At 36.6% G+C, this 57,671-nt stretch carries 50 protein-coding genes, 1 tRNA gene and 1 pseudogene (1 of these 52 running past the window's edge); 18 read left to right on the forward strand and 34 right to left on the reverse strand.

Going from position 1 to position 57,671, the window contains the following annotated elements; all coding sequences use genetic code 11:
• Positions 1 to 178 precede the first annotated feature (178 nt).
• From V6255_RS09375 to cmoA, 4 genes are all read right to left on the reverse strand, one after another.
• Complete coding sequence (locus tag V6255_RS09375; RefSeq protein ID WP_341627911.1) at positions 179 to 2,407, reverse strand: cation:proton antiporter; 2,229 nt, start codon at positions 2,405 to 2,407, stop codon at positions 179 to 181.
• Positions 2,408 to 2,903: 496 nt separating this feature from the next.
• Entirely contained in the window at positions 2,904 to 3,497 is a 594-nt protein-coding gene (locus V6255_RS09380) for a CoA pyrophosphatase (protein ID WP_341627912.1), read from the reverse strand.
• 283 nt (positions 3,498 to 3,780) lie between these two features.
• Positions 3,781 to 4,767 (reverse strand): tRNA 5-methoxyuridine(34)/uridine 5-oxyacetic acid(34) synthase CmoB, encoded by a 987-nt coding sequence (cmoB, locus tag V6255_RS09385; protein WP_341627913.1) that lies wholly within the window; start codon positions 4,765 to 4,767, stop codon positions 3,781 to 3,783.
• A gap of 58 nt (positions 4,768 to 4,825) precedes the next feature.
• Positions 4,826 to 5,557 (reverse strand): carboxy-S-adenosyl-L-methionine synthase CmoA, encoded by a 732-nt coding sequence (cmoA, locus tag V6255_RS09390; protein WP_341627914.1) that lies wholly within the window; start codon positions 5,555 to 5,557, stop codon positions 4,826 to 4,828.
• Positions 5,558 to 5,729: 172 nt separating this feature from the next.
• Between cmoA and aspS the strand changes: the two genes are divergently transcribed.
• The 7 genes and pseudogenes from aspS to V6255_RS09420 all read left to right on the forward strand — a co-directional run bounded on the left by aspS (position 5,730) and on the right by V6255_RS09420 (position 13,368).
• Positions 5,730 to 7,514, forward strand: coding sequence for an aspartate--tRNA ligase (aspS, locus tag V6255_RS09395; RefSeq protein ID WP_025562262.1), 1,785 nt, complete (start codon positions 5,730 to 5,732; stop codon positions 7,512 to 7,514).
• Between the two features lie 601 nt (positions 7,515 to 8,115).
• Positions 8,116 to 8,931, forward strand: coding sequence for an ABC transporter substrate-binding protein (locus V6255_RS09400; protein ID WP_341627915.1), 816 nt, complete (start codon positions 8,116 to 8,118; stop codon positions 8,929 to 8,931).
• 50 nt (positions 8,932 to 8,981) lie between these two features.
• Positions 8,982 to 9,629, forward strand: a pseudogene (locus tag V6255_RS19310) (amino acid ABC transporter permease); the annotation flags it as partial.
• 120 nt (positions 9,630 to 9,749) lie between these two features.
• A complete protein-coding gene (locus V6255_RS19315) occupies positions 9,750 to 10,526 on the forward strand; it encodes an amino acid ABC transporter ATP-binding protein (protein WP_425355922.1) in 777 nt (258 codons plus the stop codon).
• Entirely contained in the window at positions 10,513 to 11,184 is a 672-nt protein-coding gene (locus V6255_RS09410; RefSeq protein WP_341627917.1) for a GntR family transcriptional regulator, read from the forward strand. The genes V6255_RS19315 and V6255_RS09410 overlap by 14 nt, the downstream gene beginning before the upstream one ends.
• A 2-nt stretch (positions 11,185 to 11,186) precedes the next feature.
• Positions 11,187 to 12,056 carry an urea carboxylase-associated family protein gene (locus tag V6255_RS09415; RefSeq protein ID WP_341627918.1) on the forward strand — a complete coding sequence of 290 codons (870 nt, stop codon included), beginning with the start codon at positions 11,187 to 11,189 and terminating at the stop codon, positions 12,054 to 12,056.
• 304 nt (positions 12,057 to 12,360) lie between these two features.
• The gene (locus V6255_RS09420) at positions 12,361 to 13,368 is read left to right on the forward strand and encodes a hypothetical protein (protein ID WP_341627919.1); all 1,008 of its coding nucleotides are present in this window, start codon (positions 12,361 to 12,363) and stop codon (positions 13,366 to 13,368) included.
• Positions 13,369 to 14,208: 840 nt separating this feature from the next.
• Here the strand turns inward: V6255_RS09420 and V6255_RS09425 are convergent.
• From V6255_RS09425 to V6255_RS09435, 3 genes are all read right to left on the reverse strand, one after another.
• Positions 14,209 to 14,910, reverse strand: a complete 702-nt coding sequence (locus tag V6255_RS09425; protein ID WP_341627920.1) for a YhcB family protein — start codon at positions 14,908 to 14,910, stop codon at positions 14,209 to 14,211.
• Positions 14,911 to 15,663: 753 nt separating this feature from the next.
• Positions 15,664 to 16,920, reverse strand: a complete 1,257-nt coding sequence (locus tag V6255_RS09430; RefSeq protein WP_341627921.1) for a hypothetical protein — start codon at positions 16,918 to 16,920, stop codon at positions 15,664 to 15,666.
• Positions 16,921 to 17,853: 933 nt separating this feature from the next.
• Positions 17,854 to 18,108: a hypothetical protein gene (locus V6255_RS09435; RefSeq protein ID WP_341627922.1), complete on the reverse strand. Its 255-nt coding sequence runs from the start codon at positions 18,106 to 18,108 to the stop codon at positions 17,854 to 17,856.
• A gap of 978 nt (positions 18,109 to 19,086) precedes the next feature.
• Between V6255_RS09435 and V6255_RS19320 the strand changes: the two genes are divergently transcribed.
• From V6255_RS19320 to V6255_RS09455, 4 genes are all read left to right on the forward strand, one after another.
• Positions 19,087 to 19,179 (forward strand): DUF2805 domain-containing protein, encoded by a 93-nt coding sequence (locus V6255_RS19320; protein WP_425355920.1) that lies wholly within the window; start codon positions 19,087 to 19,089, stop codon positions 19,177 to 19,179.
• Positions 19,180 to 19,516: 337 nt separating this feature from the next.
• Complete coding sequence (locus V6255_RS09445) at positions 19,517 to 20,947, forward strand: cytochrome ubiquinol oxidase subunit I (protein ID WP_341627923.1); 1,431 nt, start codon at positions 19,517 to 19,519, stop codon at positions 20,945 to 20,947.
• A complete protein-coding gene (gene cydB, locus V6255_RS09450) occupies positions 20,937 to 21,941 on the forward strand; it encodes a cytochrome d ubiquinol oxidase subunit II (RefSeq protein ID WP_341627924.1) in 1,005 nt (334 codons plus the stop codon). Before V6255_RS09445 ends, cydB begins: the two co-directional genes overlap by 11 nt.
• Positions 21,941 to 22,048 carry a DUF2474 family protein gene (locus V6255_RS09455; protein WP_341627925.1) on the forward strand — a complete coding sequence of 36 codons (108 nt, stop codon included), beginning with the start codon at positions 21,941 to 21,943 and terminating at the stop codon, positions 22,046 to 22,048. Before cydB ends, V6255_RS09455 begins: the two co-directional genes overlap by 1 nt.
• 619 nt (positions 22,049 to 22,667) lie before the next feature.
• Here the strand turns inward: V6255_RS09455 and V6255_RS09460 are convergent.
• A complete protein-coding gene (locus V6255_RS09460; RefSeq protein ID WP_341627926.1) occupies positions 22,668 to 22,910 on the reverse strand; it encodes a type II toxin-antitoxin system prevent-host-death family antitoxin in 243 nt (80 codons plus the stop codon).
• 320 nt (positions 22,911 to 23,230) lie between these two features.
• Entirely contained in the window at positions 23,231 to 24,130 is a 900-nt protein-coding gene (locus tag V6255_RS09465) for a LysR family transcriptional regulator (protein WP_341627927.1), read from the reverse strand.
• A gap of 123 nt (positions 24,131 to 24,253) precedes the next feature.
• On the opposite strand from V6255_RS09465, the gene V6255_RS09470 reads away from it, so the two are divergent.
• On the forward strand, positions 24,254 to 25,417 hold the full coding sequence (locus V6255_RS09470; RefSeq protein ID WP_341627928.1) for an alpha-hydroxy acid oxidase: 1,164 nt from the start codon (positions 24,254 to 24,256) through the stop codon (positions 25,415 to 25,417).
• A gap of 299 nt (positions 25,418 to 25,716) precedes the next feature.
• Here V6255_RS09470 and V6255_RS09475 read toward each other — a convergent pair whose 3' ends face one another.
• The 3 genes from V6255_RS09475 to queC form a co-directional block, all read right to left on the reverse strand.
• Positions 25,717 to 26,421 (reverse strand): DUF3581 domain-containing protein, encoded by a 705-nt coding sequence (locus V6255_RS09475; RefSeq protein ID WP_341627929.1) that lies wholly within the window; start codon positions 26,419 to 26,421, stop codon positions 25,717 to 25,719.
• Between the two features lie 162 nt (positions 26,422 to 26,583).
• Positions 26,584 to 27,240: a cupin domain-containing protein gene (locus V6255_RS09480; RefSeq protein ID WP_341627930.1), complete on the reverse strand. Its 657-nt coding sequence runs from the start codon at positions 27,238 to 27,240 to the stop codon at positions 26,584 to 26,586.
• Between the two features lie 51 nt (positions 27,241 to 27,291).
• Positions 27,292 to 27,984 (reverse strand): 7-cyano-7-deazaguanine synthase QueC, encoded by a 693-nt coding sequence (queC, locus tag V6255_RS09485; protein ID WP_341627972.1) that lies wholly within the window; start codon positions 27,982 to 27,984, stop codon positions 27,292 to 27,294.
• 150 nt (positions 27,985 to 28,134) lie between these two features.
• Here queC and queE point away from each other — a divergent pair, with 150 nt between their 5' ends.
• The gene (queE, locus tag V6255_RS09490; protein ID WP_137297276.1) at positions 28,135 to 28,812 is read left to right on the forward strand and encodes a 7-carboxy-7-deazaguanine synthase QueE; all 678 of its coding nucleotides are present in this window, start codon (positions 28,135 to 28,137) and stop codon (positions 28,810 to 28,812) included.
• A 179-nt stretch (positions 28,813 to 28,991) separates the two neighbouring features.
• Here the strand turns inward: queE and V6255_RS09495 are convergent, their stop codons facing one another.
• Positions 28,992 to 29,852, reverse strand: coding sequence for a polysaccharide lyase family 7 protein (locus tag V6255_RS09495; protein ID WP_341627931.1), 861 nt, complete (start codon positions 29,850 to 29,852; stop codon positions 28,992 to 28,994).
• A gap of 284 nt (positions 29,853 to 30,136) precedes the next feature.
• Positions 30,137 to 30,436 carry a GFA family protein gene (locus tag V6255_RS09500; protein ID WP_341627932.1) on the reverse strand — a complete coding sequence of 100 codons (300 nt, stop codon included), beginning with the start codon at positions 30,434 to 30,436 and terminating at the stop codon, positions 30,137 to 30,139.
• 422 nt (positions 30,437 to 30,858) lie between these two features.
• Between V6255_RS09500 and V6255_RS09505 the strand changes: the two genes are divergently transcribed.
• The gene (locus V6255_RS09505) at positions 30,859 to 31,986 is read left to right on the forward strand and encodes a M14 family metallopeptidase (RefSeq protein WP_341627933.1); all 1,128 of its coding nucleotides are present in this window, start codon (positions 30,859 to 30,861) and stop codon (positions 31,984 to 31,986) included.
• A 125-nt stretch (positions 31,987 to 32,111) separates the two neighbouring features.
• Here the strand turns inward: V6255_RS09505 and V6255_RS09510 are convergent, their stop codons facing one another.
• From V6255_RS09510 to V6255_RS09520, 3 genes are all read right to left on the reverse strand, one after another.
• Complete coding sequence (locus V6255_RS09510; protein ID WP_341627934.1) at positions 32,112 to 33,362, reverse strand: leucine-rich repeat-containing protein kinase family protein; 1,251 nt, start codon at positions 33,360 to 33,362, stop codon at positions 32,112 to 32,114.
• Between the two features lie 217 nt (positions 33,363 to 33,579).
• The gene (locus V6255_RS09515) at positions 33,580 to 34,290 is read right to left on the reverse strand and encodes a heparan-alpha-glucosaminide N-acetyltransferase (protein WP_341627935.1); all 711 of its coding nucleotides are present in this window, start codon (positions 34,288 to 34,290) and stop codon (positions 33,580 to 33,582) included.
• A gap of 72 nt (positions 34,291 to 34,362) precedes the next feature.
• Positions 34,363 to 34,977 (reverse strand): LysE/ArgO family amino acid transporter, encoded by a 615-nt coding sequence (locus tag V6255_RS09520; RefSeq protein ID WP_341627936.1) that lies wholly within the window; start codon positions 34,975 to 34,977, stop codon positions 34,363 to 34,365.
• Positions 34,978 to 35,195: 218 nt separating this feature from the next.
• Between V6255_RS09520 and V6255_RS09525 the strand changes: the two genes are divergently transcribed.
• Entirely contained in the window at positions 35,196 to 36,092 is an 897-nt protein-coding gene (locus tag V6255_RS09525; RefSeq protein ID WP_341627937.1) for a LysR family transcriptional regulator ArgP, read from the forward strand.
• A 116-nt stretch (positions 36,093 to 36,208) separates the two neighbouring features.
• Here V6255_RS09525 and V6255_RS09530 read toward each other — a convergent pair whose 3' ends face one another.
• Positions 36,209 to 36,655: an Rrf2 family transcriptional regulator gene (locus tag V6255_RS09530; RefSeq protein WP_341627938.1), complete on the reverse strand. Its 447-nt coding sequence runs from the start codon at positions 36,653 to 36,655 to the stop codon at positions 36,209 to 36,211.
• 233 nt (positions 36,656 to 36,888) lie between these two features.
• Here V6255_RS09530 and hmpA point away from each other — a divergent pair, with 233 nt between their 5' ends.
• The gene (hmpA, locus tag V6255_RS09535; protein WP_341627939.1) at positions 36,889 to 38,082 is read left to right on the forward strand and encodes an NO-inducible flavohemoprotein; all 1,194 of its coding nucleotides are present in this window, start codon (positions 36,889 to 36,891) and stop codon (positions 38,080 to 38,082) included.
• A 166-nt stretch (positions 38,083 to 38,248) separates the two neighbouring features.
• Here hmpA and V6255_RS09540 read toward each other — a convergent pair whose 3' ends face one another.
• Entirely contained in the window at positions 38,249 to 39,883 is a 1,635-nt protein-coding gene (locus tag V6255_RS09540; protein ID WP_341627940.1) for a response regulator, read from the reverse strand.
• 374 nt (positions 39,884 to 40,257) lie between these two features.
• Positions 40,258 to 40,341, reverse strand: a tRNA-Tyr gene (locus V6255_RS09545).
• A 135-nt stretch (positions 40,342 to 40,476) separates the two neighbouring features.
• Here V6255_RS09545 and V6255_RS09550 point away from each other — a divergent pair.
• Together V6255_RS09550 and V6255_RS09555 are read left to right on the forward strand one after the other, a co-directional pair.
• Positions 40,477 to 41,025: a VC2046/SO_2500 family protein gene (locus V6255_RS09550; RefSeq protein WP_341627941.1), complete on the forward strand. Its 549-nt coding sequence runs from the start codon at positions 40,477 to 40,479 to the stop codon at positions 41,023 to 41,025.
• Between the two features lie 194 nt (positions 41,026 to 41,219).
• Positions 41,220 to 41,822 carry a DUF3332 family protein gene (locus tag V6255_RS09555; protein WP_341627942.1) on the forward strand — a complete coding sequence of 201 codons (603 nt, stop codon included), beginning with the start codon at positions 41,220 to 41,222 and terminating at the stop codon, positions 41,820 to 41,822.
• Positions 41,823 to 41,978: 156 nt separating this feature from the next.
• Here V6255_RS09555 and purU read toward each other — a convergent pair whose 3' ends face one another.
• The 14 genes from purU to V6255_RS09625 all read right to left on the reverse strand — a co-directional run.
• Positions 41,979 to 42,818 (reverse strand): formyltetrahydrofolate deformylase, encoded by an 840-nt coding sequence (gene purU / locus V6255_RS09560; RefSeq protein WP_341627943.1) that lies wholly within the window; start codon positions 42,816 to 42,818, stop codon positions 41,979 to 41,981.
• Positions 42,819 to 42,846: 28 nt separating this feature from the next.
• Positions 42,847 to 43,311: a YchJ family protein gene (locus V6255_RS09565; protein ID WP_341627944.1), complete on the reverse strand. Its 465-nt coding sequence runs from the start codon at positions 43,309 to 43,311 to the stop codon at positions 42,847 to 42,849.
• A gap of 85 nt (positions 43,312 to 43,396) precedes the next feature.
• Positions 43,397 to 45,067: an asparagine synthase B gene (gene asnB, locus V6255_RS09570; RefSeq protein ID WP_160060955.1), complete on the reverse strand. Its 1,671-nt coding sequence runs from the start codon at positions 45,065 to 45,067 to the stop codon at positions 43,397 to 43,399.
• Positions 45,068 to 45,274: 207 nt separating this feature from the next.
• Positions 45,275 to 46,891 carry a cation:proton antiporter gene (locus tag V6255_RS09575; RefSeq protein WP_341627945.1) on the reverse strand — a complete coding sequence of 539 codons (1,617 nt, stop codon included), beginning with the start codon at positions 46,889 to 46,891 and terminating at the stop codon, positions 45,275 to 45,277.
• Positions 46,892 to 47,255: 364 nt separating this feature from the next.
• Positions 47,256 to 48,875 carry a hypothetical protein gene (locus V6255_RS09580; protein WP_341627946.1) on the reverse strand — a complete coding sequence of 540 codons (1,620 nt, stop codon included), beginning with the start codon at positions 48,873 to 48,875 and terminating at the stop codon, positions 47,256 to 47,258.
• A gap of 202 nt (positions 48,876 to 49,077) precedes the next feature.
• Complete coding sequence (yfaE, locus tag V6255_RS09585) at positions 49,078 to 49,329, reverse strand: class I ribonucleotide reductase maintenance protein YfaE (RefSeq protein WP_341627947.1); 252 nt, start codon at positions 49,327 to 49,329, stop codon at positions 49,078 to 49,080.
• Between the two features lie 13 nt (positions 49,330 to 49,342).
• Positions 49,343 to 50,488 (reverse strand): class Ia ribonucleoside-diphosphate reductase subunit beta, encoded by a 1,146-nt coding sequence (gene nrdB, locus V6255_RS09590; RefSeq protein WP_160060959.1) that lies wholly within the window; start codon positions 50,486 to 50,488, stop codon positions 49,343 to 49,345.
• A gap of 113 nt (positions 50,489 to 50,601) precedes the next feature.
• Positions 50,602 to 51,408, reverse strand: coding sequence for a sterol desaturase family protein (locus V6255_RS09595; protein WP_341627948.1), 807 nt, complete (start codon positions 51,406 to 51,408; stop codon positions 50,602 to 50,604).
• A gap of 1 nt (position 51,409) precedes the next feature.
• Positions 51,410 to 52,045, reverse strand: a complete 636-nt coding sequence (locus V6255_RS09600) for a CDP-alcohol phosphatidyltransferase family protein (RefSeq protein WP_341627949.1) — start codon at positions 52,043 to 52,045, stop codon at positions 51,410 to 51,412.
• A gap of 22 nt (positions 52,046 to 52,067) precedes the next feature.
• A complete protein-coding gene (locus tag V6255_RS09605) occupies positions 52,068 to 52,736 on the reverse strand; it encodes an ATP-binding cassette domain-containing protein (protein WP_341627950.1) in 669 nt (222 codons plus the stop codon).
• 8 nt (positions 52,737 to 52,744) lie between these two features.
• Positions 52,745 to 54,451 carry an ABC transporter permease gene (locus V6255_RS09610; protein ID WP_341627951.1) on the reverse strand — a complete coding sequence of 569 codons (1,707 nt, stop codon included), beginning with the start codon at positions 54,449 to 54,451 and terminating at the stop codon, positions 52,745 to 52,747.
• A gap of 3 nt (positions 54,452 to 54,454) precedes the next feature.
• Complete coding sequence (locus tag V6255_RS09615; protein ID WP_341627952.1) at positions 54,455 to 55,726, reverse strand: ABC transporter substrate-binding protein; 1,272 nt, start codon at positions 55,724 to 55,726, stop codon at positions 54,455 to 54,457.
• A complete protein-coding gene (locus V6255_RS09620) occupies positions 55,713 to 56,564 on the reverse strand; it encodes a DUF547 domain-containing protein (RefSeq protein ID WP_341627953.1) in 852 nt (283 codons plus the stop codon). The genes V6255_RS09615 and V6255_RS09620 overlap by 14 nt, the downstream gene beginning before the upstream one ends.
• Positions 56,564 to 57,671, reverse strand: the 3' portion of a protein-coding gene (locus V6255_RS09625) for an FAD-dependent oxidoreductase (RefSeq protein WP_341627954.1). 1,046 nt of this gene lie beyond the right edge of the window; only the last 1,108 of its 2,154 coding nucleotides appear in the window; its start codon lies beyond the right edge, outside the window; the stop codon is at positions 56,564 to 56,566. Before V6255_RS09625 ends, V6255_RS09620 begins: the two co-directional genes overlap by 1 nt.

Below are 57,671 nucleotides of genomic sequence, written 5' to 3' on the forward strand. Positions count from 1 at the left end.
AATAAGTTATTTTAACAAGTAAAATAGATAACTTAATTAGTGTGATTGGTATTAGCTAACGCTTAGCTTTTTCATTTATCTACAAAATCAGAGTATTACGGAGTAAAAAGGCAACATCCACATAAATAGTTAATTAATGTACGTGGACTGTTGTCTCAATTTTAGGTTTATTTAGCGCCTACTTGTCACCTTTTTTATCGTCTGAGTTAGCATCCGTATTTTCTTTATATTCACCTTCTTTATGCGCATTTACTTGTTCAGATAACGTTTCTTCTTCGAGACGTTTTTGCTCCGCTTCCTTTTTCTTAGTTAGTGCTATCTCTTGAAGTCGACTATTTTCAGCTGCTTTTTTCTCTGTCAGTGCTTTTTCTTGAAGTCGTTTTTTTTCAGCTATTTTTTCCTCAGCCAACGCTGTCTCTTCAACGCGCTTTTTCTCTGCCGCTAATGCTTCTTCTTCACGGCGTACTTTATCCATCGCGCGTTGTGCTGCTTCTTCTGCCTCTTTAACTGCTCGCGCTTCTGCTGCTGCTTGTGCCGCGGCTTTAGCTTCTGCTTTTGCAATTGCTTTCGCTTTACGCTCTGCTTCATCGTCTATTGCCCGTTGAATAACTGCTTCGTCTTGTGCTTCTTGTGGCAATAAACTGATTAATTCAATACCGACTGGAAAGTTCATTACTTCTAAACCTGAAACGATCGTTACTTGACCTTCTTTTGTTAAATAAACCAATGGCATTGCCGTTTCACCATAACGCTTTTTAAAGCGTTCAAAGGTAAAGTTTTCAGTAATGTTGGTCACTTTTAATATTGCACCTTTTGCCATTAAATTTGCTACTTTTGCATAAGAAACATTCTCACCAAATAAACTTAAACGCTTTAAGTAAGACTCTGATAATTGATGTCGTGCACTGGCAATATCTGCATTATTTAAACCGTATACATTATCCACACCTAGTACATCTTGAAAGTGGAAGGTAACTAAAGGGTTTAGTTGGCGGTAAGGTGACATCACTAATACGCGCCCAATACCGCTCAAGTCCATGTAGTTTGTTGCATGTTCTGAAGCTGGGTTACCAAAGTAAACGGGAATATTTTGCATGCGCGCTTTACGGATACTGTCCCAGTTATTATCCGTTAAGATTACTTTTATATTCCTTGAAATTAAAAGAGAGGCTAACTCACGTGAGAACTTAGAGGCGCCAAACATCAATAAACCTTCATTAGATCCTTCTTTAACACCTAAAAACTTAGCCCAACGACCAGCAGTTAAACTTTGAATAACCACAGTGCCAATAATGATTAAAAATACTAACGGCACAATGGAACTAGCGCCTTCTAAACCAACAGATTCTAACTTGATCGCGAATAATGATGAGATAGCAGCGGCTACAATCCCGCGAGGAGCGACCCAACTTAGAAACCATTTATCTTTTGATGTGAGATTAGTGCCAAGCCCTGAAATCCAAATACTTAAAGGACGAGCAATAAACATAACCACTAATAGTACACCTAAGCCTCCCCAACCTAGATCTAACATAGCGCTGGAGTCAAGACGTGCCGCGAGCAGGATAAATAGCGCGGATATAAGTAATACCGTTAACGTTTCTTTGAATTCCAAAATATCAGCAATATCGACGCCGCGCATATTCGCCAACCAAATTCCCATCACTGTTACTGTCAGTAATCCAGATTCTTCTTGTAAAATATTTGATGCAACAAAAATACCTAACATGATAGTTAACACGGCAGTATTGCGTAAATAATGTGGGAATAAGTTCTTTCTTATTGATAAGCCTGTTAAATAACCAGTAATGATACCTAAGCCAAAACCAATTAATAACGTTAAACCCAGCGCGTATAAAACATGCGATGTTGGATCTGCGGTAACAGCGATATATTCAAATACCAGTACGGCAAGTAAAGCGCCAATTGGGTCAATAACAATACCTTCCCAACGTAAAATACTGGCTAAATTTGATTTTGGTTGAACCGTCCGTAGCATAGGAACAATTACCGTTGGGCCAGTTACCACTACTAATGCACCGAATAGCATGGCAATAACCCAGTCAAACCCTAAAATATAGTGAGCAGCAGGGGCAATACAAGCCCAAGTAATGAAAGCACCGATCGTCACAAGGTGTGTCACCATACGTCCATGTTCTTTAATTTCTTTAAAGTTTAAGGTTAATGCACCTTCGAACAGAATAACTGCCACACCTAAAGAGATAATTGGAAATAATAAATCACCAAAAATAGCATCGGGATCTAATACCCCAAAAACAGGACCGAGCATTAAACCACACAATAAAAGCGGTAAAATAGCTGGCAAACGCAACTTCCAACCTACCCATTGACACAAAAGCGACAGCACACCAATTAATGCCAGCATGCCAGTGATGTGTTCAACCATAGTTCTTTCCTTTTTCTATTCATTGTTAAGACAATGTTTATTATTATTTAATGTGTCCGAGATAGTGCATAAATTGTAATACTCGACTGACTTCTTTTGAACCTAAGATGTAAAATTAAAAGTAGCGATGTTATGAATAAAGCGTTAATACAACTTAATATATTTTTTAGTTGCCATGTTATTTTTAATATTACTGATTAAAATTAGCCACTGCGTAAATCACGCTAAAGTAGAGTACGGATTCATTTCGACACTATTATTTTATGCATCCAATAACACTATCATTGAATTATTAAATTTTTATTTTATAGCGTTTGGATTAAAATTATTAACGAGAATCACTTAGAGTATAGTGATGTTTTTCAATCATTTATTAAATTAACTTTGATGGCTAATTTTGGAAATGCTTACCCCTATATACGTATAATAATATAGAAAGATCTTATATGGGTGTTTTAAAAAAAATAACTGACATTAATTCGCTTAAGTATTCTCCTTAACGGTGTAAGTGTCGTTGCAAATTAATGATCATTTGCGCTGTTGCCCCCCAAATTAAATGATTTTGATAAGCACAACAATAAGTGAAATGACGTTTTTTATTAGCGATTAAGTGCTGCTTGGTAAAATTCTTTCTATTTAATAGAAATGAAAAAGGCACTTCAAAACATTCTTTCACTTCATGGCGATCAATAATCACTTGCTCACTATTCTCTACAAAACCAATAAAAGGCGTGACGTGATATCCAGTAGTCGTGGTTAAAGGCGATAAGCTACCCACTAACTGTATGCTTTTTTGTTGAATACCTATCTCTTCTTGAGTTTCACGTAATGCCGTTTCTGCTAAAGAGTCATCGCTTAGTTCATATCGCCCACCAGGAAAACTAACTTGCCCAGCATGATGTCTTAAATGTAATGCACGTTGAGTTAATATCATGTGTAACCCCGTTTCACGTTGAACGAGTAGCATTAATATCGCGGCTTTTTTTAATGGTTTTTTTTGTGTTAATTGCAATTGTGCAAGATGAGAAGAAGGGGCAGTTGAGTTTGCTTGTTGTAAAATGAAACGACTAAGAAAGTGTTGTTTATTCATGTCTTATAACCTTCTCCTGTGACTGTTTGCTAGTGTTTATTGACAGCCGTTATTTCATTACGTTACGTTTATACCTACTTATTAAAGTAAGCTATATCCCATTTTAATACAATGTTATTAATAGTAATTCCATGAAGAAACTCGCCTTATTTTAATTACATAGCATTAAATTAAGCTCATTTTATAACGTGAAGAAGATGAAAACGAAAGTAAAAAATAAGAGCCTGAAATATGAATGACAGGCTTCTCAAGATAAAGATAAAGACTAAATACACAGAGGCGACTAGTTCAAAGGTGTAATCACCTTTTTAGCAATTAACAAAGCACGTTTTGGAGCAGGGTGGCCTTCAACGGTTTTAGTTGCATCGTTCGGATCTAAATAATCTTCTAAAGATTCATTAGTCATCCACGCGGTACTGCGTTGTTCGCCGGTTAAAGTATCGTTAATATCAACAATACGAACGTCTTCGAACCCACACTTTTCAACCCATAGCTTTAATGCTTTTGCGCTTGGTAAAAACCAAATGTTACGCATTTTAGCGTAACGATCAAAAGGCACTAATACCTCGTTTTCATCACCTTCAATGACTAAGGTTTCTAATACTAATTCACCGCCTTCAACCAACTGGTCTTGCAGTTGTGTAATATGATCCATGGGTGATTTACGATGGTATAAAACACCCATTGAAAATACCGTATCAAAGGCTTCCAATTTAGGCAGTTCTTGAATACCTAATGGTAATAAATGTACGTTTTGATCTTTATTCGCAAAGTGACGCACCGCTTCAAACTGGCATAAAAACAACTCGCTCGGGTCGATGCCTACTACAAATTCAGCACCTTCACCGCGCATACGCCACATGTGGTAACCACTTCCGCAACCCACATCTAATACATAACGATATTTAAGCGGGCTGATATGCGGTAAAACACGATCCCATTTCCAATCACTGCGCCATTCTGTGTCGATATGCAGGCCATGAATATGGAAAGGCCCTTTACGCCAAGGGTGAAATTTCTGTAATAGATTTTCTAATTTCTTCGTTTCGCCTGTTGATAGTTCAGACCCATTACCGATGCGCACTTCATCTTTGAGTTCAATATGCTCAGTTTTAATGTTTGGAAACTTATTTAATACACGTATCCAACTTGCTAAAGTGCCATGGACATGAATATTTTCCCATTCATGTAACTGTGCAGGTAAAGTACGCAACCAATGGTTTAAACGGTTTTTAGCGATAATGCTGTAAAAGTTATTGAAGTCGATCATGTGATGCCTTGCTACGATTAATGTATTTAATATTAAGAGTTTATTTAATGCTAAGAATTTACTTAATGCTAAGAATTGATCCAAAATTAAAATACTGATACCAAAGATCGTTATGCTTAAATCCAGCTTGTTGTAAACGCGCATAATGTTGCTCAACGGTATCGGAAATCAGCACATTGTCGAGAGATGAACGCTTCTGACTTATTTCTAATTCGCTATAACCATGGCTGCGTTTAAAGTCTAAATGCAGATCCACTAACAATTGATTGTTGGTTGCGTCATTAAAAATAAACTTTTCAGACAGCACTAATACACCGCCCGGCAATAACCCTTGGTAAATATTAGTTAATAAAGAAAGGCGTTTTTCAGGGGTTAAAAATTGCAGAGTGAAATTAAGCACAACCACAGAGGCATTTTCAATCTTAATATTACAAATATCGTCTTGTAATACAGTGACCGGAATATCTGATTTATACGCTTTAATATGTTGCTGGCAAGATTCAACCATCGCCGATGAATTATCAACAGAGATTATTTTACAGCCCGTCTTTTCATCCAAACCGCGACGCATCGATAACGTCGCTGCGCCCAATGAACAACCCAAGTCATACAGGTTAGAGTTATCAACAGCACAACGTTGTGTGATCATTCCAATACTATTAATAATGTTTTCATAACCTGGGACAGAGCGTTTGATCATGTCTGGAAAGACTTGCACAACTTGCTGATCAAAACTAAAGCTATCTACTTTATCTAGTGGTTGGCTAAAAATATTGTCGGTTTGGCTCATAAGGCTGCCTAATTATTTAAGGTTAAACGGTGTTATTGATGACGTATTGCCGCGCATTTTACTTAAATTGTGTGGCAGGGTCATTTTTTTATTTAAGCATATGACTCTCAGTGGTTTTCTTCTATAATACGTGCAATTATTTTTGTAACGTATTTAAAAACAGGAATCGATAATGCGCACTATGTATTGTGGTGAAGTGACCGAAGCAAATATTGGTCAAGAAGTTGAGTTAGTAGGTTGGATAAACAAACAGCGCGATTTAGGTGGTGTGACGTTTTTAGATGTACGTGACCGTGAGGGTATTGTTCAAGTATTTTTTGATGGTGATACACCAGAAGCAACAGCCGTTGCTGCAACAGTACGTAATGAGTTTTGTATTAAAATGAAAGGGCTTGTTCGTGCTCGTCCAGAAGGTCAAGTGAACAAAAACATGACAACAGGTGGCATTGAAATCTGTGGTCTTGAGCTTGAAGTTTTAAACCGTGCTAAACCTTCTCCATTAGATAGTAACCAAACAAACTCAGAAGAGCAGCGTTTACGTTACCGTTACCTAGATTTACGTCGCCCTGAAATGGCTGAACGTATGGTATTCCGCTCTAAAGTCAGTAGCTTTGTTCGTCGTTTCTTAGACGACAATGGTTTCTTAGATGTTGAAACACCAATATTAACCAAAGCGACACCAGAAGGTGCACGTGACTATTTAGTGCCAAGCCGTACGCATAAAGGTCAATTCTTTGCTTTACCGCAATCACCACAATTATTTAAACAATTGTTGATGATGTCTGGTTTAGACAAATATTACCAAATTGTAAAATGTTTCCGTGATGAAGATTTACGTGCTGACCGTCAGCCTGAATTTACACAAATAGATATTGAAACATCATTCATGACCGGTGATCAGGTCATGGAAAAAACAGAAGAGATGGTCGTTAAACTTTTCAAAGAAATGTTAGATGTTGACTTAGGTTCATTCCCTAAAATGACTTACGCAGAAGCAATGCGTCGTTTTGGTAGTGACAAACCTGATTTACGTATCGATTTTGAATTAGTTGACGTAGCCGACTTATTAAAAGAAGTTGAATTCAACGTATTCTCTGGCCCTGCTAATGATGCCGATAGCCGTGTTGCGGTTATTTGTGTACCAGGCGGCGCAAAACTGTCTCGTAAAAATATCGATGAATACGGTAAATTCGTCACTATCTACGGTGCTAAAGGCTTAGCATGGATGAAAGTGAACGAAGTCGCTAAAGGCCTTGAAGGTGTTCAATCACCAATCGCTAAATTCTTAAATGAAGAGATTGTTGCTGAGTTACTTAAACGTACCAATGCACAAGATGGCGATATCATTATGTTTGGCGCAGACAAAGCAAACGTAGTCGCTGAAGCAATTGGTGCATTACGTCTGAAAGTCTCTGAAGATCTTGGTTTAATTAAAGATGAGTGGAAACCACTTTGGGTGATTGAATTCCCAATGTTTGAACCATTAGAAGACGGCGCATTAACGCCAATTCATCACCCATTTACTGCCCCATTAAACATGACACCAGCAGAACTAGAAGCGAGCCCAGTAGGCGCACTTTCTGATGCTTACGACATGGTATTAAACGGTTGTGAGTTAGGCGGTGGTTCAGTACGTATTCACAAACAAGATATGCAAGCAGCGATTTTCCGCATCTTGAATATCTCTGATGAAGAAGCTTTAGATAAATTTGGTTTCTTATTAGAAGCATTACAATATGGTGCTCCACCACATGCTGGTTTAGCATTTGGTTTAGACCGCATCGTGATGTTGATGACAGGTTCAAGTTCAATTCGTGAAGTGATTGCCTTCCCGAAAACAGCGTCAGCGGCATGCCCGTTAACTAACGCACCGGGTTTTGCTAATCCAGCAGCGCTTGCTGAGTTAAATATTGCGGTTGTTAAGACTGAGAAAGAAGAAGCTAAAAAAGAAGATTAATCTTTTTAAAAAATAGCTTTAGAAAAGGGAGGTGATATCGCTAGAAGTAGTGATGTTATCTCCCTTTTTTGTTTTCGATTTTTTTTTGACCCTTTATTTTACAGTCGATTGACTCACATTTAATTACTTGGCTATTTTATTTTGACCCATCCCTACTTTATTCAGGGTATAAGCCTAGTACCTTACTTCATAGGTCAATTGGTTATATGTTTTCATTGTTGCATCTCTGCCGGAGAAAAAGTGATTAGCATATAGCGAACTACCGACTTTTCCTGCCTATTCAAGTTACGCACTTACTATTTGAATCTAAGCCTTTTATTATCTTTTTTTAATAACAGATATCACTTCAAAATCGAATCATAATAATTAATTTGATATTTTTAAGGCGCATCGTGAATATATTATGCCTCTTTATGGTACAAAAATGTTCGTTAAGGGTGCATCGTTAAAAAAAATATTTAATTTTATTTTTTAAGTTTCTGAAATTTAAAGGATAATTTTTTTTGAAAAGTTGGCATATTTATCGCCTTATATTGTTCAACAATGATTGTTCAACAATGATTGTTCAACAATGATTGTTCAACAATATAAGGAAAGTATTATGAATATTATAAAGAAAAGAAAATCCCTCTTAAAAGCCCTCAGTATTGGTCTTGTTTTGTTAAGTGGAAATGCAATAGCCAAAGAAACATTAACAGTTGGCACAGACTTAACTTATCCACCATATAACTACTTAAATGGAAAAACTCCATCAGGTTTTGATGCAGATTTTATGCGTTTAGTTGCTAAGGAGTTAGGTCAAGAGGTTAAGTTTTTAGACACTCGATTTGCCAACCTAGTTTTGGGAGTTAATTTAAAAAAGTTTGATGTTATTGCATCAACTCTTTACGTTACTCCAGAACGTGCTGAACAGATCGATTACATTCCATATATGAAAACAGGAGGTGTAATTTTAGCTGCTAAGAATGGTGAATTTACTCCTACGAAGCCAGCAGATTTATGTGGAAAACGTGTAAGTTCAATTCAAGGTGCTGCTTGGATTAAGAAATTAAATGTAGTTTCCTCTGAAGAATGTCTACCGAAAGGGCTAAGTAAAATAGATGTCCGCGAATTTCCAACTTCACCAGAAGCTAGCCAAGCGTTGATCGCTGGTAATGTTGATGCGCAGTTTGAAGATGCAGCGGTAGCACAAAATGCGGCTGATAAATCAGGAAGGTTAGTGTTAACTAGTGATATTATTTATCCTGTTGTTGTTGGTCTTGGTCTTAAAAAAGGTAATGCAGAGCTTAAATCAAAATTAGCTTCTGCTGTCGCTAATGTAGAAAAAAGTGATGCATTCAAAAAATTACTTCTCGAATACAGCGTATCTACGCCTAACGAAAAAGAAGTAAAAGCAGCCCTAGATGGCACTTTATAATACTACATTAATTGGCTCTAGCTAAATGCAGGGCCAATTAGGAGATCGATATGCAATTTGATTGGACTTACTTCTTTAGCCTATTTACATATATTGATTTTTGGGAAGCTTCACTATTAGTTGTGCAACTAAGTGTATTAACCTGGATTTTCGGAAATGTTATTGGAATAATTCTAGCGTTGGCTAAACAATCACATTTTAAAACGCTAAGTTTAATAGTGAGCACTTACATTTGGCTATTTCGAAGCTTGCCACTCATTGTGTTAATTATTTTTATATACAATATGCCTTTATTCATTCCATCCAGCGCTGAATGGTTGTCATCACCATTCACATCAGGGCTAATTGCATTGATTGCTAGTGAAGCAGCTTATATCGCAGAAATTCATAGAGGTGGATTATCATCAGTAAATAAAGGACAAACAGAAGCTGGTAAGGCATTGGGGATCTCCTTTGCAGGTATCCAAAGAATTATTATTATACCGCAAGCATTTAAGACAGCTCTTCCGTCACTTTCCAATGAATTTGTCACTATTGTTAAATTGACTTCTTTGGTTTCAGTGATCTCTCTTTCCGAAATTCTGATGGTTGGTCAACGCCTGTATACACAAAACTTTAAAGTGATGGAAAGTTTGCTTGCAGTTGCATGCTATTACGTGGCTATTGTCAGCATATTCGATTGGATGATCCACTATATTGAGAAGTGGTTTGATGTAAGCAATAAAAAAACTGTTTCCACTAGTGATGCTGAAATTGAATCATCTAAAATCCAACAAACTTACAAAGCTACACCTACATATTCGACAGGTGCAACGCCAATAGTTATGCTTGCTTCTGTAAAAAAATCGTATGGTAGTAAAGAAGTATTAAAAGGCATAGATTTAAAAATTAAAAAAGGAGAAGTCATTTCAATTATTGGCCCATCAGGTTCAGGAAAAACTACTCTTATTCGTACCATTAATGGCATGGAAATGTTAAATGATGGGGAAATCATTATTGAAGGCAATTCTTTTTTAACGCCAACTCCAACAGGTAGACCAGGTAAAAGTTATTATGAACATATTCACAGAATAGGAATGGTTTTCCAAGGGTTTAACCTTTTTCCACATAAAACAGTTCTAGCCAATATCATGATCGCACCCATGTATCACAAACATGGCAACGAACAAGAGATAAAAAACTTTGCTCTCTCATTATTGCATAAAGTAGGATTAATTGAGCATGCTCATAAATACCCGCATCAATTATCAGGTGGGCAGCAGCAGCGAGTAGCGATTGCTAGGGCTTTAGCAATGAAACCCGATATTATGTTATTTGATGAACCAACTTCTGCATTAGATCCTGAATTAGTAGGAGAAGTATTGAAAGTTATTGAACAACTTGCGTTAGAAGGAATGACTATGGTTATTGTTACTCATGAAATGCAATTTGCCTTCAAAGTTTCTAATCGTGTGGTATTCATGGAAGAGGGTGAAATTAAAGCAATTGATAAACCTAGTCTTCTGCTCAAATCTAGAGATCCAAGATTGACACAATTCTTATCAAACCAACAACATGCACTTAGTCAAATAGAGGACAATAATGTTCCCAGTTAAACTTGATAAACAATACGACCACCTACCTGCGTTCGAAAGAGTAACTAATTTACTTAGAGATGAAATGATAGCGGGCAAGATTACCGTAGGACAAACGTTAGGAGAACTTGAATTATCAGAAAGACTTGAATCATCAAGAAACACAATCAGAGAAGCTTTACGTCAATTGTTATGCGAAGGTCTTGTCGATTATCAACGCAATAAAGGTGTGACGGTAAGAAGGTTAGAATACAACGATGTAAAAGATATCTATACAGTACGTAGAACATTGGAATTACAAGCATTGCTCAGTACTCGTGACATCAAAAAAGAAATTCTTTTTGGAATGGAAGAATCACTGAATAAAGTAGAAGCTGCTGTTGCTGTAGGAAATTGGACTGAAGTTGCAACCAACAGTTTACGCTTCCATCAATCTATCGTTAGTATTTTGGGGAGTCAACGATTCGACTCTTTTTTTGCAACAATCATCGCTCAATTACGTTTGTTATTTGCCAATGCGCCTGATGAAAAGTACTTCCAGCAACCTTGGGTAGAGAAAGACAGAGACATTCTCAATCGCTTATTGTCAGGAGATAGACAAAGCACGTCAGAACGTCTTGCACTTTATCTTGATGAATCAGAGCAGAAACTATTAAAACTATATAACCAAGAGGAATGACCATGACTAAATTTTTTCCAGCTGCATATCAAGCTAATGAAGGCTCAGCATTAAAGGTTAATAAAACTTTTTATAAGCGTCTTGCCGAGGAAACTGATAAACGCAAATTAGTAAAATCAATACATATTCCAATTCGAACAGGGCAAGCTTGGACTGTTCCTGCTGGTCATATCTTTCGTGTCGTGGCAACAGAAGGTGCTCAGGTTGGTGATTTCAATATGTGGAATCTAAACAACCCTCGCGAAAGAATGTGGGCTTCTCGAACTCGTCAATTGCAAGGCGCGCACGTTTCAACTTACGACCGCTTATGGTCTAACCTTCCTTTTATTCGTCCAATGGCTACCATAACAGCAGATAGTCTTGCGGATTATGGGGTAGATGAGCACGGCGCTCGAGTCCATGATTTACTGGGCACTCGTTGTGACCCTTATATCAATAAACTCCTTACCAATGAGGATTTTGATTTCCATTGCCATTCAAACTTAACCAGAGCAATTTTGCCTTACGGTCTCACTGAATTCGATGTACATGATGTACTAAACGTTTTTCAATGTACTGGTCTTAATGAAAATGATGATTATTTCATGAAGGCATGTCCTGCTAAAAAAGGTGATTATCTAGAGTTTTTTGCAGAAATAGATTTACTGTGTGCTATTTCAACCTGTCCAGGAGGTGACCTATCAGTACATCTATGGGGACCTGATGCTGAAGATCCACTTAAAGTTTGTCGCCCACTTAGCATTGAAATTTACGAACTTGACAGTGAGCTGTTAACCGATTGGGAGCCACCGAAATCTCCTGATTATAAAGGCAATCATGGTCTTGGATTTCCTAAGTGGGAAGACCAACCTGAAGCTAAGACTACACCGTAGATCATTAACTTTATGTGCATGTTTGATGATTTAAAAGAACAAATATAAAGTGATTTTTAATACAATCAACAGGTTAATAATGAACTGTTGATTGTATGGGCAATAAAGAAACTTCGAATATTTATAAATTGTGGCATAGGTGAAAGTTGAGTTCACGGAAAATTAGTCAAAATAAAATTATCATCGTTGTAGCTTCGTCCGTCACAAGTGAAGAAAGTAGCGGACACCCATCTACTTTGAATTAATTTAAAATCTAAACTATCTTTTAGATGCGCTTATTGTTGCATTTAGGGGGTAGTTTATTATGACTCAATCTCGCCAATCACAAGTATCGTTATCTGATACACCTTATTACCATTGTATTTCACGCTGTGTTCGCCGCGCTTACTTATGCGGGGAAGATAAGTACACTGAAAAGTCTTTTGAACATCGCCGTCAGTGGGTTGTTGAGCGAATGCATTACCTCGCTTCTCTTTTTAATATTGATATCTGCGCTTACGCTATCATGTCCAACCATTATCACCTCGTACTGCACATAGATGAGCAACATAATGAAAGCTTAACGCATGAAGAAGTTTGTGAGCGTTGGTGTCAACTCTATTCAACACCTGTATTAGTTGAGCGTTGGCAATCCGAGCAAACCACCTCAGAAGCAGAAAATAAAGCCGCATTAACTATTATTAATGGGTGGAGAGGGCGATTAGCTGATATCTCATGGTTTATGCGCTGTTTAAATGAATTCATTGCGCGGAAAGCGAATAAAGAAGATGAATGTTCAGGTCGTTTCTGGGAGGGAAGATTCAAGTCTCAAGCATTGCTAGACGAAGATGCGTTATTAACCTGTATGGCCTATGTTGACCTAAATCCAATCCGCGCCAAAATGGCAGTTAGCGTTGAAACATCAGAATATACATCAGCTTATGAGCGCCTATTACCTTGCAAAAAAGCTGGTGTTACTCAGCAACAAGAAAAGCCACTAGAATACGCTTTTACTAAAAAACTTTTATTTGGTTTCGTAGGTGACGAAAATGAACAATCAACTCAAGGTATTCCATTTTCATTATTAGATTATATTGAGTTAGTGGATTGGAGTGGCCGTATCATTAGAGAAGATAAACGTGGTGCGATTTCAAGCCAACGTCCAAGAATACTCTCCACTCTTGGTTTAGATAATGATACTTGGTTATCACTAGCAAGTAGTTTTGGAAAAGATTATCACGGTGCAGTGGGCTCTTTAGAAGCATTAGCGGCTTATGCCGGTAATACAGGCAAGCGTTGGATAGCTAGTAAAAATGAATTACGGCTGCATTAACTAGTCTATTTTTCTATTCAATACATAATAAAGATATTATTAGCAGCGGCTAAAATTAGTGATATCTGAAAAAACTATTATTTACTTCAATTTCGATTAATTGTAATTTTTTATTATCAACCAGTATCTTTTTGTTAGCGATTCAATTTATTACCAATAATCAGCAACGTTATTTGTAAATTTTAAATTAATGGATGTCCAAGTTTACGTCCATCCAAGTTTACGACACGTCCAAAAAGAAAAAACGCAAAACAGCACCAATTTACTCGTCGGTGAACGAAGCGTTATATTACAATAATTATCAGAGGGGTTCATGGAAGGACAATCTCAAATTTATTTAGAAAAATACCTCAAGAAAGGAAAATAGGGTCGGTCTTGTTTTTTACCTTTTAAAAATACGACATCAAAATTCCAAGAAAAACGATGCTCGATGTGGCTACAACTCTCTCTCCGTAAAGCTTTCCCAAGCGATAAATGACTTTCAGCAACAGCAAACACGACGTTTGCTGTAAGTTCATTCAGCACATGGATGTGCTGAATGAGCTGATGCATTAAGAAAGGCAATTAGCGTTTGGATAAGAAAGTGATGCGGTGGCCAGTTTCTTTGCATCCTTTCTTTTCTGGTAAAAGAAAGGATGTCGCCGACAGGGTGAAATCTCAGCTGATAATAATCTAATTGCCCAAATGAGCGTAGACGAACCCAGAAAAGGCAGGACACCCAAACCTTTTAGCTAAAACTTAAATACACTCCAAAGGTAACTATGTAGGATTATTTATAGATATCATATAATTGCAACTAACTGTATCAGTTCAGACTGTATTTTTCCTAGGTGGTTAACTTTACTTCGTTTCTTCTTTTTTATTGTTTTCTTCAAGTTCGGTCGCTTCAACTTCTTCTGACTTTACTTCAGTATCAGTTGTTTCAGTTTCTTCTGATTTAGCTTCCGTTATAATGGTCTCAACTTCTTCTGACTTTACTTCAGTATCAATGGTTTCAGCTTCTTCAGCTTCTTCAGGTTTAACTTCAGTGTCAGTTGTTTCAGCTTCTTCAGATTTTACTTCAGTATCAATGGTTTCAGCTTCTTCAGATTTTACTTTAGTGTCGCTTGTTTCAACTCCTTCAGATTTTACTTCAGTGTCAGTTGCTTCATCTTTTTCCGGTTTAATTTCAGTTTCAGCTACTTCAGTTTCAGCTACTTCAGTTTCAGCTATTTCAATTTCTTCATCAGTGTTATCTGATTGTTTTAATAATGGAAATTGAGTTGTTGCGGTTTCACCCAATAGTGACTGTGATTGATCTGCCATGTGATTGTAAAGAGCTTGATAGCTATTCGCCACTTGTCCCATTAGTTCTGCGCTACTATTAAAGTGGTCATTGACTTGTGCTTTGTATTTTTCTAATTCTATTTTGTTTTTATCAAGCTCTTCTTGTTGTTTAGACGCTTTGCTTTTACCAAGTGTTAAATGATAAATAAGAAAGCCAATAAGACCACCGGCAATAAGCGCTAAGAGCAAAGGTACCAATTCATTTGATTCGTTCATATTTATTTCCCTATATTAATATTGTTATGGATGATAAGCATCAAGACTATTTAATGATCAAAGTTATTCTGTAATGGGTTAATAGTTGCTTAATTATACTATAAATAGTTTTCAAATCAGGTGATCAAAAGAGAAAGTGTGCAGCACCTAATAACTTAAGTGTAATATTTTTAGTTCTCTCTTTTTATCATGTCGTTATTGCATGCCAATAAATATTTGGTATCCACACTTAAAAAGTGTCATTCATCCATAAACATTGCTGTATTTAGTCATTACTCATAGCTAATTCGACTTCGATTTGTTCAACGTCGTTTTTGTTGAAAACAATGAAAGGAGGCGGCTTAAACCGAAGAAAGTATGGTTATGTATTAACATTATCAGATAAGGCAGGGCATCCAAACCTTTATCGATATTTAAAAGCAATCTACTTTTTAGTGGTAGTGTTTTTATTGCTAGGAGGTAGGGTGTTATGGCTCTATCTATGCAATCCTAGGTATCGCTGTCAGGTACGCTTTATTATTGTATTTCTTGTTGTGTTTGTTCATCGTGCGTTTTTATGTGATGAAGATAACTACTTAGGCAAATCATTTGAGTTCAGCTTTTTGCATTCGTTATTTCCTTGCCGTTATTTTCAGCTATATTTCATTCTTATTGATATTTTATGAATACTTGCCAGTTATATATGTCTGGCAAGTATTCATTATTTTTTATTATTGCGAATGTAAATTACGAATGTATATTACGTAGTGATTTTTATTCTATTTCACCAACCAAATAGGCTCCTTCTGGTCTTTCATAAGCTTCGTAATCTGGTTTAGGGTCTTGTGTCATTCTGTTGTTAATTTCAATCATTATATCCATTTCATCTGCTGGCATATAACCCTTTTTTTGAGTGGTTGACCATGTCATTGCGGCACCACCATCAGTGATAGTGCGGACAAACCGATAAGCTTGCTCAGCTTCAAACATTAGCTCAGCACCTGAACTGCTCCAAGAGAATCTGATAGGGAACCAACCATGCATAAGTGCATAATGATTACCATCAACACTATCCCAAGGTTTTTCAATCATGTGTGGGATTGTATATTCTTCATACCCCCAAGAATTAGGTGGAGCACCTTGTCCCATTGGAGTGATATGGCCATTAGTAAAGTCCATATATTCATTGGTCACTACATGTTTTATTATTTTGTATTCACGATCATCGTTATCATCTATGCCATCTGATGCTACTTTTAAGTAGTTACCATCTTCATCTTCAAAATAATGAGTTTCATAATTCACCCCTATTGCAAATGACGGATCAACACCTCTAAGCATTGCAACAAATTCAGGGATTTCTTCTTGGCCTCCAGCCATGTTTTTTGAATTATCTAACCAAAACCCATCAACTAAACCTTTGAATCTTTTAGCGTAACCTTCAACTAGATTCCTCCAAGCTACACCATGATCTCCATTCCAATTAGTATTTACATAATCATCCCATGCATCTTGAATTTCGGGGGAGTCTCTATCTGCAGCATGAGTAGGACCTGCCGTATTCAAATATAATAATACTTTCTTACCGGCAGATTTATATACATTAATAACATCAAAGATGATTTTTTCATTCTCTAAAGAAGGCACCATATCAGGATGAATAGCAGCAACATCTACGTTTTCATTATCTCTTAAAGTATATAAAAAACCATGTGCTGGATGAGTAAATGATGTAATTACATAACCAGCTGAAGGAATATTTTCAACAATTTCTTCTGCGCCAGCGACCCAATCATATTTTCCAGTTTCTACAGAAGCATCAAGTTTATAGCCGCCGTCTACGCGGTGAGTTATGCCCCAAGCACCAGCCATCCAATTAGCGGTATATTCGCTGTCTAAGCTCACCGTTTCATTAACTTCAGATGAGTCAAGGTCGCTCGTAGATTGAGTTTGATCTGCACTACTTCCACCACAGCCGATTAACATGGTAATCCCTACTAACGTTAGTAACCTTAAATTTGTTTTGGTCATTATCAATCCTAATTTGATTAAATAAGTAATAATTCATATGTGTATTTTTTAGGTAAATAGCCAAGTAATACAAAAATGATTAATTTGAAAAGAACTTAGTAGAACCCTTATATGTCATGAATATATATTAAAAGTAATCATAAATGTATATTTTTAATGTTACGCCAAAACGATCTATGGTAAGAAAAAGGCAGGATATTTAAATCTGTTGACCAATATTTAAAAGGAATTTACTTTTTAGTTGAGGAAAAAGTACAGAAAAAGACAGGACATCGAAACCTTTTAGCTACAATGTAAATGTGCTCTAAAAGGTAATTACGTAGCATTATTTACAGGTATCATATAGTCGCAATTGCAACTAACTGTGTCAGTTCAGACTATGTTTTGTCTGGATTACGAACTTTACCTCACTTCTTTTTTTAACTTCGGTTTTAGTTGTTTCAGGATCTTCTGATTTCACTTCAGTGTCAGTTGTTTCAGCTTTTTCAGATTTAATTTTCGTTGCAGCGATTTCAATTTTCTCATCAGGATTATCTGATTTTTTAATAACAGAAAATGAGTTGTTGGGGTTTCACTTCATAGTGACTGTGATTGGTCTGCCATTTTATTGTAAAGGGCTTGATAGCTATTCGCCACTATTAAAATGGGCATTGACTTGTGCTTTGTATTTTTCTAATTCTATTTTTTTATCAAGCTCTTTTTGTTGTTTAGAAGCTTTGCTTTTTCCAAGTGTTATATGATAAATGAGAAAACCAATAAGACCACCGGCAATAAGCGCTAAGCGTAAAGGTATCCAAAACTGAAAGTATGTGACATCCAGAAACTTTGATGTCTGATATTTTCAGCTCTACCTTTTAGATATATATTTATTTTTCACGGCAATAAATATTTGGCTGTCCGCAGTCAATAACTCATCCATGAACATTGCTCTATTTAGTCATTACCCATAGCTAATTCAGCTTCGATTTGTTCAACGTAATTTTTTGTTGAAAACAGTGGAAGTGGGCGACTTAAACCGAAGAAAGCATTGATATGTTTAATAGCGGGTAACTTTCCACTTTCTTTCAATACTGCCGTGGTTGTTGCCTTAAGTTCAGCTAAATCGATACGATGCTCCATGGCAAATGTTTCAACTGGTTTATACGTGGTCTTTTCTGAAAAAATATTTGCGAAGTCACTGTATCCCATTTTATATCCTTAAATATCATTGTTATTGTGGCGTTAACTCATCTTAATAAGCATATTTACAACAGTAAGAATACTACAACGCCTGAGAGTATTATACTTACCTTTCCTGTCTCTATTTCAAATAAAAAAGAACCTAATATTAAAAAGAAATTTATCAATAAGCATTAGCAAACCCTTTGAATTTGAGACGGGATATTAGCAGAATTCAAGGAGCTACGTTACTTTAATGCAGCGTAACTCTTAGTCATAATCCAGATTTTTGTCCTAAATGCTTTAGCGGTGAGGGCTCTTATCTACTCTGTGCGACTAGAGTGCAGTGGCTAAGTAATATTGACCATTACATTATAGGCAGTTAAGTCGGAAAGGGGGACAAAGCGAGTTAGAGAAATCATTTAACTCCCTAAAGTACAATGGCTCAAACTCGACCTAATACTTTAATTTTATTGGTTTTAATCAAGCCTGACAGTCACAAAATCCAGCAAAGTGGTCATTGAGCTTTTAAAAAAGATACGTTATTGCAACTTCTATTATGCTATCACTCCCTTAGTAAGATAAAAGGTTAAATCACCAAGGGAAATTTACGGCCAATGGCATAACTGCCAACAAATAATTATGTGGAATGATTCGACCCTATACAATTTCAAATAAACCCTAAATCGAAACACCCATTAGCGACTCATATACATAATCCAATCTTTGTTGAGCAGTGGAAAATTATTTTTTGACGAGTTTGGTGCGTCCACTCTGTTTCAAATGCTCAGTTCAGCGGAGTAGAAACGTTAAAAAAAATAGGTGACTCTTATCGCAAGTTAAATCAATAGTGATGGCTTTGTGCCGGTTTTAGACTTGTATTTACTTACCTTTTTACTGCATTTACCTCGATTAGAAAGCCATCAGTTAAAAATATACTTTTAACTGAACTTTAACCTTTTATCTCACGTATTAGTTGTATCCAATATCAAAAATTGGAACTTTATAATGCGATTTAGTGAGAGCGAAGAGTCTAGATTTATCGAAATGAGTTGGGAAGATAGAACACCCTTTGAAGCGATTGAACATCAGTTTGGCTAGAATGAGCAAGCGGTAATAACACTTATTAGTCAAGGATGAAACTAAGTAGTGTCAAATTGTGGTGTAGGAGGGTGACAGGTTGAAAAACTAAGCGTACAAAACTTAGGTCGTCTGAACTTTGCAAAGCTTATTGCCCAACTCAATATAAGAATAGGTAGTGCTTGCGGTGCATAGAATCCTTTAAGAACATCAATGCCTAAATCTATGACGATAAATAGAGTAAACGTCATTTTCACTTTAAAGTTATATGTCTAATGTTGCTTTTGTTTCAATATCAATTCTATTGCCGCATGAGTTTAACATAATTTAAAATTACATTTATATGAGGGCTATAGTTATGTTGGAAAGCTTCACCGCGGAGACACTTGCCAGAATTCAGTTTGCATTCACTGTCTCCTTCCATATTATATTCCCAGCCTTTTCGATCGGACTAGCCAGTTATTTAGCCGTATTGAATGGTTTGTGGCTTAAAACTAATGATAAAACCTATCTTTTTTTGTTTAACTACTGGAAGAAAATTTTCGCGGTTGCCTTTGGGATGGGGGTCGTTTCCGGTATTGTGATGTCTTATCAATTTGGCACTAATTGGTCGGTATTTGCAGACAAAACTGGACCAATACTTGGGCCACTTATGGCCTATGAAGTACTCTCTGCCTTCTTCCTAGAGGCTGGTTTTTTAGGCATCGCTTTGTTCGGACGTGAGCGAGTGGGTAATAAACTACACATGTTCGCCGTCTGTATGGTGGCCTTTGGTACTTTAATGTCAGCCACTTGGATTTTATCCGTTAATTCGTGGATGCAAACACCTGTTGGCTATAATATTAATGAGGTCGGACAATTTGTTCCAGAAGATTGGTGGCAGATTGTCTTCAATCCTTCGTTTCCTTACCGTTTAGTACACATGGTAGTAGCAGCCTTCCTGACAACGGCGTTAGTTGTTGGTGCTGTCGGCGCTTTACATCTACTAAGAAGAAAGACTGATGTTGCTGCGCGTCGTATGTTTTCAATGGCGATGGGGATGTTAATTATCGCAGCTCCTTTACAAATTGTTGTAGGAGACTTTCACGGTTTAAACACTTTAGAGCATCAACCTGCCAAAGTAATGGCGATGGAAGGGCATTATGATAGTCACCCAGACGGTGCACCGCTGATCTTATTTGGTATTCCTAACCCAGAAGAAAAAAGGGTTGATTACGCTATTCAGATACCCAAAGTGTCTAGCTTAATCTTAAAGCATGACTTAAACGCCCCGCTTGCAGGTTTAGATACTATTCCAGATGAAGACGAACCACCTGTTGCGATTGTATTCTGGAGCTTCCGAATTATGATTTCGTTAGGCTTTGCAATGTTAGGCTTAGCGGTATGGAGTTTTTGGAGACGCATTCGTGGCAAGCTTTATGATGACGATTGGTTAAAGCGGGCGGCCATTGTGATGGGCCCTATGGGATTTGTTGCCGTACTAGCAGGTTGGGTTACTACTGAAGTAGGTCGTCAACCTTTCACTGTCTACGGTCTATTGCGAACCTCCGACAGTCTTGCACCCATTGATGCGCCTGCGGTTGCTGTCTCCCTAATCGCATTTATCATCGTTTATTTCTTTGTTTTTGGAGCAGGTACTTACTATATATTAAGACTAATGAATAAACTGCCAGCTACATCGGGCGTTGACATGAATGACGGTCCTATCAGGACGGCACAAAAACAAATTATTGATACAACTAACACAGACCATAAGTCAGATAGCCAAGGAGAAAATCGTGGAATTTGAATTATCATTTATCTGGGCCATCATTATCACGTTCGCCGTACTCTGTTATGTCATATTAGATGGCTTTGATCTGGGCATTGGTATTTTGTTTCCATCGGCTAAGTCAGAACAAGACAAGTCCGTTATGATGAATACTATTGCTCCCGTTTGGGACGGTAATGAAACTTGGCTAGTAATGGCTGGAGGTGGTTTATTTGCCGTTTTTCCTCTGGCCTATGCCATTATTATGCCTGCCTTGTACATGCCTATTATATTGATGCTGCTAGCGCTGATTTTCCGAGGCGTTGCCTTTGAATATCGCTGGCGAACCGTGCGTTGGAAGCCTGTTTGGGACTTTTCTTTCTTCGCAGGCTCGGTTATCGCCGCTTTTACTCAAGGTATTTCGCTCGGAGCGTTAGTGCAAGGTATTGAAGTGGCAAATCGCGCCTACGCTGGCGGTTGGTGGGATTGGCTGACCCCGTTTTCATTATTCACTGGATGTGCCGTTGTCATTGGTTATGGCTTATTGGGCTCTACTTGGTTAATTATGAAAACGGAAGGTGAACTGCAAACTAGAATGCGTAGTTATGCAAAATGGTTAGGTATTGCTACCCTAGGCTTTATTGGCGTTGTTAGTATTGTTACCCCTTTCCAAGATCCAGCTTATTTCCAACGTTGGTTCGCGTTGCCTGGTAGTGTTTTTAGTGTGTTAGTTCCTGCTTTGTTAGGACTGTGCACTTGGTTACTATTTATGGGATTAAAGCATGACAAAGAAGCGCAGCCATTTATTGCCTCTCTTGGTTTATTTGTACTCAGCTTCATCGGTATTCTTATTAGTTTTTATCCTAATATTATACCGCCAAGTTTAACCATCGTTGAAGCAGCTGCGCCTGATTCAAGTTTAAAGTTCGCACTAATGGGCACAATAGTCTTAGTGCCACTTATTTTAATCTATACCGCTTATGCATATTGGGTATTCCGAGGTAAAGTAAGACCTGAAGATGGGTATCACTAATGGCTTGGAAGAAATATAAGAAACTAGCGTGGTTCGCTGGCATTTGGGTCGCTAGCGTTTTAGCGCTGGGCATTGTGGCTATGCTGATAAAGTCAGCAATCCTTTAACGTGTTTTTTTGTCGGATTTGATTAAAACTTGCATGCTGTTAACTTAAAGTGAGTATGACGCTTTTATTAGCAGCGTCGCTTTGACGATTAAGTAAGGTAATAATTTAGGGGACAAACAATTGCTTTTTCTACCTTCCTCGCTGTGATGTTAAATTAGCCCCTGACCTATCTAACTCGTAAAGGGGGCGAAAGCAATTTCAATTTCCAGCACACAAGAAAAATACAAAAAAGCCCATATTACGGGATTTTTTATGGGCTATTTTCGTAATAAACAATGCTTGAACAGTTGTTTTTCAAGGGATTATTTTTCCCCTATCAGTACTAAACCTGTTACTACATAATGATCATCGAATATATTGACTTCATAGAAAAAAGAAGTTTGTTTATGTAAGCGCTACGGATATTTTTATCTCCCACTAAATCGAGAATTTCACTTGATATAGGAAAGAGCAAAGGATTGTTCATAACAGTACTTTCAAAATTATCTATCACCTTTTCGAGCTTGCTTACGCATTGTTTTCATCAGTTCTCCTCGGAAAATGGTCAATAATTAAGTCAGTGCAATTTAAAAACGTTTCAGTATATTCGATTTCAACTTGGAGCATTATCTAGACCTTATTAGGATTGTTTACGTTTTGCTAAACGCCCCTTAAGAGAGTCTGAAGACACTACACGACCTGCTTGCATATAGTTCTTAGCAAAGCTAACAAGTTTTAATAAGGCAATGGGCTCGTCAAGCTTGTTTCTTTCTTCAATCGATTCTATAACATAGGCTGGTTTACCATTTTGTGTAATGATCAACGGCTCTTCCAAGGGAAGGTTAGCGGCATTTTTCAAAAAACTTACTGTTTCCACATGCATAACTTTACTCCTTAGTTAATGAGATATTTTTTGTGTTAGTTATCACTACAAACTACCTCATAGAAATTGCCGATAATTCAGTTATTCTTTTAATCTTATTTTAAGGCTTGATTATCTTCAATACAGTCATAATAGAACGCTCAATATATTGGTTCAAATAAAGTCTAAATATAGACTTTATTTGATGGTTGGTTTCCATGTTTCAGCGTAAGGCATCAATCATTATAAATTGAATTTAACAATCATTTAGGGAAGTGTCCGGCTATGTTTAACAAGAGCTGCTTGATCAGAACACGCAATAGTTAAAATTTTAAAACGTTTTAAAAGTATTCTTTTTTATCTGCATAAGCTTGTTTAAGGTGTTCAATTAAACGCTTCAACTTTTCAGGTAAATGTTTGGTGAAAGGGTAGATGGCATACACGCCGAGTTGTCTCGGTGTATAATCAGTTAACACACTGATTAACTTTCCTTTTTGTAGATCTTCATAAACACAACAACGAGGCACATAGACAATACCAAAACCTGCTAAGGCTGCTTTACGTAATGCTTGTGCATTATTGGTGGCTAAACTGCCGCTGATGCGAACCGTTTCCTCTATTTCACCTTTAGTGAATCGCCAGTCAAAAGATCCCTGCGCTTGATAAGTATAAGCAAGACAATTATGTGTTTTGAGCGCTTCAATGGTGGTGACTTCACCATATTTATCTCTATAGCTTGGCGAACAACACACCACCCAGTTAGATTGAATTAATGGTTTTGCTATCAAACTAGAATCTTCTAATTTTCCGGTTCGTATTGCGAGATCTAAACCTTCTTCTACAAGGTTAACGAAGTGATTTTCAAGACGCATATCAACACTAATATTAGGATATTTCTGACAAAAGTCAGCAATAGCCTCAGCGAGCAATAGCTCACCTGAAATAGTAGGAACGGAGAGCTTGATATGTCCGCTTAAACCTTGGCTAAAAGCTGAGACAGACGCAATCGCATCACTGACTTGGCCTTCTATATTTTTAGCATGAACATAAAGGCTTTCACCTGCTTCGGTCAAGCTGAGGCGACGCGTAGTACGATGGATAAGTTGTACACCGAGGGAATGCTCTAGTTTAGTAATTCTTTTACTGAGTGCTGGCGTTGATAAGTCGGCTTGCAATGCGGCTTTACTGAAAGAACCAGTATCTGCGACGTAAGCAAACAAAGTAAGATCTGCTGAATTCAATTTTATTAGGCCGTTTTAAGAAAGAGTTTATTATTTTATGTTGTATTTATTAGAAATCAATCAAGGACTATAGTGAGTTACAGGATCCCATTCACAAATAATTAAAAAGAAAGGAAGACGACAATGACATTCAAGTTCATGAGATTAAAAGATTGCCATAATTTTCAAGATTTTCGAACCTTGGCTAAAAAACGTTTACCTAGCCCTATTTTTAATTATATAGATGGTGGTTCAGATGACGAAACAACTTATCGACGTAACACCGCAGCTTTTGAAACCTGTGATCTGATACCGAGTGTATTGGCGGGTGTTAAAGATGTGGATTTATCTGTGACGGTAATGGGGCAAAAATTAGCGATGCCGGTTTATTGTTCACCAACGGCATTGCAACGTTTATTTCATCATCAAGGTGAAAGGGCGGTGGCTGGTGCCGCTGAAAAGTATGGCACCATGTTTGGCGTATCATCTTTGGGTACGGTAAGTATGGAGGAAATTGCGAAACAAACCAATACTCCCCAGGTCTATCAATTTTACTTTCATAAAGACCGTGAATTAAACAAAGCCATGATGCAACGCGCAAAAACAGCTGGAGTGCAAGTCATGATGTTAACGGTTGACTCAATCACGGGTGGTAATCGAGAGAGAGATTTGCGTACGGGCTTCTCAATTCCATTTCGGTTAAACCTAAGTGGCATGCTGCAGTTTGTACTTAAACCGATGTGGGGCATTAATTATGTGACGCATGAACCTTTCAGCTTACCGCAACTGGATGAGCATGTGGATATGGAAAATGGTGCGACCTCGATTGGTGACTATTTTACTAATATGCTGGATCCCTCAATGAACTGGGACGATGTGGCGGAGATGGTTAAATTTTGGGATGGCCAATTCTGTTTAAAAGGCATTATGAGCCGAGAAGACGCGAGAAAAGCCGTTGAAATTGGTTGTACGGGTATCATTATCTCAAACCATGGTGGACGTCAATTAGATGGCTCACGCAGCTCTTTTGATCAACTCGCTGAAATTGTCGCAGAAGTCGGTGATGAAATAGATGTTATTTTTGATAGTGGTATACAGCGCGGTACGCACGTATTAAAAGCATTATCGTTAGGTGCAAAAGCAGTCGGTATTGGAAGAATGTATTTGTATCCGCTTGCTGCAGCAGGTCAACCGGGTGTAGAAAGAGCATTGGGTTTAATGCGTGCTGAATTAGAGCGAGATATGAAACTAATGGGGAAAACATCTGTGAGCCAGCTGTCGAGTGATAATTTACGTTTTCGAACTTAGGGGATAAGCTTTATATTTAAGCTTATGGCTTTATGTTTAGAATCAGATACCGGACTAAGATCTAGGTGCTGGCTTGAGACTTCGCAACGCGAGGTAAATAGGTTAGAGGTGGATAGTTTAGTATCTTAATAACATAGTATCTTAACAACATAGTATCTTAATAACATAGTATCTTAATAACACAGTAGACTTCAGGTAAACCCAAGCCTTTCTGAAAGTACTAAAATATAAAAGCCAGTGAATACACTGGCTTTTATCTATCGATAACCACTTTTAAATACAATGAGATAAGTAATAATTTAAAACGCGTTACGGTTTGCTAAATAGTTTTCAGCAAAAGCTGTTATCGAATCATGATCGTATGGTTTAAGCCCGCCAACCACTACCGTTTTCACACCGCGTCCAATCACTTTTTCGCCATCATAGATATCAAAGTGTAAAAATTCATTGGCACGTTTAGCTTCCACTTCTAATGTACTTTCTGCTAGTTCAACGTGTACTGGGTTATTTAAGCTTAAGGTATCAAATTCGAAGTTCATGCTGTTGTACATTACTAATGGACGCGCAGGATTAAACATCACGTTATTTTCTTTCATTAATGGCATCAATAACGTAGGGAAATTTTGACCAGAGAAAACCACGTATTTTTTGATTAATGACTCAATCAGTTCAATATCGTCGCTCGATTTTCCTGATTTTTTAATTTCTAAGACACTTTTACCCTGATCGTTTGTTACGATAATATGGTCACTATCAGTCTTTGGGAAATTCAGTGCAACACTATCACCAACCATGTTTGTAAAGGTGAAATTCATTGACTCACTAACACCGTATTCTTTTAACGCTAAGGCAAATAAGAGATCGCCAGGAACACAAAAACGTTTTGAATCAGGGTCGTGAATAGGATTAAAGTCTTGGCACTCTTTTTTAGCAAAAAAACTCGCTTGCTCTGCGCTAATTTTGATGCTGCTTTCTTGCTGGGTATAATATGGATCTAATAACATCTCAGCTCTCTAATATAAAAACGTATAGGCGCGGAATAAATTGGGCCAAATATAGGGTTAACCTAGTATTTTATAAAAAAAATTAACGTTATGGAATAGTAAAAGTGCAAATAATATGCAAATTAAAAGTAAAATTCTAACTTTAAAGAGGGAGCTTTTGTATTAATTTAGTGGTAGGTGACCAGTTTTCACTAATATAATAGTTTCTTCTTCTACGAACGGAGTATGTTGGCTCATGTGAGGGCTACGTATCCAAGTATGTTTTGGGTAGGCTCCAAACTCGTCTTGAAAGGTACCAGATATCACTAATATTTCTTCTCCTGCAAAGTGTCTGTGTGGTTGAAATTTTTCTCCTGCAGGCCATTTTACTAATGCGGTATGCTGTGTTTCAACACTATGTAAAGGCATTACTTGTAAATGCCCGATACCTGGTAACCATTCCGATGTCGCTGTGTTGATTCGAATGGTTTCTAAATCAGTCGCGATAAACTGATTCAATTTAACAAAAATAAGACTGCCTAGCTCGCTGAAAGGTTTATGACGACTACCTGGCGGGTTACGTAAATAACTGCCGGCAGGGTAATCACCATCTTGAACTGAAAAAATGCCTTCTAACACGAAAATCTCTTCACCTTGTGGGTGTGGATGCTCGCTAAAATAAGAGTTTGCTGCATATTCAACAATGCTGGTGACATGCACTTGATCTTCTGATCTTGCTAATGGTTTACGCCTAACGCCTGCCATTGGACTATTAAGCCAAGGTTGTTGTTGGGTATCAATGACCACTTTTTTGCTAAAATCGAGGTTAATATTTTTCATTCGCGCTTTTACCACTCAGTTTTTAGTGCAGAATATTCAAGTACATTGAATTTAAGCTTCGTAAGTTATCGGATCTGTTATGCCATTTTTTTCGAAGGCTTGTAAGCGTTCAACACAGCTGCCGCATTGACCACAGGCTTGTTCGCGACCGTTATAACAGGTCCATGTTTTAGCATAATCTAAACCCATTCTAATGCCGTCTTTTAAAATACCTATTTTGTCCGTTTGTAGATAAGGGGCATGGATTTCAGTTTTTTCGTAGTTAGCAACAGCAGCCACATCATTCATTTTTTCAAGAAAAACTGGGCGGCAATCAGGGTAAATATCATGGTCGCCAGAATGTGCACCGTAATAAACTTGGTCTGCTTTTAATGAAACGGCATAACCAATTGCTAACGATAATAAAATCATATTACGATTTGGTACCACAGTATTAAGCATATTACTTTCTTCGTAATCACCTTGTGCCACTTCTATTGAGCTATCTGTTAATGATGAGCCGCCAATGATTTGATTGATTGAGGTAATATCAATCACTTTATGATGAACGCCTAGTTCTTTACATACCTGTTCTGCAACTTGTACTTCTTTCACATGGCGTTGCCCATAATCAAAAGTTAATGCATAAGGTGTTAAACCTTCTTCAATAGCTTTGTGTAAAACAGTATATGAGTCCATCCCACCTGAATATATAACGACAACTTTTTTACTCATGATACTGTATTTCCTATTGTATTGCTTGATAGCGAAGTGATCTCTCGATGTTTATAAAGCCCAGTCTAATAGCTATTTAATAGCACTATTTACGTTGCTGACTTTACATCTTACGATATCACGGGTATAAAAACAGCCCACTAAAAGAGTGAGCAAGATCAAATAAGGCATTTTACGTCAATGACACAAAACTATAAAGTAAATGAACTGTTTCAAACCATTCAAGGCGAAGGTTTTTATACTGGTGTGCCTGCCATTTTTGTTCGTTTACAAGGGTGTGACGTTGGCTGTGCTTGGTGTGATACCAAACATACTTGGGAAATTGATCCTGCTAAAAAATCTGATTTAATTTTATTGACCGATAAAAGTAATGAATCCGATCGTTGGGCTGATAGTTCAGCGAAAGACATTGTTGATGAAATAAAACGCTTAGGTTACAGCGCAAAGTTGATTGTGATCACTGGCGGTGAACCATGCATGTACGACCTACGAGAGTTAACTCAGGTCTTACATGAATTTGGGTTTGATATTCAATTAGAAACGAGTGGCACTTATCCTGTTCTAGTCGATGCACAAACTTGGGTTACTTTATCTCCTAAAGTTAATATGCGCGGTAAGAAGGAAGTGTTAAAAGAAGCATTGGAACGTGCTAATGAAATCAAGCATCCAGTAGGCACTGAAAAAGATATAGAGCAATTAGATGTTTTATTATCGAAAATAACATCTATTAAAGATAAAACGATTTGCTTACAACCCATTTCTCAAAAAGCAAAAGCCACCGCGTTATGTATGAAAACGTGTATTGAACGTAATTGGCGTTTGTCAGTACAAATGCACAAGTATTTACAGATTGATTAAGTTTTTTACTGACTCTTTGTTATTTCAGATGTTGAAGTGAATGAAACCGTCGGTACGAGGTTTATCATGCTAATCTTTATACAATAAAGGCTTTTAATAGGCACGCCATTATTTAATGGCGTGCCTATTTTTTTGAGTTAAGCCTTTAAGCTATTTATTGTGATTAGTATTAATTAAGTTTATTTAGTTTCTAACGCTTTATATTCAAGTTTGTAGAAATGCGCTTCACTCATACCCTTAGTGAATTGATTGTATACGCCCGCTTTAAAGTAGCTTAACAGGTGGCGCCAGTAATCAATATCATGTTCAACAAGACGTTTACCATCTACATCAATCACTAATTGTTTATTACCGACAGTGATGTCAAAAGCCGTCGCTTTATTTAAAGGTGCTTTACCTAAATCATATTTCTTGTAAGCAACATCAGCTTTACACATCTCTTTATCTTTATTCTTTTTACCAAACGACCCTTTACAAATAACTGCATTATTTTTAACCATTGCCCAGAAGTGGCCTTTCACCGAGTTAGCATCTTCTTTCCAAACAACGCGAAGTAGGGGATGTGGCACATTGTGCGTACCTTGGTTATCTAACCCTTTGTTGTGTACTTGTAGGAAGGTTATTTCATTTTGTTTTGAGTCTGAGTTTTTCATTGAACCAACGGGATCAATCATTTCAACTTCAGCACTTAATGTATAAAGTTTATTAGGTAAATCAGTACGGAAGTTTTTATGAACGCGTATTTCGTTACGAAGGTGATCATTTTTCATTTTGAAAACAAGTGCTTCACTCTTTTTATCAACATAAAAGTATTGGTTAACAATGCCATCAAAATTACCATCTAATGCAAAATATTCTTTGTTGCCTTTTTTACCTTCCGCATCGGAAATTTGTAACTCTGACTCTGTTAATACATGTTGGAATTGCGTGTATTTAGCAGGTTCGCCTAATGTTCCCTCTTGATCAGAAAACTGAACATTTGCCGTTGCAAAAGAAGAGATTGCCATGAGTGTTGAGATAGCAAGTAGTTGTTTTTTCATTAAAATAACCTTATGTGGTATTGTAGTATTTATTAAAAAATAACATGAAGATCAATTTAATAGCGTCGATTTGGTCTGGTTTTATGGATTAGCAATTAGCTTTTTAATTGCATTGTGAGCTAGAGCACAGCCATCGTGTATAAGCTTAGAATATAGAATTAGAGCACGACTGTCATAAGGTACTAAACAGTTAGATAGTCGGTCATTTACATTATATTAGCTTCCAATGTTTAGCTTAATATTCTTTATTTAATATGTTTTATTTAATATGTTTTATTTAATATTCACTTCATTCCTACGCCCACGGTAGAGCGAACTGGAATATCTTTTAAAGCGATACCTTTTACATCAAGGTCTTTTAAGCAAAATACATTCACGCCAAAATAATCAGGTGTAACGCGCTTGCGATGAAAAGGGTAGATCCCACAGACCTTGCAAAAGTAATGTTCTGCGGTATTGGTATGGAATTGATAGGTGGTTAGGTAGTCCTTTCCTGCAATAATATGCATGGCACTTTCATGTACTTTTACCATCAATGCATTTTTTCTTGCACAGATAGAACAGTCACATGTCGTCAGTTCCATAAAGTCGCTTTCAATTTCAAACTGAACGGCTTCACAATGACATGATCCTTGAATAGTGTTGATCTTATTCATTTGCTTTCCTTGTCTTAAATTACACAACGCTATTGCATTAACATCGGCCCGTCGAATAAACGTTTACCTTCTTTACTCTACACTTACTGACATTAGTTGATTTATATTGGTATTTCTAGTGTAGAGAATAGAGTTCATTAATAAATTTTGTTGTTGGAACGAGAAAGTATTGTGAATGGCTGTGCTTAGGTTATGGCTAACTAGACCATCGATGCTAACTAGGTTATGAAAAGCTAATTCAGCCACCGTCGTTCGGTTAAATTGCCAGTCATTGATTAACTCTACTTTGCTGTTTGTTTAGGATCGTTTATGCTCAGGGTAACTCGTAAATCACTAATTAAGGAAAAGTTATGCGTATCACTGCTAATTTCGATGCAGGTAATATTGAAGTTATTAATCTAGAAGATAAAAAAGATATCCAATTGGCTATTCGTCCCGATGTTGGCGGGGAGTTTTTTCAATGGTTTAACTTTCGTATCGACGGTGAAGTAGGCGAACAATACATTCTTAATATTCTTAATGCTGGTGAAGCGTCTTACCTTGAAGGTTGGGACAACTATCAAGCCGTGGCTTCTTATGATCGTCAGCATTGGTTCCGTTTACCAACATTCTATAAAGATGGAAAGCTAACTATTGTTGCAGATATGGATTGTGAAGCTATCCAAATTGCTTACTTTGCGCCTTACAGTTACGAACGCCATCAAGATTTGCTTGCTGCGTTACAAATGCACCCGTTAGTGAGTCTTGAACATTTAGGTGAAACGTTAGATAAACGTGATTTAACGTTAGTCAAAATTGGCGATGGTGATGCTAATAAACGTAATATCTGGATCACTGCACGTCAGCACCCTGGTGAGACAATGGCGGAATGGCTAGTTGATGGTTTAATACATAGCTTGCTAGACAGCGATAATGCGACGGGTAAATTACTTTTAGATAAAGCAAACTTCTATATCGTTCCTAACATGAACCCTGATGGTAGTGTACGTGGTCATTTACGTACCAACGCCGCAGGTGTTAACTTAAATCGTGAGTGGTTAAACCCATGCATCGAAAAAAGCCCTGAAGTCTTTCATGTGATTAATAAAATGAAAGAAACCGGTGTTGACCTTTTTTATGATGTGCATGGTGATGAAGCGTTACCTTTTGTATTCTTAGCTGGATCACAAGGCACACCGAGTTATAACGATCGTTTGGCTACATTACGTGACCGATTCTCTGAGGTATTTAAATTAGCCAGTGCAGATTTCCAATCTGAGTTTGGTTATGACGTTGATGCTCCAGGTGAAGCGAATATGACGGTCGCGACAAACTGGGTTGCTGAGCACTTTGATTGCCTTGCTAATACATTAGAAATGCCTTTTAAAGATAACGACAATGTACCAGATCCAACAATGGGGTGGTCACCAGAGCGCTCTGTTAAATTAGGGGAAGCATCACTAGTGGCTATGTTAGCGGTTGTTGACGACTTACGTTAGTCAACATATATAAGTACTTTGCTATGGTCTATAAATAAAAAAAGCCTAACAAATTAAATTTGTTAGGCTTTTTTTAGCTTAAGTCGTTAGTTTTATATTTAAAGAAATTTTGTGTATCAACAAACTTATGCTTGAACTAACGCTTTTAACATTTGATAGTCTGGCGACTTTTTATCGTTAACATCACAAATTTTCAACAAGTCATCAATAAAATACATCAACGCTCGTCGTTCTATTTCTTTAATACTTTCTTTAACGACTGGCTGCAGCATGTGGTACATACTGGCTGCACCAAAATCGCCAAAAATAATATTTGATTGCTGATCAAACAAGGTGTTGTGCGCATAAAGGTCACCATGACAAACTTGGTTGTTATGTAGATGTTCAAACACTTGTTGCATTTGCTCTACTATCTTCTTAATGCTTTCAATGGATAAACTAAACTTTGATTCAAAAGTATCACGGGTACAAGTTTGAAAGTCTGGCGGTAATCCCAGGTTTTTGAAGTGAGCTGGTATCAATTCCATAACCAAAGCCAGATAATTACTTTCGTTGACTTGTGCTACGGATTTCACTAGGTTTTTGTGAGCTCCTACTTTTAAACAAGCTTGTAATTCATCTTGAGGATATCCATCGCTGGTCACTTCTCCTTTAAATATTTTTACGGCAATATCGTCTGGAAAAAAATCTGCTTGGTTAACCCTGTCATTCCACTTTGCTTGGTAAATAATGCCCGATGCGCCTTGGCCTAATACCTCTAATAAACGGTAGTCAGTTGAAGCCACTTCGGGTACTGATTTTATATGTAAATCAGTTTCGCAAAAAGGGTTACCTGAAAAAGCCAACCAAGCTAACTTAGGTAGTCTTAATATTTGTATTGGAAAAGCTAATAATTGGTTAGCTGAAATACGTAATAATTCAAGGTTAACCAATTGATCTGTACTTTTAGGTAACCGTTTAAGTTGATTACCTGCCAGTGCTAGTTTTTGTAAGCGTGTTCGTTCACCTAATGTTTCTGGCAAGCTGGTTATTTTATTATCAGTTAAAATTAACCAACGTAGTTTTAGTGGCAATGATTCAGCTGGTACTTCTTGGATTTGGTTTGATTTAAAACCAACCATTTCTAATAATGGACAACCACCTAAAGCGGTTGGTAGTACTTTGAAGCAATTATTAGAAACAAAAATAATTTTAAGGTGAGTCAGTTTTTTTATTTCATCAGGCAAGGTGCTTAATTGATTATTTGATAAATCTAATATCTCTAAGCTATCAGCTAAGGTTAGAATTTCCATTGGAAATTCTGTTAAATTTTCGGATAGTTGTAAGCGCTTAATGCCTGTTAGTTTTCCTGCTTTAAGTTGTGCAATACTATGCAAAATAGAATTCCTAATGATTAAATAAATAGTTGTTTTGATGTTGAGATTGTAACGTGAAGTTATATTTTTACTATAACTAGCCGTTATTTTTTATTTTAAACGGTCGCGAATTTTACCATTATTTTTATTACTATGTTTGCCACTATATTGATGACGCTATTTATTATTGTCTTTTTATAGCGGCCACCTTATTTAATGGTTGTTACATAAATAGACTTTATAGCTTACTAATCGCTAACATAGCGCCGTACATGATAGGTTGATGGATGAGGTAAATCGCTAATGAGTGCCTTCCAAGAAAGGCGAGTGTATTACTGATCATATTTTCTGCTATTTTGATATTAAATAACGACTTGTGCATGACATAAATGCCAATTAATACCGGCGAAATCCATGGGATAAAGCTCACTAAATCAGTCGTTTTTCGAGGAATATCTAAGTGTTCTACTGACCATAGCCAGATAGGTCGCATACTTATCCAATCCAATTGGTAACTTATCAAGCAAGTAACGCCAACCATCAAGGCGGTGGTGGGGAAACGAGCGAATATTACTGATATAGGTAAAGCCACGGCAATAAAGTGAATGATGCCAAAATACACCCAAGCATTCGGGTACATAAATAAGCTGCCGACGGTAAGTAATAAAGCAACGGCAACTAACTTCGTCACTGCTTTACTGAGTTTTACTAAGTTTACGTGTTTCGAATAAACTAAGTAGCTACTCATTCCTACCGCTAATAAAAAGCCAGATACAATAACGGCTCTAAATACACGCCATTCAATATCTTTATTGGTATTGATGTCTAACCAGTCGAAAGCAGCAAGGTTATAGCAAAAGTGAAATATCACCATCAAGACAATCGCCATACCTCGTAATATATCGACTTCATTGACTCTGACATTACGTGTGTTTGATAGATTGCTCACTGGTGACTTCCTTTTATCTTTGAACTATTCTCTAATAGTATTGTGATTACTTCCCACTTTTAAAGTAATCATTTAATTTGTAACAACATAATATAGTAAATAAGCTGCAATCACCCACATCATAATAGCAATAACAAAGTCGATAATTTGTTGGCTTTTAGGTTTAGATAAAATAGGGGCTAATTTTTGACCTAATAAAGAAAGGCCAAAGAACCAAATAAATGAAGCGCTTACCCCGCCGAAGACAAACCAAGGGCGCTCTTCAGCTGTTAAATTAGCGGCAAACCCACCTAATATAACAATCGTATCAATGTACACATGTGGGTTTAAAATTGTAAATGCACAACAAGCTAATACGATAGCTTTGAAGCTTCTACTCTTGTCGTCAGTTTGTAAATTATTGCCGCCTGCAAAGGCACTCTTAAAACATAAAGAACCGTAATAGAACATAAAAATTGCACCGAGTATGCCAATACTCGTTAGTAACCATGGAAAAGTCGTAAATACTTTTGCACCTCCCCATACACCGACAGACATAAAGATGGCATCCGCCAGTGAACAAAATGTCGCAACAAATAAATGATGTTGACGACGTATTCCTTGATTTAATACAAACGCATTCTGCATGCCGATTGGCATAATTAAGGTGGCCATTAATGTTAAACCAGTAAAGTAGGTGCTGAACATAGGTACTCATGATAGGTGATGAAAAAGAGGGGGCTACTATAATTATATTCAAACTGTTAGTGTAGCTAATAAATTTAATGTTTAATTAAAATTTCTAATGTGGAAGGGGATGTTGTTAATGCGAGTAGCTCAATATTGTTAACGTTGCTTTTGACGTTTACTAACGTATTTATTTTAAATCTCTAAGAAAGTAATTTTTAAATTAAGGTAGTGATGGTATGGATTTAAGTAATGTTGATTATAAGCTGTTAAAAGCGTTGGATGCAGTGGTGATGGAGCAAAGTTTCGACCGTGCTGCACAACGTCTTTTTATTACCCAGTCAGCCGTGTCTCAGCGTATCAAGTTACTTGAAAAACACTTTGGTGAGCCGTTACTGATCCGTTCAACGCCACCTCAGGCTTCCCACTTAGGGCGTTTATTACTAGGGCATTATCAACGAGTATTACAATTAGAGATGGAGCTTAACCAACAGTTAGATCTCCAAAGCAATCAAGCCCAAACGTTGCCTTTAGCGGTTAATGCAGATAGCTTAGCGAGTTGGCTAATTACTGCATTAAGCCCGTTACTGCAGACTAAAAACATTCAATTAAATTTATTTGTTCAAGACGAATCCACTACCTGGGAAAGAATGCGTAGTGGAGAAGCATTGGCTTGTTTAAGCAGTAAAGCTAAAGCCATTAGCGGGAGTGATAGCCATTTCTTGGGCTATATGGAATATGTTTGTGTAGCGAGCCCTAACTTTATAGCACGTTTCTTTAAACAAGGCGTGAATAAGCAAACATTACAACATGCGCCTGCAATGTCTTTCGATCAGCATGACGATATGCATTTAGCTTTTTTACGTGAACACTTTGGGTTACAAATGGGCCAATATCCTTGCCATACGATACGTTCATCTGAAGCTTTTATTGATTTAACGTTAGCCAGTGGTGCTTATAGTTTTAATAGCCGCTTCAGTGTCGAAGCTCATTTAAAAAGTGGTCAGCTGGTGGATATTTTGCCAGAACATAAGGTACGTGTTCCTTTGTACTGGCATTGTTGGCAATTAGGTGGAGAGTTAATGCAACAGTTGAGTGAACAAGTGATCGATTACGCTCGACAAGTGCTGAAATAACATCTCAGTTTATTTAATTATACTCAACTCTATTTAATCATACTTAACTGCTTTTCACTTAGGTTCAGGTTAGATTCATTACTTAAATTCAAGACAATATTAATACTAATCTTATATTAAAGCTGAAGTGGATCATGAAGCTCTAATGTCCAAACATCATTACTTTTTGCAAGACAAATGTCAGTTAAGGTGTGCTTGTTTAATTCATCTAAAAACGCCTGCATTGCTTTATTTAAAATCGGTTTAACAAGGCAAACACTTTGTAATCGGCAAGGTGGCTCAGAACAATTAATGGGATCAAGTGTATTTTCCATGATCGCAACAACGTCGCCTAAGTTAATTAAATCAGCTGATTTAGCTAACTTAATGCCACCACTTTTACCTCTAACCGTTTGAATAAATCCCGCTTTTCCTAAATGATGTACTACTTTTGTTAAGTGATTAAATGAGATGCCAAAAAGCGAAGCAATATCCGTCGCTTTAGATAATGACTCTTGCTCAAGCTGTGTATTGAGGTAAATTAAAACACGAATTGCATAATCTGTATGTTTTGTTAATTGCAATCTTTTGACCTTTTCATTGTCTAAATCCTTTCATTCTCATCTGTAAGCTAAGCTTCATGGATAGCGAATCTTCTTCATTTCTATTCGTTTTTATATCGATATTTACTATTATAACGTAAAAATATTTTTGAGCTTTTAATTATGCATTCTATTTGCATGTTTTAAAATAAGTATTTAGTATACAGGTTATGGAATTAAACAAGTATTTAAAATGCAACTTAAAAGGGCGAACTATGTTAACTGACAATGAAATAAAAATTATAAAATCAAGTGCACCTGCGTTAGCTGAATACGGAGAGCAGATTACTGGGCGTTTTTACCAAATATTATTAGAGAAAAATCCTGAACTAAAAAATATTTTTAATATGACAAACCAAAAAAGCGGTAATCAAAAGCAAGCGTTAGCAATGGCGGTTTATGCTTTTTCTAAATACGTTGATAATTTATCTGTTATTTTAGGCGACGTTGAACGTATCGCGCAAAAGCATGCAAGCTTAGGTATTAAACCAGAGCACTATCCATTAGTCGGCGCGGCATTGTTGGAGTCGATTAAAGAAATATTAAATCCAGGTGATGACGTTATTTCAGCTTGGGCAAGTGGTTATGGTGTATTGGCTAATGTATTCATTGAAAGAGAAAAACAACTATACCAAGAGAGTGCAGAAAAAGAGGGTGGATGGTCAGAAACACGTGAATTTACTGTGGTAAAAAAACATCAAGAAACGCCATTAATCACATCATTCTATTTACAGCCTAGCGACCAAGGTAAAGTTTCTGCCTATCAAGCAGGGCAATATATTGCATTACATTTACATCCTGAAGGCGCACCGAATCATCAAATTCGTCAATACAGCTTATCTAGTGCGTTTGATCAAAGCGGCTATCGTATTTCAGTTAAAAAAGAACAGAATGAACAGGGTGATGGTTTAATTTCTAACTATTTACATGAGAAGCTTGAGCAAGGCGGTACAGTACAAGTTTCTAACCCTTATGGTGAGTTCGTATTACAGGAAACACAACGCCCAGTGGTATTGATTAGTGGTGGTGTAGGTATCACGCCAATGCAAGCCATGTTAGAAACATTAACAACTCAGACTCCATCTCGAGAAACACATTTTGTACACGGTACATTGGATGAATTACATCACGCATTTAAAAATAAATTAGCTGAATTAGCGGATGCTGGAAAAGTACAGGCTCATATTTTTTATCAAGATAAAGAGGCGTCATCTCAAGAAGATAAAATCCACCAAGGTATTATCAATATTGATGCTATTAAAGCCGATCTGCCATTAACAGAAGCTGAGTTTTATATCTGTGGTCCATTAGCAATGATGAAAGCGGTATATAAGCAATTGAAAGCGCTGCAGGTTAATGATGACCAAATATTTTATGAAGTATTCGGTCCTTCTAAAACATTAGCTTAAGTCTCTTTGAGGGATATTTTAATATCAAAGTCACTTATTAATTAATTCTGTATGCACGCTTTTGTGTTTAACATGGATTCTTTAACAAAGTGACTCGTTTGAAGGTATGCTTTAAAAGTAGCCTCAAGTGACTGAATTTAATTGGATATAAAAGTGGTGCGAAAAGTTACGCGACCCCTTTAATCTTTTTGAGTTCATGACGTAACGCATTTAATCGTTCAGCATGCATTTCTGGTAAATGAGTGTTATTTAATAAGGCAATACTGCTCTGAAATTGTGTTATTAACTCATCTTTATTAGCAGGTTTTTCTTGTAGCATATGAATAAATACTTGAGCTCGATTTAAGATAGCACCGGAATTCAGCGGTTCTAATATTAATGCTCTTTCAAAACTATCTAATGCTTCTTGGTATCGTTTCGCGGTAAAAAACTCAATGCCAGCTTTATTGTAACCCTTAAAGTTTTCAATACGTTGTGTTAATAGATCTCCCGTGTGTTTTTTAATATTTATGGCTGTTGTCGGGTCAATTATATGTCGTTGTTCAAGTTCTTCTAAAAGTGGTTCAGCCTCATCAAACTCACCGATATCTAATAATGATAATGAGCTTTCTATTAAAAAAGTGGTATCAAAATCTATAACAGCTTGATGTGTGTTCTTTAATGTATTGAAGATACGACGTTTAGCTTTAAGTGGTTCATTGAGCGCTAAATGCACATTAGCCTGATATATTTCATCAAATCCATTAAAATTAAAGTCTTTGTTTTTTCCTTCTTCGAAACGACTTTGGTAAAGTGCTGAAGACACTTTTTTTAATATATGTTTTCGCTCTCCTATATCTTTTTCTTGTTTGGCTAAATTAATAATACTGCGTAAGTAGTTAGCAAGGTGACAAGGATCTGGATAAAAAGAACTGCGACTTAAATGTAAAATAGAATAGTAGCTATTGAGCATGACTGCATACTCTTCCATTTCATTTGCTAATAAAGCTACTTCTTGATGACGCTCAATACTATGATGTGTAGTATTTGCCGCTTGAGTTAATATATTTAGAGCATTATTTAATTGCCCATCACTTTTATATGAGCGGGCTAACCATCGGTAAGCTTCCATTTGCAATGGAGCGTCTTTAATCAAACGCGTTAATACCTCAATTGATTTTTTGTATTCCTTCTGGAGAAAATAGGATCTTCCTAAGCTAATACAAGGGCGTACTAATGGTCTTAATTCAATTAAGGGTTTTAATATTTGATCAGCGCTTTGGAAATTTTCTATTTGAATATAAATTTCAGCAAGTAAATTTTTACATAGATTTCTATATTCAGGTGCTTGGTCAATTTTTTGTTTGCAAAGTGAGATAGCCAATTCGTAATTCTTATCTGAAATGGCTTTGTAAATGGCATGTAACATCACTTTACGATGTGTTGCTGCCGTTAACCGGGTGCTTAATTGTACTGGAGAGAAAGGTTTCATCAAGTAATCATCGGGTGATTTCTCGATTGCCGTTAATACCATTCTTTTATTGCTATCGCCTGTAATAATAAAGCACAGCGCATGGTCTGGTATCTGATTATTTTTCTTTAAGTAATCTAATAACTGCACACCATTTTTACCTGATCCTAGATTGTAATCTAACAGGTAGATATCGAATTTAACCACTTTAGTTATTTTTACTGCTTGGTCTATTGTATCGGCAAACGTGATGTTTTTTGCGCCTTGATTGGTCAACATGGCTTTAAGCATTACATGAAATGCTTTTTGATCATCTACGATTAATATTTTTTTATCATGATAATGAAACATAGTAGGTACCGACCAAGTTAAACAAATTAAGTTAAACAAATTAAGTTAAACAAATTAATTTTATAGATTAAATGATTCGATTCTTATAAACCATCAAAAAAAAGTATGACTCTTACTACCATTAAGTTTATTTAAGAGATCATCTTTTGGAAAGGAGTGCATAAAATAATGATTTAATAATAAAAAGTAAGTTCTGAAAAATATTTTATAAGATTGTAGAGTACTTTTTGATTAAATTTTTTTTAAAATTCACAAAAAAGAAATTTTTAATTATGTCTGTTATCTTTGTAGTGTAAACAATAAATTGAAGTATTAATTGTTGTACTAAAGAAGGTATTTGAAACTTGATGGCCTCAAGCTAATTGAAAATGAAATGGTGGAGGGAGGTGGATTCGAACCACCGAAGCTTTCGCGACAGATTTACAATCTGTTCCCTTTGGCCACTCGGGAACCCCTCCGTTATTTCGATGTGCATAATATCAGAAAATGATCGCTTGTGAAGATTAAAATTGAAAAAACATTAAATAAAATCAGGTTGTTGCCGATAAAGATAATACTTTATTAAACAATAAGCGTGGGAAGTCTCTTTTAGTATGAATATTGAGCAACTTGATCAACAGATAATTATTAACGAATGGCAACTAGGGCAACAGCTAAATACTGCTGTTCATAGTGGCACTCGTGAAAAATTTAATTTGTTATTAAGTTTCTTGTCCGATGATGCTCGAGATTTTGCACAATTTGAAATAAAGTCAGAAATTGATTTAGTTGTAAAAGAAGATAACTTACGTACTTATTTTGAATTGCCAGAAAAACAACCTTTAGTGAATGAAGGGCCATCAGAAAAACTGTTAGCTGAGTTGAATGATGATTTACAGCAAAAAAAATTAACCGATATTCGCTTTAAACAATTAATAACCAATGAAGCATTATTATCAAAGCAACAAGGTGCTAAGTTCCCAGAAGAATTGTTAGATAATTTACCATTACTCAAGAAGCAACGCATGAACGCGGCTTATCAATCAAATTCATTGACTGAAGAACGTGATAATAAAAAGCCAGTAGGGGTAGATGTAAGTTTATTAGATGAATATAAAAATATGGATTTAATGAATCGACCTCTACAAGTTCATTATAAGTAATGTATATTTCTTAATTTTTTACCCTCTTATTTATTGCTCTTTTTCTCATTTCTCAATTTCATATAATGTATTTTTTGAGGCCGCTAAGGTGGACTTTGAACTTCATTTGTAACAAGCTGTCAGACCATCAGATTTAAGAAGTTAGTTGTTGTAAGGTTGTTTTTGTTTCAATATATCAAGGTAGGAAAGAGTTTATGATAAATAAAATGTCTAAAGTAGTGGTTAAAAAAGTCGCGATGGTTGCTGCAGTCGCTTCATTAACGAGTGCTTTATCGGCTTGTGTCGGTAGTAACGCTGTGACAGACAAAGTGATGCAATTTAACTTAGAAGTGGTAGATAACCGATATGCACGTGGTGGCGTTAATATATTATTATTTCCTGTTTATGCATTAACACTTGCTGTTGATGTTGTTGTTTTTAACTCTCTTGAGTTTTGGACTGGGAAAAATCCTTTAAACGGTAGTCCACATATTTTTGATTCTGAAGTGAAAACGCAATATCAAATCAATGATGACTTAGACCCTTCATTAAGAAAAGCACCTTTAAAGCCGTTATCTAATAAATCTGAAAGCAAAGTATCAAATACTGAAAAATCTGTTTATTCTGTGGAAGTTAATCCTGTTAATGAAAATACGATCGATTACGATATTGTTTATACAAACGGCGAAAAAGCGGTATTACGTGGCGAGAAAGTAGGTGAGCTTGTTAATTTCTCATTAAATGGTGAGCATGTCACAACGGCTTCAATTGATGATTTACAAGCTTATATGACACCTGAACAGAAAACAAAATCTTAGTCGAACAGCGACGAGACTAATTAAGAACTACTTATCTTATAAAGAAACAGATAATAAAAAGCCTTAACTATCAAATAGGTAGTTAAGGCTTTTTTGTGTTGGTTTAAAAATAGCTTTTAAAGGTGATTCAAAGGTTATTTAACAGTTATTTCAAAACTATTTAAAAACAACTGTACGGTTAGCGTAAACAAATACTTTGTCGTCTAGCACTTGTTGTAAAGCACGACTTAATACTGATTTTTCAACATCTCTGCCTGCTTTTGCTAATTCTTCAGCACTATAAGCGTGGTCAATATGAGCGACATCTTGTGTAATAATAGGGCCTTCATCTAAATCATTATTAACAAAGTGGGCGGTTGCACCAATGATTTTTACGCCTCGGTCAAAGGCTTGCTGATAAGGTTTTGCACCGATAAAAGCAGGTAAAAATGAATGATGGATATTAATTAATCTATTTGAATAAGCCTCAACGAATTTTGGCGTTAAAATACGCATGTATTTAGCTAAAATAACGTAATCTGGTGTGTAAGGCGCAATGGCTTCTAATACTTTATCTTCATGCTCTTCACGTGTTAAACCTTCATGGCTTACTGTGTGATAAGGTATATTAAATTTAGTGACTAAGTCTTCTAATGTATCGTAATTACCGATAACTGCTGCAATTTCTACATCAATGCCGCCATAAGTGCTCTTCATTAAGATATCACCAAGACAGTGTGCTTCTTTAGTGACTAAAATTACAATACGTTTACGTGTCGTTGAATTAATAAGAGAGCGTGAAGAACCTGTTGGTAAATTTAAATCTAAATCGGCCAATAAAGTGTGATCATTAAAAATACCTTCAATTTCTGTACGCATGAAAAATCGATTGTATTGATGATCAACAAATTCATTATTTTTAACGATGTTTAATTGGTGTTTTTGACAGATATTAGTAATTTGTGCAATTAACCCTTTTGCATCAGGGCAATTTGTTAATAGTGTTTTCTTTTCCATTATTTTCTCTATTGATTCGATTCTACTGTTAAGCACAGCATTTTTTATATTTCTTTCCACTGCCGCAGGGGCAAGTATCATTGCGCTGTATCTTACCTGATTTTTGACCAGGATAAAAAGTCCCATCGCAATAAAGCCATTGATCATGTTCTTTCACAAAGTTAGAAAGCTCATGATGGCAATGAAGTTGATCTTCAAATAAATACCAGGCTTTGAATTCCACAGTACCTTTATCTAATCCATCATTAGAATGAACAATCTCTAAGTTTTTCCAATCTAATGATTTCTCTGAGAGTTGCTCAATAGTTAAATTGTCACGAAAGTTGGGGTGATAAGTAGAAAATAAGTATTCACCTAATTGCAGACAAAAAGCACTGAATCGAGAACGCATTAATTGTTCGCAAGTGTCTGGTTTTTGTTGTAATTGATGAAAAGGCTGACAACATTGTTGGTATGTTTGACCACTTTTACATAAACACTGGTTTGTATTCATTTTCTTTCTTCCATCAAAATCTATAAAAAAAGGGCATAAAAAAAGCGCTCAGAGAGCGCTTTATAATATCAGTTAATAATGATACTTATTTTTGCGCGTAAGCATCGTTATGAATGCCAGCAGCACGACCCGATGGGTCAGCATTGTTTTGGAAACTTGCGTCCCATGCTAATGCTTCAACTGTTGAACAAGCAACAGATTTACCATGTGGTACACATTCTGCTGCACTATCAAGTGGGAAGTGGCCTTCAAAAATACTACGGTAGAAGTAAGCTTCTTTTGTATCCGGTGTATTGATTGGGAATTTGAATTCCGCACTCTCAAGTTGTAGATCGGTTACTTGTGTTTCAATATGCGCTTTTAGCGTATCAATCCAGTTGTAACCAACACCATCAGAGAATTGTTCTTTTTGACGCCATAAAACTTCTGGTAACAATTGACCATCAAATGCTTCGCGTAAGATGTTTTTCTCAATTTTGCCATCTTTGATCATTTTAAGTTCAGGGTTAGTACGCATTGCTACGTCTAAGAACTCTTTGTCTAAGAATGGTACACGTGCTTCGATACCCCAAGCTGCCATTGATTTGTTAGCACGTAAACAGTCAAACATATGTAGTTTGCTTAGTTTACGGTTTAACTCTTCATGGAACTCTTTAGCATTTGGCGCTTTATGGAAGTATAGGTAGCCACCGAATATTTCATCAGCACCTTCACCTGATAGTACCATTTTGATACCCATCGCTTTAATCTTACGTGCCATTAAGTACATTGGGGTAGAGGCACGAATAGTCGTTACATCGTAAGTTTCTAAGTGATAGATAACTTCTTTAAGTGCATCAATACCGTTTTGTACAGTAAAGATAATAGGGTGGTGAACGGTACCTAATTCATCAGCTACTTTTTGTGCAGCTGCTAAGTCTGGTGAACCTTCAAGGCCAACAGAGAATGAATGTAGTTGTGGCCACCAAGCGCCTGTTTCATCGTTATCTTCGATACGTTGCTTAGCAAACTTTTGAGTGATTGCAGAAATAACAGATGAATCTAAACCACCTGATAATAATACACCGTAAGGTACATCACACATTAGTTGGCGTTTTACCGCTGCTTCTAATGCTTCGCCAATTTCAGCAGCACTGCCACCGTTGTCTTTAACTGCATCATATTCCATCCAATCACGGGTGTAATATTTAGTTAATTCGCCAATTTCACTATCTAGGTAATGCCCTGGTGGAAATTCAGATACTTTTGAACAAATAGGGGTTAATGCTTTCATTTCTGAAGCTACATAATAGTTACCAAATTCATCCCAACCTTGATAAAGAGGAATAATACCCATGTGGTCACGACCAATTAAGTATTTGTCTTTTTCTTCGTCATATAGACAGAATGCAAAGATACCGTTTAGGTCATCTAAAAATGTATTACCTTTCTCTTCGTATAAACCAAGGATGATTTCACAGTCAGATTTAGTTTTAAACTGGTAACCACAAGTTAGCTCTTTCGCTAATTCTTTGTGATTATAGATTTCACCATTTACAGCAAGTATGTGTGTATTATTTTGATTGTATAAAGGCTGTGCACCTGTATTCACGTCAACGATAGAAAGACGTTCATGAACAAGGATCGCTTTATCAGAAGAATAAACGCCAGACCAATCTGGGCCGCGATGACGAAGCAGTTTTGACATTTCAATTGCTTGTTGGCGCAATGCGATAGGATCGCTTTTAATGTCGAGCACACCAAAAATAGAACACATAAGGTTACCTTTTTTATTGTAAACGGATAGTAAAGTTATCCGTTACTTCTTGAATTACTTTTAAGCACAAGTTTATTAACTGATGTGCTTCGTGATCAAATTAGATCAACATATTGAGAGATATGATTTTTGCAGAATAAACATCAAAAGTCACACGAAATCAGTACAAATTATTAACAAAAATCACTGCTACCTTGATATTTCTCTTTATAAGTCTCGTTTCTGTGGACTTTTTCCTAAAATAGCTTGGAAATCTGTCCATACATGACGAGCAAAACCTGCACCTGCTTCTTCATACATATTAAATACTAAATTAACGCCTAAGGCATTTAATTCTTGTTCATCGGTTTTATAGTGTGCAAGTGCTGCCACTTTAAAGCTACAGTTTTGAATATTATTTAATTGTTCAGCCGCGTAACGATTACCGTTATGATCTGGCATCGCCAATAGAATAAGTTTAATATTATTAGTGAGCTGTAATTTAGTCCAAAAATCAGAGTCGAGCGCATCACCAGTGATAACTCGTCTTCCTGCTTCTCTGTGTTGTAATGTAGTGAGATGGTTATAATCAATGCCCATTACTTTTTCGCCATAGGTTGTTTTTAACGCATCATAAGCACCAACACCAATTCGTCCCATTCCCATTACTAATATTTGTGCATCACCAACACGTACTGGTCGGTCATCTAAATGTAGTCGTGTTGCTTGATGACGCTTTAATGCAATGCGGTAATGATCATAAATAGCATCGGCATATTTATTTAATAGAGCGGCGATAATAAAGCTTAATGATACTGCAATAGCCGTAATAATTAACCAATCTCTTGATAACCAACCTTTATGAGTAGCGAGAGATGCAACAATTAATCCGAACTCGCTGTAGTTGGCTAAACTAAATGCAGCAAATAAAGACGTACGTGAACGTAATTTAAATTTACTGAGCGTTAGAAAATAAAGCGCTATTTTACCAAAAAGTAATACTGACAAGACAGTCGCAATCATTAAATGGTCGATATTAGGTAAACCACCAAACCCTATATTTAAAAAGAAGCAAACTAGAAATAATTCTTTTAAATTAAATAATGAACGCGCCATCTCTTTTGCACTTGGGTGACCTGCTAACAACATGCCGGCGATTAAAGCGCCTAGGTCGGCTTTCATACCAACACTTTCAAATAAACCGGCGCCAACCACTAATGCTAAAAAGAAACCGTATAAAACTAATAATTCACCATGGCCCGCTTTGTCTAACAATTTATATAACAGTGGTCTAACGAGTGGGAGGGCAACTAAACCAATGGCCCAGATAGACGGTATTTTACCAACAGAAATGGTTAAAAATAACACAGCGAAAATATCTTGCATGATCAGTATTCCGATCGCAATGCGGCCATAAAGGGAGTTTGCTTCGCTTTTTTCTTCTAATATCTTGACCGCAAATACCGTGCTGGAAAAGCTTAATGCAAAAGAGATAAGTACGATACCAAAAACATCTAATCCTGCAAAAAGTGATACGCCAAGCTGCTTTATTACAAATAAAATAGCGGTATAAAAAATAAGACTCGCGATAAGGTGAATACTCGCTCCACCCCATACTTCAGACTTAAACAGCGTGCGAATATCTAACTTTAGACCAATTGAAAAGAGTAATAAAGTTACCCCTAAATTAGCTAAAGTGACGAGGTTATCTGACGATTCAAAACCAATAAAATTAAGTGTAAAACCAGCCAATAAAAAACCAACCATAGGAGGGAGGCCTGTTAAATTAATTAGCATGCCAAATGTAAAAGCAACGCCTATAAAAAGTAATATTGTGCTGTCCATGAATTCACTTATTTAAATAATTAATGTGATTGAGTTTAATGGTTTTTATGTTGGCCATTAATATCTGGGTGCTTTTTAATCCTTCGTATTCTAGCATTTCCAAGAACGAGGTTTTAATCTTTATGCTTGGCTGTATTTATTTTTAAATTAATGTGTCTTATTTAAATGCAATTGATAAGGCTAATGAATCTAAGAAGACAAGCATGTAAATATGAGGAAATTATAAAGAGGTGATTTTATGGGATAGAGGTAATTAGGACAATCACTATATTAACTTAATGATCAATAATATTAATTGGTTAATCACGTTCGTTAATAAATGAAGCTTATCTCTCTTTTTCTTTGCAGAAAAAATGCCATTTATTTATTGGAAAAACTCTGCCTGTGAGTACTCGACAAAGGTTGTTGTATCAGGCCAAAGACGGAAAACACGTAAGATAATATTATCTTTTAATCTCCACTGAAAACTAGCTTCGCCTTGCAATTCGTTTCCCTGTGAGTAACTTGGTTGGCCATAAGTTTCTATTAACTTGTTTTTGACCGTGATAATAAGCGAAGGGTTATTTCGACCAACAAAAGTATAAGTTGCTTGTGAAAACTCGTTATCTTCAGTGTATCGAATGGTTAATTCACTAGAGCCTTTGGTGATTGCTGCTGTGAAATACGTATCTGTAAGTGATTTGTCATCCTCTGAAATAACCTTGATTTGTTGTAACTTGATTTTTTCTCTCAACAAAGTTCGGTTTGCACAACTGAGTTTTTCAGAAAATAAAAGTGTGGTCGCTGTTTTTAAACATCGAGCGTGTGTCACCAATTTAAATAACCGTTTTTTTGCCCATTTTTGTGATGATTTTTGATATAACAAAATAGCGGCTTCTTTATCTACCTTAGTAAAAATACCATTTTCATAAAAGTACGCTAATTTGGCATGCGCTAAAGGGTAATTTAGCGAAGAGGCATATTGATAATTTTTAAAGGCTTTTTGTAAGTTAGGGTGAATATTACGGGTGTATTGTGTTGTACCATTTTCATAAATTTTAGCGAGTCGGTAATAAGCTTCTGCATGATCGCGACGAGATGCTTGAGTGTACCAGTCAATAGCTCGTTGAATACTTTTTGGTGTGCCTCTGCCCATTTCTGATAATTGACCTAGTTGAAATTGTGCATCGGTATTCCCTTTCAAAGCAGCAAGACGGTACCAAGTGATGGCTTTTTTATAATCAACGCCATCTACGTTACCTGCTTCATAAATTTGGCCTAATTTGTACGCTGCTTGAGAGTAATTATTGTTAGCGGATTGTTTATATAATTGAATCGCTTTTGCGTAGTCTTGCTGTGTACCTAATCCATTTTCATGCATATAGGCTAATTGGTATTGAGCAACCGGATTATCCTGGTGTGCTGCTGATTGGTACCAATCAAGTGCTTTTTTATAATCTATTTCGAGTGTTTCGCCTGATTGATATAAATAGCCAAGATCTATTTGTGCGTTTACATGGCCTTGTTCAGCAGCTTTTTGATACCAGACAATACTTTGTTTATTATTTTTTTTAGTACCAATACCGTACTGGTAGTAGTTACCAACTTGATATTGAGATGTTGCATCGCCTTGCTCAGCTGCGAGAAGGTAATAACTTAGTGCCTTACTGCTATCTTGTTCAATACCGGTGCCTTTCTCGTACAAGGTCGCTAGAACATATTGTGCTGCTTTGTATTCTTGTTGCGCAGATTTTAAATACCAATGGATAGCTTTTTTTAAATCTTTCTTAACGCCTTGTCCACTTTCGTACATCCAACCAACGGTATATTGTGCAGAAGCGTCACCTTTTTCTGCTAGAGGGATCCAGATCTTTACGGCTTTTTTATAGTTACCAGAATGAGCGGCTTCGTAGCCCTCAGAAAACTTAGCTTGTGCAATTAACTCTCCTGAAAAAAGGATTGTAATTGTAAATAAAAGAAATAAATTACAAAATCTTTGCTTCATGCAAATACTAAATCCGTATGACAAAAAAGTGATATTATTGATTATGCCATTAGATTACGATTAAAGCAGGTTTATATTACTTATATTGATATATAAATCGCTTTTATAAAGAAAGTATACTTATATTATTTGAAATCAGAGTTATAAAATTTTGATGTTAATAATATGATAGGTAAATTGATAGTTATATTTAAATCTATGGTTATATTGTTTTAATCGTGATGTTTTTTTCGCTTCTACTGCAACAAAGTAAAATTTCACCCTCTTTTAAATAAGCCATCGGAAAGTTACTGTAAGTCACATCACCAGAAACAAGAATTGAACGGCAGGCACCGCAATGACCGTCTCTACAATGAAACTCAACAGACACTGATTGAGATTCTAAATTCTCAAGCAGTGTCTTATTTGCATCTAATGTATATTGTTGTTCATTGTAAATTAGTTTAGATGACATTATGTTCGTACGCTTATAGTTCAAATGTACTTAGGTCTTCACTATCGACAGTACTATTAATTTGACCGACTAAATAAGAGCTGATTTCCGCTTCTTGAGGCGCTACTTGTACGTTGTCACTTACTAACCAATGGTTAATCCATGGAATTGGATTGCTTTTAACTTTAAAAGGGGCTTCGTAACCAATTGCTTGCATACGTTGATTCGCAATGTACTCAACATACTGGCATAGAATTTCTTCATTTAAGCCAATCATTGAACCATCTTTAAATAGGTATTGAGCCCATTCTTTTTCTTGCTCAGCCGCTTTTAAGAAAATAGCCTTACCTTCAGCAAAGCATTCTAATGCAATTTCTGCCATTTCAGGATCATCTTTACCATCAGCCCAGATATTTAGCATTTGTTGCGTTGAGTTCAAATGTAAGGCTTCATCACGTGCAATTAACTTGATGATCTTAGCATTACCTTCTAACAAGTCGCGCTCAGCAAAGGCAAAGGAACAAGCAAATGAAACATAAAAGCGTATTGCCTCTAGTGCATTAGTTGAACAAATACAAAGGTAGAGTTTCTTTTTAATATCACGCAATGTTAAAGCTTCAGTTTTACCTTGAATATTAACGTATTTAATATCAGTTTGCTCAAATCCGTGTAGCTGCATGAATTGCACTGCATGGATTAGTTCATCGTAATAATAAGAAATATCCACAGCACGTTTTTGAATTTCGTCATTATTAACGATATCTTCAAACACTTCATTCGGGTCTGTGAATAAGTTACGTAAAATATGCGTGTAACTACGACTATGGATAGTCTCAGAGAATGCCCATGTTTCAATCCATGTTTCTAATTCTGGTAATGAAACAATAGGGAGTAGTGCAACATTTGGACTACGTCCTTGAATCGAATCTAATAATGTTTGATATTTTAGATTAGAAATAAAAATGTGTTGCTCATGATCTGGCAAATTTAAGAAATCGATGCGATCACGACTCACATCAATTTCTTCTGGGCGCCAGAAGAAACTTAACTGTTTTTCGATTAATTTTTCAAATACTTCGAATTTTTGTTGATCGTAACGAGCCACGTTAACAGGATTACCGAAGAACATAGGTTCTTTCATAGCGTCATTGGAAAGGGTAGAGAAAGTTGTGTAAGCCATGTGACTCTCCGTCAAAGTTATAATGTTGCGTATACTAACAACTTACTACGACCTAATCACTGCTTTAGTTTAATTTTGTCTTTATTTTTTATAACAAAAAATACTGGCTTAACTTATTTTTTACGTTTAAAGGGCATGAACAGTAAGCCTAACAAATTTGCATTATCTTTTGCTTCTGGAAATTCTTTAATACCAATATCTATTTCTAAATCTGGTTTAGTTGCTTCAGCTGAATAACTCCCAAATAATCGGTCCCACCAAATAACACTGAACCCATAATTTGAATTACTTTCTTTAAATAACTGACTGTGGTGAATGCGGTGTAATATCTGGGTCATCAAAATTAAGCGAGTTACCGCTTCTACTTTTTTGGGTAAGCGAATATTGGCATGGTTAAACAATGCAAATCCATTCAATAACACTTCAAATAAAATAACGGCAAAAGCAGGAACGCCTAATAATATGACTGCGATGGCTTTGATGAAAATACTTGCGACTATCTCTAATGGATGAAAGCGCAAACCAGTACTGGCATCTACGTGAGTATCAGCATGATGTACTTTATGTAATTGCCATAATAAGGGTATTTTATGGAATAAACGATGCTGCCAATAAATGAGCATATCCAATAACAACAAACTTAATGTAATGGTTAACCAATAAGGTAAATCGATGACATTAAATAATCCTAATTGTAGCTCTGCCACGTAAAGAGCAAAACCTGTTAGGCCAAGTGGTAAGACTAATCTAGCACTTAACCCAGAAAGAAAAATTAAGCCAAAGTTACCTATTAAGCGTGTTTTTTGAGTGGGGGCTTGTGTATCTTTTCGTAATGGCCGCGCAGGAAAAAGTTGTTCTAATCCAAACATGACTATCAATATAGTAAAAAAAATACTTAATCTTACCAATGCGTCATCCATGCTATTTTTCTTCTGGTTTACTATTATGTGACTTTAATGTTTGGTAGCCGCCATGAAGACGAGTAAAAACAGTGATCGCACCTAAAAAAGCAAAGCTATAAGCTAACTCAGGGAAGTAGGCTGGCCATAAACAAAAGGCAACAAAAAAGGCGATAGTTTCAGTGCCTTCAGTTAATCCATTTAAAAAATAAAAGCTTTTATTCGCAAACTGTGGTCTTGCTAAATTGAGTTTTTCTGCGGGAATGGCAAAGGCTAGAAAAGTCGAACCAGTACCAATAAAAACACATAACAATATAACAGCAGGTAAAGCATTAACGGCAGGGTTCGCTAAAGCAAAACCGACGGGGATTGCTGCATAAAATAGAAAGTCGACACAAATATCTAAATAACCGCCTGCGCTACTACTGCTTTTTTGATGACGAGCTAATGCACCATCTAAACCATCTAAAACACGGTTTAGTATTATCATTATTAATGCTGCACCCCAAAGTTGTGCCGCTAATAACGGTACTGCTAATAAGCCAATAACAAACCCTACTAAAGTGACTTGGTCTGGATGTATGCCACGTTTATCTAACAATTCCACTACCGGCGTTAAAATCGGTTTAATGTAGGGAGTGACAAATTTATCTAGCATGTCTTTTTCCTATTGTTCAGTGTTATGAAGCCGCTTGATTTAAAGAGAGAGCATCTAATGTAATTACTTTTCCTTGCGCCGCAATCGCATCACTTTCATCATGCGTCACCATCACTGCAGGTAGGCTATATCTTTGTATTTGTTCAAAAACTAACTGGCGTGTTTCTTGGCGCAATTGACTGTCTAATTTACTAAAAGGTTCGTCTAATAAAATAGCTTTTGGTTTACTTAATAACACGCGTAACAAAGCGACTCGCGCTTGTTGACCACCAGATAAATTTTGTGGGCAGCGCTTTTCCATACCAGCAAGGCCTACTTGGTTTAATGCTTCGCTAATTTCATCTTTACGTGTTTTCTTATCACCTTTAGGCATAGCAAAAGCAATATTACCTTCAACCGTTAAATGTGGAAATAATAAAGGATCTTGATATAACAAACCGATATTACGAAGATGGCTTGCTGTATTGGTAATAATTTGTTGGTTTAAGTAGAGTTCGCCATTTGCATAAAAATCGCTTGGCAACATACCAACCAACCAGTTTAATAGGGTCGATTTACCACTACCTGATGGCCCCATGATAGTTAAGACTTCGCCACCTTTCACTTCTTCGTTAAGGGAAAGTAAAAGCTTGCCTTGTTGGCTTAATTGTAAATTATCGATCTTTAATGATGACATTGATTGTGATTTCATTTTATTTCCTAACCTCGGTTCCGAAAGAACAACTTTGGTGCCGCCCAAGCTAATATAAAAAATAATGCTGGTAATAACATTTGCATTAACGCGTAGACAGCGCTTGTTCTTCTGCTTGCGCCATTGGCAAGTGTAACGGCTTCCGTCGTGATGGTATTGATTCGGCCTGCGCCTGATAATAACGTTGGTAAATACTGACTAAAACTAATCGCTAAGCCTAACGCACTGGCAATTAAAATTGGCGATAATAGTAGTGGCAATTTCAACTGCCAAAATATTTTAGAGGGTTGAACACCAAGGCTTGCTGCAACAGTGCTAAAGCGAGGGTCTAAGCGGCGGTAACTATTTGCTAACGATAAAAACACATAAGGTAAAACAAATAACAAATGTGAAAAAACCACGTTAATGTAAGCATGTTGACTATTGACCTGCTCAAATAACCAGACCAGTCCAAATAAGAAGGCAATACTTGGTATCAATAGAGGTAAGTAAATAATGAAACCGCTAATAGCTGAAATGGTTTTAGTATTTTGCTGTTCAGCTTCTAGTACAAATAAGGTTAATGCAATGGCAATTAACGTGGTGCTAATAGCAATAACAAGGGTATTAAACAGTGGGGTTTGCATTTGTAGTAAAGCAGATGACCAATGCAAAGTGACAAGTTGCTGAGGCAATAAATCAGGGAAAGACCAGAAGCCAGCAAAAGACCATAACACCATAGCAACAAGCGCTAAACAGATAACACTTAGCATCACCGTGGTTATTAAGTGAGTCATACGTTGAATCAACATACCGCCGTATTCTCTTTCTCCATTCACTAAGAATGAGGTACTGCATTTTTTAACTAATAACTCTAATAAACACCAACTGCCTAATAACGATAGAGTGATTAGTATTTGTAAAATGGCGCCCGATGAGGCTTTGATGCGTAAACTTAAATCAACATCATTGAACCACTGCATAATAGCAACGGCTAAAGTAGGGGGAGTGTTCGACCCTAAAATCAAAGGAATTTCTACACTCGCACTTGAATAAGCAAGTACCGCTAAAATAGGTAAACGCATATAACCGTAAAGACTCGGTAAAATGACCTTAAAAAAGCCAGTCATTGGGCAGTAACCTAAGCTCGATGCCACTTTATGTTGCGCTTTTAATGTTTTACCAATTTCAGGTTGAGCTAGCACGCCCAATGCGATTAAAAGTAGAAAAGGGAGTTCTTTGAGCGTTAAGCCTAATATGATGCTCAATCCATAAGGGTCATGTGGAAATAACCAATCAGGTGGAATATCCCAACCAGTTAACCAAGGTGAGATAAGTCGTGATAAAAAACCAGAAGGTGTGATTAAAAAACCAATAGCAATCGCAGCTGCGGCATGGGGAATCACTAATATAGGCCCTAGTAAACGTTGAATACGTTTTAACCAAGGGCTGTTAAAGTAGCTGGCTAGTATCAACACAGTAATAACAAAAGCGAGTAGAGTACTAACTAAACTGGTACCAAAACTGAGTAATACCATGCGTTCAATACCAGGAGTATTAAACAGTTGGACAAATCCAAATAAACCGAACTCATTGGCGCCTAGAGCAGGGAACCATCCAAAAGCAGGTAATAATACCCCTAATAAACCGCCTAAAACGGGGACCACTAATAAAGCGATTAAAAGGTACGGACTATTACGAACTAAGCGCGTAAACAGGGTATTAGCAACAATCATTGTTTATTGAACTCCATAACGAGTAAGCCATTGTTCAGTTATGACTTTAACCCAGCTAGGGTGTAACTCACTTAACAAACGGGTGTTATCTATATTGATGATATTCGCACTTAAATGTTGTTGTTCATTGACGTCAAAAAGTGCTTTTTGTGTCGGTGTTAATTGCGATAAATCGAGCACGCTACTGTCGCCCCATATAACTGTTTTTTGTTTTCTCGCTTGTGCTTCTGGACTTAATAAGAAGTTAGCAACTAACTTTGCGCCCTCAATATGAGGTGAATTATAAGGAATGGCAACAAAGTGAATATTACTTAAGCTACCGTCTTTCATTCTGTAGCTTCGAGTGCTGTCAGGCAAATCATAACGAGAAATAGCAGAGGGGATTTCAGCAGCTGAAAAAGTGAAAGAAACTTGTAATTCGGTGTCACTCATTAAACGTCGTAATGCTAATCCATTGGATACAAAGTGTTTACCTTGTCGCCATAAAGTTGGGTGCAATTGATCTAGAAATTGCCATAGAGCAGGCAATAATTCAGCTTCACTTTCTGCTGTCACTGGTTGATAAAGTTTATCTTGAATGCTTTTCGGTTGTGATTCGCTTAATACTAATAATGCATATTTTAAAAAGCTCATGCCTAAAAAGTCGGGCGGCTTAGGATAAGTAAAGTGGCCAGGATGCTTTTCACTCCAAATCAATAAATCAGATAAAGTCTCTGGTACATCGTTTACTTTTAAACTATCGAAATAAAAGGTGAGCGCAGCTTGTCCCCATGGTGCTTCCATCCCTTGTGTTGGAACGCCGAAGTCACGAGTCATAGCGGGGTTGTTGGTTGGGTTTGTTAATTGAAAATTAGGTAGTTCACCAGCCCAGTCTGCGGCTAATAATTGGTATTTTGCCATTGAAGCAAAGTTTGCTCCATTGATCCAAACAAGATCAACTTGCCCGTTACGATGATTGTCAGCGGCTTTTTCTGCTAACACTCTGCTGACGGCTTCACTTGTGTCGGTGAGTTTTACATGGTGTAAATTAATTTTATATTTTTCTTTAACCTGCTTAGCAGCCCATTGAATATAATTATTAATTTGTTGATCGCCTCCCCAAGCATGAAAATATACATCTTGTTTAGTGCCACGCATTTCAACGTTTTTCCAAACTCGAGAAGTTGATTCAGCCGTACTATTTGCCTCATCGGCAAATGAGTTGCTGCTAAGCGAAAAAACGCTTAGCAGACAAAGGCTAACAAGAATCTTACGGTAATAATTACTTACTCGCATTAAGCTTCCAATTGTAATCTAAAAATTTAACACTAAAGTCTTGTTTCTGTAATGTAGTCAGTTGCTTTTCATCTAATTTCAATGCATCAGCATACAGTCCTATAAAACTTTGTATTGACTTAGTACCGCGAAATCCTGCTTCAAAGTCTTCACTATACCACTTAAAAATAGACGATAAGTAGATTGAGTTGCCTTTGATGTAGTTACGGCTTGAATCTGTTAAAAAGCGCTCAGTTTGTTGTTCTAACTGTTGCTCAAGTTTGCTTCCTGTGTAAGCTTCTTCGCGAAGTGCAGGGCAACCAATACTTGCACAGTTAACTGCAAAATGAATACGAGGGTCATTGTAACGTTTGCTACCACGAATAAGACCGTGTTCGATATCATTTAAACTCACTGTTTTACCCAATAGTGGAATAAATTCTTTATCCCACGGAGAGCTAAATAAACTTCCTAGATCTTTAATCGACTCTAGGTCAGGGTATTTAGTTAAAATAAACTCAACAGTCCAAGCGTTATAAGCATTAATTAAAAAAGCTAACTGTTTTTCTTTTGACCAAGTATCAAAATCCGCACGTGATACTTCACCTAATTTATCAAGGTAAGCTTGTAGTGCGCTCTCTTGATTTTTGAACGCTGCATAATCAACGGCTGTGCTGTGTCCTTTATTAATTGGCGATATATTTTGCTCAAGTAATTCGGTCCAATCAGCATGTAAGTTTTTTTGATCCGTTTCTGCATATACATTACTCATTAATGAGCCAGTTAACAAAGCGGCTCCTAAAGTGAAGCGCACTAATGCACTCACTTTATTGGTTGATTTTAATATTATTGAGTTCATTATCCACGTCTCCAAGTATGATATTTTTCTAACCAGTTTAATACTGTTTGTGGTGCATGATTACGTTTCCATTCACCAGCTGCATATTTATTACCTTCAGCCCAAGTAGGGTAGCTGTGGATAGTACCAAGGATTTTATTAAGCCCTAAACCATGTTTCATTGCTAATACAAATTCTGCAATTAAGTCACCAGCATGTTCAGAAACAATGGTTACCCCTAGAATTTTATCTTTACCCTTAGGTGTAATTACTTTGATGAAACCTTTTGTTGCACTGTCTGTAATTGCACGGTCAAGCTCTTCAAAGTCAAAGCGAGTGATTTCATAATCAATGCCTTTTTGTTTTGCTTCGTCTTCATTGATACCTACACGAGCGACTTCTGGGTCAATAAAGGTCGTCCATGGAATAACACGGTAATCTACTTTGAATTTTTTCAAGTTTCCGAATAAACCATTTACTGCTGCGTACCACCCTTGATGTGCTGCAACGTGCGTAAATTGGTATGGACCTACAATGTCACCCGCGGCAAAAATGTTCGGGTAAAGCGTTTCTAAGTATTCATTGGTTACAATGGTACGGTTAGTTTCAATACCTAGCTCTTCTAAGCCGTAACCTGTTAATCGAGCACTACGTCCTACTGCACATAGTAGTTGATCATATTCAATCGCAATTTCTTCTTCGTTATGTTTAACGATGATGAATTTTTTACCATCTTTAATTTCACAACGTAATGCTTGGTGTGACGTTAAGATGTTAACACCACTTTCTTTTAGCGATTCGGTAGCAAATTCAGATACTTCAAGATCTTCTTTGATCATGATGCGTTCAGCCATTTCAATCTGCGTTACATTTGAGCCTAAACGTGCAAAGCTTTGTGCTAATTCTGAACCGATTGGACCACCACCTAATACAACTAGTTTCTTAGGTGCTTCTTCTAATTTTGCAAACTCATTCCATAAAGTATCACTGGTTACATAACCTGTTTCTTCGATACCTGGTAATGGTGGAACAAATGGACGAGCACCGGTCGCGATAACAATACTACGTGTTGTTAGTTTCTTAGTCGTTCCATCTTCATAACTAATTTGTACTGTCCAAGGGTCAAGG

The organism is Psychromonas arctica, assembly GCF_038155225.1.
In the GTDB taxonomy this organism is placed as follows: domain Bacteria; phylum Pseudomonadota; class Gammaproteobacteria; order Enterobacterales; family Psychromonadaceae; genus Psychromonas; species Psychromonas arctica_B.

Coding starts and splice junctions, on each gene's coding strand:
- V6255_RS09375 (WP_341627911.1), bottom strand. CDS start 2,407: ATGGTTGAACACATCACTGGCATGCTGGCATTAATTGGTGTGCTGTCG.
- V6255_RS09380 (WP_341627912.1), bottom strand. CDS start 3,497: ATGAATAAACAACACTTTCTTAGTCGTTTCATTTTACAACAAGCAAAC.
- cmoB (WP_341627913.1), bottom strand. CDS start 4,767: ATGATCGACTTCAATAACTTTTACAGCATTATCGCTAAAAACCGTTTA.
- cmoA (WP_341627914.1), bottom strand. CDS start 5,557: ATGAGCCAAACCGACAATATTTTTAGCCAACCACTAGATAAAGTAGAT.
- aspS (WP_025562262.1), top strand. CDS start 5,730: ATGCGCACTATGTATTGTGGTGAAGTGACCGAAGCAAATATTGGTCAA.
- V6255_RS09400 (WP_341627915.1), top strand. CDS start 8,116: ATGAATATTATAAAGAAAAGAAAATCCCTCTTAAAAGCCCTCAGTATT.
- V6255_RS09410 (WP_341627917.1), top strand. CDS start 10,513: ATGTTCCCAGTTAAACTTGATAAACAATACGACCACCTACCTGCGTTC.
- V6255_RS09415 (WP_341627918.1), top strand. CDS start 11,187: ATGACTAAATTTTTTCCAGCTGCATATCAAGCTAATGAAGGCTCAGCA.
- V6255_RS09420 (WP_341627919.1), top strand. CDS start 12,361: ATGACTCAATCTCGCCAATCACAAGTATCGTTATCTGATACACCTTAT.
- V6255_RS09425 (WP_341627920.1), bottom strand. CDS start 14,910: ATGAACGAATCAAATGAATTGGTACCTTTGCTCTTAGCGCTTATTGCC.
- V6255_RS09430 (WP_341627921.1), bottom strand. CDS start 16,920: ATGACCAAAACAAATTTAAGGTTACTAACGTTAGTAGGGATTACCATG.
- V6255_RS09435 (WP_341627922.1), bottom strand. CDS start 18,108: ATGGGATACAGTGACTTCGCAAATATTTTTTCAGAAAAGACCACGTAT.
- V6255_RS19320 (WP_425355920.1), top strand. CDS start 19,087: ATGCGATTTAGTGAGAGCGAAGAGTCTAGATTTATCGAAATGAGTTGG.
- V6255_RS09445 (WP_341627923.1), top strand. CDS start 19,517: ATGTTGGAAAGCTTCACCGCGGAGACACTTGCCAGAATTCAGTTTGCA.
- V6255_RS09455 (WP_341627925.1), top strand. CDS start 21,941: ATGGCTTGGAAGAAATATAAGAAACTAGCGTGGTTCGCTGGCATTTGG.
- V6255_RS09460 (WP_341627926.1), bottom strand. CDS start 22,910: ATGCATGTGGAAACAGTAAGTTTTTTGAAAAATGCCGCTAACCTTCCC.
- V6255_RS09470 (WP_341627928.1), top strand. CDS start 24,254: ATGACATTCAAGTTCATGAGATTAAAAGATTGCCATAATTTTCAAGAT.
- V6255_RS09475 (WP_341627929.1), bottom strand. CDS start 26,421: ATGTTATTAGATCCATATTATACCCAGCAAGAAAGCAGCATCAAAATT.
- V6255_RS09480 (WP_341627930.1), bottom strand. CDS start 27,240: ATGAAAAATATTAACCTCGATTTTAGCAAAAAAGTGGTCATTGATACC.
- queE (WP_137297276.1), top strand. CDS start 28,135: ATGACACAAAACTATAAAGTAAATGAACTGTTTCAAACCATTCAAGGC.
- V6255_RS09495 (WP_341627931.1), bottom strand. CDS start 29,852: ATGAAAAAACAACTACTTGCTATCTCAACACTCATGGCAATCTCTTCT.
- V6255_RS09500 (WP_341627932.1), bottom strand. CDS start 30,436: ATGGAACTGACGACATGTGACTGTTCTATCTGTGCAAGAAAAAATGCA.
- V6255_RS09505 (WP_341627933.1), top strand. CDS start 30,859: ATGCGTATCACTGCTAATTTCGATGCAGGTAATATTGAAGTTATTAAT.
- V6255_RS09520 (WP_341627936.1), bottom strand. CDS start 34,977: ATGTTCAGCACCTACTTTACTGGTTTAACATTAATGGCCACCTTAATT.
- V6255_RS09525 (WP_341627937.1), top strand. CDS start 35,196: ATGGATTTAAGTAATGTTGATTATAAGCTGTTAAAAGCGTTGGATGCA.
- hmpA (WP_341627939.1), top strand. CDS start 36,889: ATGTTAACTGACAATGAAATAAAAATTATAAAATCAAGTGCACCTGCG.
- V6255_RS09540 (WP_341627940.1), bottom strand. CDS start 39,883: ATGTTTCATTATCATGATAAAAAAATATTAATCGTAGATGATCAAAAA.
- V6255_RS09550 (WP_341627941.1), top strand. CDS start 40,477: ATGAATATTGAGCAACTTGATCAACAGATAATTATTAACGAATGGCAA.
- V6255_RS09555 (WP_341627942.1), top strand. CDS start 41,220: ATGATAAATAAAATGTCTAAAGTAGTGGTTAAAAAAGTCGCGATGGTT.
- purU (WP_341627943.1), bottom strand. CDS start 42,818: ATGGAAAAGAAAACACTATTAACAAATTGCCCTGATGCAAAAGGGTTA.
- V6255_RS09565 (WP_341627944.1), bottom strand. CDS start 43,311: ATGAATACAAACCAGTGTTTATGTAAAAGTGGTCAAACATACCAACAA.
- asnB (WP_160060955.1), bottom strand. CDS start 45,067: ATGTGTTCTATTTTTGGTGTGCTCGACATTAAAAGCGATCCTATCGCA.
- V6255_RS09575 (WP_341627945.1), bottom strand. CDS start 46,891: ATGGACAGCACAATATTACTTTTTATAGGCGTTGCTTTTACATTTGGC.
- V6255_RS09580 (WP_341627946.1), bottom strand. CDS start 48,875: ATGAAGCAAAGATTTTGTAATTTATTTCTTTTATTTACAATTACAATC.
- yfaE (WP_341627947.1), bottom strand. CDS start 49,329: ATGTCATCTAAACTAATTTACAATGAACAACAATATACATTAGATGCA.
- nrdB (WP_160060959.1), bottom strand. CDS start 50,488: ATGGCTTACACAACTTTCTCTACCCTTTCCAATGACGCTATGAAAGAA.
- V6255_RS09595 (WP_341627948.1), bottom strand. CDS start 51,408: ATGGATGACGCATTGGTAAGATTAAGTATTTTTTTTACTATATTGATA.
- V6255_RS09600 (WP_341627949.1), bottom strand. CDS start 52,045: ATGCTAGATAAATTTGTCACTCCCTACATTAAACCGATTTTAACGCCG.
- V6255_RS09605 (WP_341627950.1), bottom strand. CDS start 52,736: ATGAAATCACAATCAATGTCATCATTAAAGATCGATAATTTACAATTA.
- V6255_RS09610 (WP_341627951.1), bottom strand. CDS start 54,451: ATGATTGTTGCTAATACCCTGTTTACGCGCTTAGTTCGTAATAGTCCG.
- V6255_RS09615 (WP_341627952.1), bottom strand. CDS start 55,726: ATGCGAGTAAGTAATTATTACCGTAAGATTCTTGTTAGCCTTTGTCTG.
- V6255_RS09620 (WP_341627953.1), bottom strand. CDS start 56,564: ATGAACTCAATAATATTAAAATCAACCAATAAAGTGAGTGCATTAGTG.